The organism is Luteococcus sp. H91 (assembly GCF_038433135.1).
In the GTDB taxonomy this organism is placed as follows: domain Bacteria; phylum Actinomycetota; class Actinomycetes; order Propionibacteriales; family Propionibacteriaceae; genus Luteococcus.
On sequence record NZ_JBCDMV010000001.1, the window covers coordinates 56925 to 112527 of the forward strand.

At 68.1% G+C, this 55603-nt stretch carries 52 protein-coding genes (2 of these 52 only partly in view); 13 read left to right on the plus strand and 39 right to left on the minus strand.

Annotation, left to right across the window (positions count from 1 at the left end):
- The 7 genes from pulA to AAEX57_RS00265 form a co-directional block, all read right to left on the minus strand.
- A protein-coding gene (gene pulA, locus AAEX57_RS00235) for a pullulanase-type alpha-1,6-glucosidase (protein ID WP_342097727.1) crosses the window boundary here: on the minus strand, positions 1-5398 show its 5' portion. The gene continues 473 nt to the left of window position 1, outside the view; 5398 of the gene's 5871 nt are visible here — the first part of the coding sequence; it begins with the start codon at positions 5396-5398; its stop codon lies beyond the left edge, outside the window.
- 190 nt (positions 5399-5588) lie between these two features.
- Positions 5589-6836: an NAD(P)/FAD-dependent oxidoreductase gene (locus tag AAEX57_RS00240; protein ID WP_342090223.1), complete on the minus strand. Its 1248-nt coding sequence runs from the start codon at positions 6834-6836 to the stop codon at positions 5589-5591.
- Complete coding sequence (locus tag AAEX57_RS00245; RefSeq protein ID WP_342090224.1) at positions 6833-7180, minus strand: non-heme iron oxygenase ferredoxin subunit; 348 nt, start codon at positions 7178-7180, stop codon at positions 6833-6835. Before AAEX57_RS00245 ends, AAEX57_RS00240 begins: the two co-directional genes overlap by 4 nt.
- 54 nt (positions 7181-7234) lie before the next feature.
- Positions 7235-7927, minus strand: coding sequence for a hypothetical protein (locus AAEX57_RS00250; protein ID WP_342090225.1), 693 nt, complete (start codon positions 7925-7927; stop codon positions 7235-7237).
- 71 nt (positions 7928-7998) lie between these two features.
- A complete protein-coding gene (locus AAEX57_RS00255; protein ID WP_342090226.1) occupies positions 7999-8988 on the minus strand; it encodes a type IV toxin-antitoxin system AbiEi family antitoxin in 990 nt (329 codons plus the stop codon).
- Positions 8989-9031: 43 nt separating this feature from the next.
- Positions 9032-9721, minus strand: a complete 690-nt coding sequence (locus tag AAEX57_RS00260; RefSeq protein WP_342090227.1) for a response regulator — start codon at positions 9719-9721, stop codon at positions 9032-9034.
- Positions 9718-11301 carry a sensor histidine kinase gene (locus AAEX57_RS00265; protein WP_342090228.1) on the minus strand — a complete coding sequence of 528 codons (1584 nt, stop codon included), beginning with the start codon at positions 11299-11301 and terminating at the stop codon, positions 9718-9720. The genes AAEX57_RS00260 and AAEX57_RS00265 overlap by 4 nt, the downstream gene beginning before the upstream one ends.
- Before the next feature lie 139 nt (positions 11302-11440).
- On the opposite strand from AAEX57_RS00265, the gene AAEX57_RS00270 reads away from it, so the two are divergent.
- Entirely contained in the window at positions 11441-12793 is a 1353-nt protein-coding gene (locus AAEX57_RS00270; protein WP_342090229.1) for an anaerobic C4-dicarboxylate transporter, read from the plus strand.
- A 142-nt stretch (positions 12794-12935) separates the two neighbouring features.
- Positions 12936-13322 (plus strand): rhodanese-like domain-containing protein, encoded by a 387-nt coding sequence (locus tag AAEX57_RS00275; RefSeq protein WP_342090230.1) that lies wholly within the window; start codon positions 12936-12938, stop codon positions 13320-13322.
- A gap of 6 nt (positions 13323-13328) precedes the next feature.
- On the opposite strand, the gene AAEX57_RS00280 is transcribed toward AAEX57_RS00275, so the two are convergent.
- The 5 genes from AAEX57_RS00280 to AAEX57_RS00300 form a co-directional block, all read right to left on the minus strand.
- Positions 13329-13853 (minus strand): GNAT family N-acetyltransferase, encoded by a 525-nt coding sequence (locus tag AAEX57_RS00280; RefSeq protein WP_342090231.1) that lies wholly within the window; start codon positions 13851-13853, stop codon positions 13329-13331.
- 130 nt (positions 13854-13983) lie between these two features.
- Complete coding sequence (locus tag AAEX57_RS00285) at positions 13984-14988, minus strand: LacI family DNA-binding transcriptional regulator (RefSeq protein WP_342090232.1); 1005 nt, start codon at positions 14986-14988, stop codon at positions 13984-13986.
- Positions 14985-15890, minus strand: a complete 906-nt coding sequence (locus tag AAEX57_RS00290) for a carbohydrate ABC transporter permease (RefSeq protein ID WP_342090233.1) — start codon at positions 15888-15890, stop codon at positions 14985-14987. The genes AAEX57_RS00285 and AAEX57_RS00290 overlap by 4 nt, the downstream gene beginning before the upstream one ends.
- A gap of 8 nt (positions 15891-15898) precedes the next feature.
- Positions 15899-16873 (minus strand): carbohydrate ABC transporter permease, encoded by a 975-nt coding sequence (locus tag AAEX57_RS00295; RefSeq protein ID WP_342090234.1) that lies wholly within the window; start codon positions 16871-16873, stop codon positions 15899-15901.
- Positions 16874-16944: 71 nt separating this feature from the next.
- Positions 16945-18252: an ABC transporter substrate-binding protein gene (locus tag AAEX57_RS00300; protein ID WP_342090235.1), complete on the minus strand. Its 1308-nt coding sequence runs from the start codon at positions 18250-18252 to the stop codon at positions 16945-16947.
- A 263-nt stretch (positions 18253-18515) separates the two neighbouring features.
- On the opposite strand from AAEX57_RS00300, the gene AAEX57_RS00305 reads away from it, so the two are divergent.
- The 5 genes from AAEX57_RS00305 (at position 18516) to rplI (ending at position 21929) form a co-directional block, all read left to right on the plus strand.
- A complete protein-coding gene (locus tag AAEX57_RS00305) occupies positions 18516-19934 on the plus strand; it encodes a GH1 family beta-glucosidase (protein ID WP_342090236.1) in 1419 nt (472 codons plus the stop codon).
- 115 nt (positions 19935-20049) lie between these two features.
- Entirely contained in the window at positions 20050-20340 is a 291-nt protein-coding gene (gene rpsF / locus AAEX57_RS00310) for a 30S ribosomal protein S6 (RefSeq protein ID WP_342090237.1), read from the plus strand.
- 151 nt (positions 20341-20491) lie between these two features.
- Entirely contained in the window at positions 20492-21085 is a 594-nt protein-coding gene (locus tag AAEX57_RS00315; protein ID WP_342090238.1) for a single-stranded DNA-binding protein, read from the plus strand.
- A 134-nt stretch (positions 21086-21219) separates the two neighbouring features.
- A complete protein-coding gene (gene rpsR, locus AAEX57_RS00320) occupies positions 21220-21459 on the plus strand; it encodes a 30S ribosomal protein S18 (protein WP_094765601.1) in 240 nt (79 codons plus the stop codon).
- Positions 21460-21473: 14 nt separating this feature from the next.
- On the plus strand, positions 21474-21929 hold the full coding sequence (gene rplI / locus AAEX57_RS00325) for a 50S ribosomal protein L9 (protein ID WP_342090239.1): 456 nt from the start codon (positions 21474-21476) through the stop codon (positions 21927-21929).
- A 122-nt stretch (positions 21930-22051) separates the two neighbouring features.
- Here the strand turns inward: rplI and AAEX57_RS00330 are convergent, their stop codons facing one another.
- The 4 genes from AAEX57_RS00330 to AAEX57_RS00345 are packed head-to-tail and all read right to left on the minus strand — an operon-like array spanning position 22052 to position 26620.
- Positions 22052-22282, minus strand: a complete 231-nt coding sequence (locus AAEX57_RS00330; protein ID WP_342090240.1) for a hypothetical protein — start codon at positions 22280-22282, stop codon at positions 22052-22054.
- A gap of 39 nt (positions 22283-22321) precedes the next feature.
- Positions 22322-24703: a heavy metal translocating P-type ATPase gene (locus AAEX57_RS00335; protein WP_342090241.1), complete on the minus strand. Its 2382-nt coding sequence runs from the start codon at positions 24701-24703 to the stop codon at positions 22322-22324.
- 47 nt (positions 24704-24750) lie between these two features.
- Positions 24751-24903, minus strand: coding sequence for a hypothetical protein (locus AAEX57_RS00340; protein ID WP_342090242.1), 153 nt, complete (start codon positions 24901-24903; stop codon positions 24751-24753).
- The gene (locus tag AAEX57_RS00345) at positions 24887-26620 is read right to left on the minus strand and encodes a cytochrome c oxidase assembly protein (protein ID WP_342090243.1); all 1734 of its coding nucleotides are present in this window, start codon (positions 26618-26620) and stop codon (positions 24887-24889) included. Before AAEX57_RS00345 ends, AAEX57_RS00340 begins: the two co-directional genes overlap by 17 nt.
- A 565-nt stretch (positions 26621-27185) precedes the next feature.
- Here AAEX57_RS00345 and AAEX57_RS00350 point away from each other — a divergent pair.
- Positions 27186-28676 carry an FGGY family carbohydrate kinase gene (locus tag AAEX57_RS00350; RefSeq protein WP_342090244.1) on the plus strand — a complete coding sequence of 497 codons (1491 nt, stop codon included), beginning with the start codon at positions 27186-27188 and terminating at the stop codon, positions 28674-28676.
- A 3-nt stretch (positions 28677-28679) separates the two neighbouring features.
- On the opposite strand, the gene AAEX57_RS00355 is transcribed toward AAEX57_RS00350, so the two are convergent.
- The 4 genes from AAEX57_RS00355 to cysE form a co-directional block, all read right to left on the minus strand.
- Positions 28680-29129, minus strand: coding sequence for a mycothiol transferase (locus tag AAEX57_RS00355; protein ID WP_342090245.1), 450 nt, complete (start codon positions 29127-29129; stop codon positions 28680-28682).
- Between the two features lie 124 nt (positions 29130-29253).
- Positions 29254-30162, minus strand: a complete 909-nt coding sequence (gene mmsB / locus AAEX57_RS00360) for a 3-hydroxyisobutyrate dehydrogenase (RefSeq protein WP_342090246.1) — start codon at positions 30160-30162, stop codon at positions 29254-29256.
- Positions 30163-30291: 129 nt separating this feature from the next.
- Entirely contained in the window at positions 30292-31101 is an 810-nt protein-coding gene (locus AAEX57_RS00365) for an IclR family transcriptional regulator (protein WP_342090247.1), read from the minus strand.
- Positions 31102-31196: 95 nt separating this feature from the next.
- The gene (gene cysE, locus AAEX57_RS00370) at positions 31197-32051 is read right to left on the minus strand and encodes a serine O-acetyltransferase (protein WP_342090248.1); all 855 of its coding nucleotides are present in this window, start codon (positions 32049-32051) and stop codon (positions 31197-31199) included.
- Positions 32052-32149: 98 nt separating this feature from the next.
- On the opposite strand from cysE, the gene AAEX57_RS00375 reads away from it, so the two are divergent.
- Together AAEX57_RS00375 and AAEX57_RS00380 are read left to right on the plus strand one after the other, a co-directional pair.
- Positions 32150-32650, plus strand: a complete 501-nt coding sequence (locus tag AAEX57_RS00375) for an NUDIX hydrolase (protein WP_342090249.1) — start codon at positions 32150-32152, stop codon at positions 32648-32650.
- Between the two features lie 75 nt (positions 32651-32725).
- Positions 32726-33235 (plus strand): hypothetical protein, encoded by a 510-nt coding sequence (locus tag AAEX57_RS00380; RefSeq protein WP_342090250.1) that lies wholly within the window; start codon positions 32726-32728, stop codon positions 33233-33235.
- 28 nt (positions 33236-33263) lie between these two features.
- On the opposite strand, the gene AAEX57_RS00385 is transcribed toward AAEX57_RS00380, so the two are convergent.
- From AAEX57_RS00385 to AAEX57_RS00395, 3 genes are all read right to left on the minus strand, one after another.
- A complete protein-coding gene (locus tag AAEX57_RS00385) occupies positions 33264-33629 on the minus strand; it encodes a hypothetical protein (RefSeq protein WP_342090251.1) in 366 nt (121 codons plus the stop codon).
- Positions 33630-33843: 214 nt separating this feature from the next.
- Entirely contained in the window at positions 33844-34575 is a 732-nt protein-coding gene (gene tsaA / locus AAEX57_RS00390) for a tRNA (N6-threonylcarbamoyladenosine(37)-N6)-methyltransferase TrmO (protein WP_342090252.1), read from the minus strand.
- A 27-nt stretch (positions 34576-34602) separates the two neighbouring features.
- Entirely contained in the window at positions 34603-36015 is a 1413-nt protein-coding gene (locus AAEX57_RS00395) for a DUF2252 domain-containing protein (protein WP_342090253.1), read from the minus strand.
- 66 nt (positions 36016-36081) lie between these two features.
- Here AAEX57_RS00395 and AAEX57_RS00400 point away from each other — a divergent pair, with 66 nt between their 5' ends.
- Positions 36082-36603, plus strand: coding sequence for a glycine cleavage system protein R (locus AAEX57_RS00400; RefSeq protein ID WP_342090254.1), 522 nt, complete (start codon positions 36082-36084; stop codon positions 36601-36603).
- A gap of 31 nt (positions 36604-36634) precedes the next feature.
- On the opposite strand, the gene AAEX57_RS00405 is transcribed toward AAEX57_RS00400, so the two are convergent.
- The 3 genes from AAEX57_RS00405 to arfB form a co-directional block, all read right to left on the minus strand.
- Positions 36635-37390 carry a lysophospholipid acyltransferase family protein gene (locus AAEX57_RS00405; protein WP_342090255.1) on the minus strand — a complete coding sequence of 252 codons (756 nt, stop codon included), beginning with the start codon at positions 37388-37390 and terminating at the stop codon, positions 36635-36637.
- 88 nt (positions 37391-37478) lie between these two features.
- Positions 37479-38678 carry a MarP family serine protease gene (locus tag AAEX57_RS00410; RefSeq protein ID WP_342090256.1) on the minus strand — a complete coding sequence of 400 codons (1200 nt, stop codon included), beginning with the start codon at positions 38676-38678 and terminating at the stop codon, positions 37479-37481.
- Between the two features lie 147 nt (positions 38679-38825).
- Positions 38826-39263 (minus strand): alternative ribosome rescue aminoacyl-tRNA hydrolase ArfB, encoded by a 438-nt coding sequence (arfB, locus tag AAEX57_RS00415; RefSeq protein WP_342090257.1) that lies wholly within the window; start codon positions 39261-39263, stop codon positions 38826-38828.
- Between the two features lie 228 nt (positions 39264-39491).
- Here arfB and AAEX57_RS00420 point away from each other — a divergent pair, with 228 nt between their 5' ends.
- Complete coding sequence (locus tag AAEX57_RS00420; RefSeq protein WP_342090258.1) at positions 39492-40076, plus strand: DUF3267 domain-containing protein; 585 nt, start codon at positions 39492-39494, stop codon at positions 40074-40076.
- 9 nt (positions 40077-40085) lie between these two features.
- On the opposite strand, the gene AAEX57_RS00425 is transcribed toward AAEX57_RS00420, so the two are convergent.
- The 10 genes from AAEX57_RS00425 to AAEX57_RS00470 all read right to left on the minus strand — a co-directional run bounded on the left by AAEX57_RS00425 (position 40086) and on the right by AAEX57_RS00470 (position 50468).
- Positions 40086-40733: a TlpA family protein disulfide reductase gene (locus tag AAEX57_RS00425; RefSeq protein ID WP_342090259.1), complete on the minus strand. Its 648-nt coding sequence runs from the start codon at positions 40731-40733 to the stop codon at positions 40086-40088.
- Positions 40734-40838: 105 nt separating this feature from the next.
- Entirely contained in the window at positions 40839-41696 is an 858-nt protein-coding gene (gene ccsB / locus AAEX57_RS00430) for a c-type cytochrome biogenesis protein CcsB (RefSeq protein ID WP_342090260.1), read from the minus strand.
- Positions 41689-43200 carry a cytochrome c biogenesis protein ResB gene (locus tag AAEX57_RS00435; RefSeq protein WP_342090261.1) on the minus strand — a complete coding sequence of 504 codons (1512 nt, stop codon included), beginning with the start codon at positions 43198-43200 and terminating at the stop codon, positions 41689-41691. The genes ccsB and AAEX57_RS00435 overlap by 8 nt, the downstream gene beginning before the upstream one ends.
- 10 nt (positions 43201-43210) lie before the next feature.
- Entirely contained in the window at positions 43211-43900 is a 690-nt protein-coding gene (locus tag AAEX57_RS00440; RefSeq protein WP_342090262.1) for a cytochrome c biogenesis CcdA family protein, read from the minus strand.
- Positions 43901-43912: 12 nt separating this feature from the next.
- Positions 43913-44842: a tetratricopeptide repeat protein gene (locus AAEX57_RS00445; RefSeq protein ID WP_342090263.1), complete on the minus strand. Its 930-nt coding sequence runs from the start codon at positions 44840-44842 to the stop codon at positions 43913-43915.
- A 217-nt stretch (positions 44843-45059) separates the two neighbouring features.
- Positions 45060-46622, minus strand: a complete 1563-nt coding sequence (locus AAEX57_RS00450; RefSeq protein WP_342090264.1) for an ammonia-forming cytochrome c nitrite reductase subunit c552 — start codon at positions 46620-46622, stop codon at positions 45060-45062.
- 6 nt (positions 46623-46628) lie between these two features.
- The gene (nrfH, locus tag AAEX57_RS00455) at positions 46629-47123 is read right to left on the minus strand and encodes a cytochrome c nitrite reductase small subunit (protein WP_342090265.1); all 495 of its coding nucleotides are present in this window, start codon (positions 47121-47123) and stop codon (positions 46629-46631) included.
- A 186-nt stretch (positions 47124-47309) separates the two neighbouring features.
- Positions 47310-47993 carry a response regulator transcription factor gene (locus tag AAEX57_RS00460; protein WP_342090266.1) on the minus strand — a complete coding sequence of 228 codons (684 nt, stop codon included), beginning with the start codon at positions 47991-47993 and terminating at the stop codon, positions 47310-47312.
- The gene (locus AAEX57_RS00465) at positions 47990-48913 is read right to left on the minus strand and encodes a sensor histidine kinase (protein WP_342090267.1); all 924 of its coding nucleotides are present in this window, start codon (positions 48911-48913) and stop codon (positions 47990-47992) included. Before AAEX57_RS00465 ends, AAEX57_RS00460 begins: the two co-directional genes overlap by 4 nt.
- 124 nt (positions 48914-49037) lie before the next feature.
- Positions 49038-50468, minus strand: a complete 1431-nt coding sequence (locus AAEX57_RS00470; RefSeq protein ID WP_342090268.1) for a YibE/F family protein — start codon at positions 50466-50468, stop codon at positions 49038-49040.
- 21 nt (positions 50469-50489) lie between these two features.
- Here AAEX57_RS00470 and AAEX57_RS00475 point away from each other — a divergent pair, with 21 nt between their 5' ends.
- Entirely contained in the window at positions 50490-51479 is a 990-nt protein-coding gene (locus AAEX57_RS00475; RefSeq protein WP_342090269.1) for a DNA-3-methyladenine glycosylase family protein, read from the plus strand.
- 19 nt (positions 51480-51498) lie between these two features.
- Here AAEX57_RS00475 and AAEX57_RS00480 read toward each other — a convergent pair whose 3' ends face one another.
- From AAEX57_RS00480 to AAEX57_RS00490, 3 genes are all read right to left on the minus strand, one after another.
- Complete coding sequence (locus AAEX57_RS00480) at positions 51499-52677, minus strand: AI-2E family transporter (RefSeq protein ID WP_342090270.1); 1179 nt, start codon at positions 52675-52677, stop codon at positions 51499-51501.
- Positions 52678-52926: 249 nt separating this feature from the next.
- Positions 52927-54297: an APC family permease gene (locus tag AAEX57_RS00485; protein ID WP_342090271.1), complete on the minus strand. Its 1371-nt coding sequence runs from the start codon at positions 54295-54297 to the stop codon at positions 52927-52929.
- 64 nt (positions 54298-54361) lie between these two features.
- Positions 54362-55603: the 3' portion of a sensor histidine kinase gene (locus AAEX57_RS00490; protein ID WP_342090368.1), read on the minus strand. It continues 105 nt past the right edge of the window; only the last 1242 of its 1347 coding nucleotides appear in the window; its start codon lies off the right edge, out of view — the gene reads right to left on this strand; its stop codon occupies positions 54362-54364.

Sequence of the window (55603 nt, forward strand, 5' to 3'; positions counted from 1 at the left end):
GGGCGGAGGCCCGCTGCACCTGCTCCTGCGACGGCTTGTTCTTGCCGTCGGCCAGCAGCGGCTGCATGAAGCCGTACTTGGCGGCATTGTCCGCCTCGGGCGGCAGGCCCCTGCCGAAGCCGTTGTCCGCACCCGTCCAGTCGAGCGTGTTGAACCAGTCGCCCGAATTGTAGGAGTTGCGATCCAGCGACTTGCTACGCAACAGATCGGCCCCGGCATGCCAGAAGGACGGCGTCTGTGCCAGTGCGGTGGTGGCCAGGCTGACGGTGTTCATCCGCACCCGGTCATCCATCGACGTCGTCGTCGGCAGCTTCATGGTCAGCGAGTCCCAGAGGGTCTCGTTGTCATGGGCATCCACATAACTGATCACCTCCGACGGCTGGCTGGCATACCCGGCCGGCGCACCGTTGTAGTCGATCTGCGCGCCCGTGCGCACCACCCCGGCCATCGTCTTGAAGGAATAGTCCTTCAGGTTGCCGGCCAGACCCAGCTGCACCAGATCGATGTCGTGGTCCAGGCTCTTGGCCGCGTCCGCATTGATCGGCGCCCCATTCGGGTCGGTCGCCTCACCGGAGCCGAAACCCTGCTTGCGGGGGTCGTCATCGAAGGGTCCGCCGCCGCGCACGGCGTCGCGCAGCCGGTCTGAGAAGGTGCCGATCCCGGTGCCGTCCAGCTGTCCCTGGGTGGCCTGGGTGAACAGCGCGTTGTCGGCCACCTCGCCGAAATTCCAGCCCTCGCCGTAGAGGTAGATGGCCTTGCCGTCGACGCCGTCCTTGCGCAGGGTCAGCTTGTCCAGCGCCGCCCTGACCTGCTTCATGTTCTGCACCGAATGGTGGCCCATCAGGTCATAGCGGAAGCCGTCCACCTTGTAGGCCTTGGCCCACAGCACCGTGGAATCCACCATCAGCTTGCCCATCATGGCGTGTTCGGTGGCGGTGTTCTGGCAGCAGGTGGAGGTGTAGACCCCACCCTTGGCGTCCAGCCGCTGGTAGTAGCCCGGAACCACCTTGTCCAGCACCGACCTCGGATCCTGACCGGAGGCCGGGGTGTGGTTGTAGACCTGATCCAGCACCACCCGCAGCCCGCTGGCGTGCAGCGCACCCACCATGGTGCGGAACTCGGCGACGCGGTTGCCGCCGTCGGCCGCGCTGTTGCTGGAGGCGAAGCTGCCCTCCGGCGCCAGATAGTGCAGCGGGTCATAGCCCCAGTTGTAGCCGTCGGCATCTGCGATCTTCTTGATGCAGGCCTGCTGCTCCTTGGAATCCGGCGGGAAGGAGGCCAGGTCACACGGCGGAGTGGCCTGCTTGGCCTTGTCCTCCTCGATCGTCGCGATGTCGAAGGTGGGCAGCAGGTGCACGGTGTTCAGGCCGGCCTTGGCCAGCTTGCGCAGGTGCTTGGTGCCATTGCCCTCGACGGCAAAGGCCTTGTACGAGCCCCGATCACTGGCCGGAACCGACTGGTCGTTGATGGAGAAGTCACGCACATGCAACTCGTAGATGGTGGAGTCCACGCTGCTCGCCAGCTTCGGCGATGCGGCTGTGCGCCACTGCTGCGGCTTCCACTTCGAGCTGTTCAGGTCCACGGCCACCGAGCGGGTGGAGTTGAGCGTCAGGGCGACGGAGTATGGGTCGGTGACCAGATTGGTCACCACCTTCTGTTCGCTCGGCACGAAGACCTTCACCTCATACAGGTAGCGGGCATTCTCCAGCCGTCGCCCGGTCCGTGCCTGCCAGCTACCCGAGGAGTCCTTGCGCATCCTGGTGCGCTTGGCCTTCGACGCGTCCTGGTCGGCCGATCCGGCGGGCCAGGTCAACAGCGTCACCTGCTGTGCGGTCGGCGCCCAGAGACGGAAGGTGATCCCACCACCGCCGAAGACCGCGCCGAACTGCTGGCGGGCGGCGCGCTTGGCGTACAGGTTGTCCAACACCAGCGGCGTCTGCACCCCGGTGGCATCCAGCAGCGAGCCCAGGTCATCGTACAACGCGACGGCGACCTGGCCGGTGAGGATCTCGGGCACCTTCTTGGCGGCGGCCTTGGACAGATCCAGCGCCAGGTAACCCTTCAGCTCGGGGTGGGCCTTCACGGTTGCCGCATCCAGCCCCGACGGGTTGTAGACCAGATCGGCCTGCTGGGCATCGTCGCTGGTCAGGGTCTCGGCGTCCACCTTCAGGCCGCCATCTCGGGACCAGTGCAGGCGCCAGTTCAGCGACGCCGGGTCGGCGCCCGCCGGCACGGCGGAAGCGGGCCAGGCGATCGTGTCCCGATCCACCCAGATCGCCTTCTGCGCCTTGAGATCGGGCGCGGCCCCGGCCTTGGATGCGGTCACCGTCGTCTTGTGGGTGGCCACGTCGTAGCTGATGGTCATCACGGTGCCGTCGGCGGGGACGGCCATGGTGATGTTGCTGCCGCCCTTCGTGCCGCCGTCGCCATAGTCTTCGCCCCAGGCCAGGCCGTGGGCGATCTTGAACTCGTAGTTGCCGGCCGGGATGGCCGCCGAGCTCCAGGTGTAGGTGCCGTCACCGTCGGCGTCGGTCAGCCACGGCAGCATGCAGTTCGGTGACCAGTCGGCGGCGCAGCCCAGCTTGGCCTGGAAGGAGCCGGGTGCGGTGATGATCGGGCCCTGGGCGTCGCTGGTGGCGTAGTGCCGGGCATGGTCGTAGTAGAAGGTCACCTTGCCGGGGTTGCGGTAACCGATGTCGCCGCCGGCGGGCGCACCGCCAGCACCGTAGTTCTCGTCCCAGGACTTGTTGATGGCGGCCTTGTAGGCGTACTCACCGGCGGACAGGGTGTGGCTGCCCTTCCAGATCTGGTCCTTGGCGTCCAGGCTCAGTTGCGCCTGGTCACAGCCGGGCTGCCAGTCGTCGGAGCAGCCCATCTCCGAGTTGTGGCTGCCGGGCACGGAGACTGCGTCGGGCTGGGTGACCGGGCCGACATTGCCGGTGCCGCCGGTGCTGGCCGGCCTCGGGGTGCCCACCTGGGCATAGGTGCTGGTGGCGTTCACATTGCCCGAGGAATCCTTGACGATCGCCCGGTACTCCACCAGCTGGCCCTTGGGCAGCGACGAGGTGTCCGCGAAGACCCGGTAGGGCGCATTGTCGTCCGTGCCGAGCGGGGTGAACTTCTCGCTGCCCACCGGACGCCAGGCAAAGCTGACCTGGGCGAAGGTGTTCTCCGGCACCGACGCGCTGATCTCGGTGCGGCCATTGCCGATCACGGCCCCCGCGGTGGGTGCCTTGAACTGCACGGCGGGGGCGGCGCTGCGGTCGCGCAGCTTGCCCCGGGCCTTCCACACGCTGACCGACAGCGCGGGAACCTTCACGCTGACCCGGCTGTCCTTCCCGGCCGTCAGGGTGGTGGAGCTGCCGTGGATCGGTGCGAAGCGGCCACGCGGCAGGTAGGTCTGGAAACTGGCCGAGGCGGGCTTGCTGTCATTGTTGACGGCGACGATGTACTCGGTGCCGGTGGCCTTGTCGATCCGGCTGAAGGCATAGATGCCAGCGCCGGAGGTGGCATAGCGGTGGATCTGGGCGCCGTCGGTCAGACCCGGGTTGGTCTGACGCAGCTTGGCCAGCGTGGCAATCTGCCGGTACAGCGGGGTGCTGGTGGAGAAGTGCTCCCCGGTGCCCATGGTGCCGCCGCCGATCAGCTTCTCGGCCTGGTACTGGGCGGTCCTGCTGGCGAACATGTCCTGCCGGGAATCCTTGTCCCCGCCGGCACCGATGAAGCCCTGCTCGTCGCCGTAGTAGGTGATCGGATTGCCGCGGGTCAGGTACATCAGTGAATTGGCCAGCTGGGTGCGCTTGAGCAGTTCGTCGCCGCTGTAGCCCGCCTTGGCGAGCATCATGCCGACCCGGCCCATGTCGTGATTGCCCAGGAAGGTGGGCAGTTGGTACGCATTCGAGTCGGTGTCGGTGTACCAGTCGTCGCTGGCGAAGAAGTCACGCAGGCCCGTGGTCGCCTTGCCCTGGACGGCGTTGACGGCCGCGCCCTGGAAACCGAAGTCCAGGGTGGCGGGCAGCTTTCCGGCGGTGGTGTAGGTGCTCTGAACCTTCGGATCGGAGTCGTAGACCTCACCGAACATGAAGAAGTCCTTGGTGCCCGCATCCTTGGCCGCCTGGGTGACGGCCGGGCTGAACTCGCTCCAGAAGGGCGTGTTCACGTGCTTGACGGTGTCGATCCGGAAGCCGTCAATGCCGAAGTCCGCCCACGTCTTGTAGATGTCGGTCATGCCCTTGATCACCTCCGGCCGCTCGGTGAACAGGTCGTCCAGACCGGAGAAGTCGCCGTGGGTGCTGGACTCACCGGCATAGGTGGAGTCGCCGCGGTTGTGGTACATCGTCGGGTCGTTGAGCCAGGCCGGCACCTTGAGGTTCTTGTCCGCGTCGGCGATCACCGGGGTGTAGGGGAAGCTCGTCGCCGCGTCCAGCGTCGGGAAGTCCGCTTTGCCCGCGTAGGCAGTGTCGTCGAAGGCCTTGCCGGAGGCGTCCTTGTACGGCACGTCCTGTTTGCTGATGTAGTCGTACTTGTTCTGCGCATTGCTGATCACGTCGGCGGTGTGGTTGGTGATGATGTCGAAGTAGACCTTCATCCCCTTGGCATGCGCCCGGTCAACCAGCTGCTTCATGTCCGCATTGCTGCCCAGATGCGGATCGATCTGGGTGAAGTCCGTGATCCAGTAGCCGTGGTAGCCGGCCGACGCGTTCTCCCCGCTGCCCTGCACGGGGCGATTCTTGAACGACGGGGTGAGCCAGATGGCGGTGGTTCCCAGACCCTTGATGTAGTCCAGCTTGCTGATCACGCCCTTGAGATCGCCGCCGTGGTAGAAACCCTTGTCGGCAGGGTCAAAGCCGTGCTGCAACCGGCCGCCGGAGATGCCGCCGGTGTCATTGCTCTTGTCGCCGTTGGCAAAACGGTCCGCCATCAGGAAGTAGAAGTTCTCCTTGGTGACGGCCTCGCGCAGCGAATCGGTGGCCAACGCCTTGTCCGCGTCGCTCACACCACCGGCCAGCGTGGTGGGCGTCAGCCCGATCTGGTGGGTTTCGTCGTCATAGCTGAGCTTCACCTCGGCAGGCCCGGCCAGCACCAGCTTCGCATTGCCGTCGCCCTCGCCATAGGCCTCGTCCCATGAGCCGTTGACCGCCACCTTGTACTCCCAGCTGCCCGCGGGCAGGGTGAAGGTCCTGCTGAAGACGGTGCTGTTGGCCTCCTTGCTCAACTGGGTGTTCTCGCAGGCCAGCTGCCAGTCCGACGAGCAGCCCAACTCGTCCTGCAAGCTGCCCACCAGCGTGGCGGTGCGCTCCGCCGCCACGGCCCGGGGAGGTTGCGTCCCCAGGCCAAAGGTCAACGCCAGGGCCGAGGCAAGCACTGCACTCGTCCGGCGCCAAAGAGTGTGAACCACGGTGTTCTCCTGTGCTCGGTGCGCGGAGTGGGGTGCCGCGCGCAGCCCCGAGGCACCGCTGCCCCGAGGTGGTCAACACGCTAACCCGAGCCTCTGACAAATTTGAAGAGGGGTTCGACGCAATGTTTGCTGGGCTGCCGATGGCCTTGGTCCCCGAAGGCGACCGGCCTCACAACCCTTCGGTCTGCGGCTACCCGCGGGTGAAGGGCTTCAGATCCACCGTCGGATCCTCCAGCACCTCGCGTGGCACGATCAGACCGCGGTCGATGATCCGGCGGGCCGCCCGGATCACCTTGGGCACGTTGATGCCCGCCGCCCCGATCATCCTTCCCCGCTCGTCCAGCTGGAAGGTGGTCACCGGCAGCCCGTCGACCACCCGGGTCACCGGCGTGCCGTTGACCAGGTCACCGACCGCCTCGACGTGCACACCGTAACGATCCGACCACATCCAGCCAGCGCCGTGCTCCCAAAGCGGCTGGCCGCAGATCGCGGCGGCGGCGCTCTGGCCGGAGCGCATCGCCGACTCCCAGTGCTCGTGCCGCCGGGCCAAGGTGCCGTCGGGCAAGCGGTGGCGGGCCGCATCGCCCACCGCGTAGACATTCCCGACGCCGGTGTGCTGGGCCTCGTCCACCAGAACCCCGTTGTCCACGGCGAGCCCGGCAGCCTCGGCCAGCTCGGTGTTGGGCACCAGTCCGACAGCCACCAGCACCGCGTCGGCCTCCAGAGTGGTGCCGTCGGCCAGCGTGAGCCGGTAGCCTCCCGGCAGGCTCGGGGATCGTGCGGGATCGCTCGTGGAATTCGCGCCGAGTTCTTGGATGCTCTCGGTGGCGGCGCAGCAGACCCGCACCCCGTGCTCGGCGTGCATGCCGTGCAGCCGCCCGGCCAGTTCGGTGCCCACCACAGGCGCCAGGGGGACGGGGACCGGATCCACCAGGGTGACCTCCGCGCCGGCCTCGGCAGCGGTGGCGGCCACCTCCGCGCCGATCAGCCCGGCGCCGATGATCGCCAGCCGCACCCCGGGGCGCAGCAGTGCCTTCAGCCGGTCCGCGTCGGCAATGGTGCGCAGTTGCAGGATCCCCGGCAGGTCGCCGCCGGGGATCGGCAGGGTACGCGCCCGGCCGCCCTGGGCGAGCACCATCACATCGGCCTCGAGGGTCTCCCCGGAGGCCAGCTCAACCCGGCCGCGGTCAGGCACGATGCGCTCCACCCGATCGGTGTGCAGATCGATCCGCTGCTCCTCGAACCAGGGCTCCGGGTGGAAGGGCAGCTTCTCCTGCGGCATCTCGCCGGTCAGGTACTCCTTGCTCAGCGGCGGTCGGTCATGGGGCAGGCCGAGCGGGTCGACGACGCTGATCCGGGCCTCGGCATCCAGGCGTCGCACCTCCTGGGCGGTGGTGAACCCGGCCAGGCCACCACCGACGATGACGACGTGCCTCACAGGGCCGCGTCCTCGACCGGCTCGTCGGGGCACAGCCAGATGCCGCCGTCGCGGACTTCGACGCGATGCGTGGCCACCGGGACGCTGGCCGGCAGGCACAGGGCGGCGCCAGTGCTCAGCGAGAAGCGTGCCCCGTGCAGCGGGCACTCCACCTCCCCGGCTTCCACCCAGCCGTCGGCCAGCGACGCCTGCCCGTGCGTGCACAGGTTGGTCAGGGCCCAGTAGCGGCCCTCGGAGTGGAAGACGGCGATGTCGTCGGTGGTTCCCGCGGTGGCGGCGTTGACGACGATCGCCTCGTCCTCGGCCAGCTGTCCCTCGCTGGCCACCCGGATGGCTCCTGGCATGTTCGTTTCCTCTCATCGGTCCTGCCACCAGACAACCGCGTGTCTGGCGGCCGATCAAGGCGTTGTGACGGTTGCCTCGCTCCATCCGTGGTGCAGTGCCTCGAGCTGTGCGCGGATCTGCTGCCGTCGCAGCGGTTCCCGCGTCGAGCTCGAGACCAACCTGGCGTCGAGCCATTCGTCGTGGCATGCCTTCGCGGCCGCCGGGAGGTCCTGAGCGATGTCGCGACCTGTCAGATGGGCACCCACCAGGTCTGGATCTCCCTCGAACCTTTCCAGCAATTCTCCATCCTCGAAGCAACGATCCGCAAAGACGCCCTGGCTCACGCAGTCCAGTAGAAGCCCCAGATCCGTTGCATCCTTGTCCACCTCGCTGCGTCGCATGCGCCATGCGACGGTCTTGAGCACGATCATGGCCTGCAGGGTGGGAAGTCGCAGCCAGGGGTGCTCTTGGTCAAGTGGCGTGGCGGTGGTGAAGGCCTCGGCTATCCCAGTGGTGTCCATCAGCACTCCGGGCGTGATCTCCGTGATGATGACGGGCCGATCCTTGCGGAAGGGGATCAGGTCCACCGCAAACTTGCGGATGCTGAAGCTCATGCCGCTGTCAGACAAGGGCGTGAGCGACTTGGTGCGTTCCCGGAACTCCTCGTTGGAGGGAACGGCAACGGCGAAGTCGATGTCCGTCGTACGGCGTCCCAGCTGGAGGCCGGCCAGGTTGTGGATGACGTGGTCGCGCGCATGGGCGCCCATGAGGAGGCAGTCCTCCCATCGTTGGCTGGCGAGAGCCTCGAGGACTGCCTCCGGCAAAGGGTTTGGCCGTGTCATCGGCGACTCTCGTGCAAGCGGCCCCGAAGACTGCGACCAGCCTCTTGGAGGCGAGGGTCATGGGAAGCCAGGAGCTCCGCGCAGGTGAGCAGGGGCGGTGCCGTCGGCCCCAGGTGGAGCACTTCCTCATCCCAGAACCGCTTGCGCAGGATGACGTCGCCATTCGGAGTGGGGCGAAGCCGTCCTTCCTGGAGGATCGACGTCCACGGCTGGGGGGCATACAGCGTGATGCTCTCCGGGTTGTGGATGGTCGGTTCAACAGCTTCTCCGGCGAGGGTGGCAGCGCTCGGATGGCTCTCGTGCCAGGAGAGCAGTGCGTCACGCTGGGGAGTCGTGGCTGTTCGGGACCTGAGTGTCGGCAACAGCCGGTCCTGGAAGCCCGCCAGCCATCGATCGACCAGTTCGTCGACGCGCTTGAGTCCATGCCTGTCGCGTGGCGTGCCATCGAGGTGGCCAAGGTAGTCCAGCGTCTTCAAGGCCGTGGAGACCGCTCCCAGGGAAATGTCAGCAGCTCGCGCCAGGTCTCGTGTGGTGGCCGTGATGATGGCGGGGGCGACCAGGGCAACGAAGACGAGTCGCGTGGTGCCGGGGGTGAATCCCGCGGCGTGCCTCGACCCCTGCCAATCGGCGGGCTTCCGCCCGTCCACCAACAGGCGATAACCGTCCGCTTCAATCCATCCATTGCCTGCCGCATCAAGGTAGTACTGGCCTGCCGCACGGTATCGCTCGGCCTGCGCGGGGTTGATGTAGGGCTGGATGATGATGTCGGCGCGGCGCGGGGCGTGCAGGGCGTCGTATCGTGCGGAGGTCTTGACCTCGACGTCGAGGCTCGTCTCACCGGTGCGCGTGGGGATGCTGATCCGCGCGTCGGGACGCCGGCCCGTCTCGTTGTCGAGCGCTTGGCGATGGAACAACCGCAGACCGTGTTCATCGGCGTGTTGCTCCACGACATCGAGCAGGTCCTGCTCGATGTTCATCATCTTCATGTGTTCATGTTACGTGAACAACCAAGAAAAATGAACACGTGGATCAGCGGGGTTGGCGCAGGTACTCCACCTCGGGACGGCCGGCGTGGCCGTAGCGCTCCCGGCGTTCCGCCAGACCGGTGCCGGCCAGATGTTCCAGGTAGCGACGGGCGGTGACCCGGGACGTGCCCAGGGCGGCGGCCACCTCCGTGGCCGACAGGGCCTCGTCGCTGCCGCCCAGCAGGGTGCTGACCGCCTGCAGGGTCTGCGGGGAGATTCCCTTTGGCAGGCTCGACGCCCCGGCCGAGGCCCGCAGGTCGAAGAGCTGGTCCACCTCGGCCTGCGCCACCCGCTCCGGCGACGCCTGCCCCGTTCGCCCCAACTGGCCGTGGTAGGCACGGTAGTTCGCCAGCTTCGCCCGGAAGAGGTCAAAGGTGAAGGGCTTGATCAGGTAGTGGGTGATGCCCAGTGCCAGCGAGCGTCGCACCACCTCCACCTCCCGCACCGAGGTGACCGCGATCACGTCGCACAGCTGCCCCGACGCCCGCAGCCGGTGCAGCAGCTCCAGCCCATGCCCGTCGGGCAGTCGCATGTCCAGCAGCACCAGATCCGGCTGTTCCCGAGCGATCACCCGCACCGCCTGGGCACAGGACGGCGCATTGCCCACCACTTCGAAACCTTCCAGCCGCTCCAGATAGGCGGCATGCGCCCGGGCGGCGATCGGCTCGTCCTCCACCACGACCACCCGGATCATGCGGCCTTCTCCCCACTGCCCCGGGCATCGATCTCGACGCTGAACAGGGCCCCGCCCAGCTCGGAGGTGCCGCAGCGGATGCTGCCGCCGTGCCGGTGCACCACCTGCGCCACCAGCGCCAAACCCAGGCCATGCCCCTGGTCGTCCGCCTTGGAGGACCAACCCCGGGTGAAGATCGTCTCCCGTAGATCGTCCGGCACGCCCGGCCCCGAATCCTCCAGCTCGAAGACGAAGGAGTCCAAGGTGGTCTGGATGAAGACCTCCACCCGTCGCGTCGGGCAACCGCGGGTGGCCTCGAAGGCGTTGTCCAGCAGGTTTCCGACCACCGTGACGGCCTCGCCGGGCGAGATCGGCATCCCCGCCAGATGGCTCTCCTCATCCAGCACCAGCTCGATCCCGGCCTCACGTGCCTGCGCCAGCTTGCCCAACAGCAGGGCCTCGAAGATCGGCTCGCGATGTCCGCCGGCGATCCGGTCGGTGATGGCCTGCCGGTCGGCCAGCTCCTCGGTGGCGAACTGGGCCGCCTGGTCGCTCTCACCCATCTCGATCAGGGAGACGACGGTGTGAAGCCGGTTGGCCGCCTCATGGTTCTGGGCGCGCAGGGTCTCGGTCAGGCCACGCACCGTGGCCAGCTCGCCGGTGATCGCCTGCAGCTCGGTGTGGTCGCGGAAGGTCACCACCGATCCGGTGCGCTGCCCGTCGAAGGAGGCTGGCTGCTGGTTCACCACCAGGATCCGCTCACCCACCTGGAGAACCTGGTCCGGTGTCATCGCGTCGCAGATCAGGGGAGTGACCAGGGGGGCGGGCAGACCCAGCGCGCCGATCCCGCTGCCGGTCGGGTCGGCGTCGAGCCCCAGCAGTCGTTGGCCCTCCTCATTGCACAATTTCACCGTGCCCTCGCGATCCAGCAGCAGCAGACCTTCACGGACAGCGTGCAGCATCGACTCGTGGTACTCATACATCGACGCCAGCTCCGCGGCCCCCAGCCCGTGGGTCTCCTGCCGCAGTCGTCGGCTGACGAAGACCGCGCCGCCCAGCCCGGTGGCCAGCAGGACCGCTCCCAGCGCACTGATGATCCCCAGCTGGGTGGGCAGCGCGTTCTGGATCCGCTCGATGGTGACGCCCGCGGCCACATAGCCGATGATCCGGCCGTCCTGCTTGACCGGCACCACGGCGCGCATCGACGGCCCCAAGGTGCCCGCGTACTGCTGGGTGAAGGGCTCCGACTCGGTTGCCGTGCCCAGGTCTCCCAGGAATGCGCCGCCGACCTTGCTGGGGTCGGGGTGGGTGAACCGGATCCGGTTGGCGTCCATCACCGTGATGAAGTCGATCGAGCTGACCTTCGTCAACTCCGCGGTGTAGCCGCTCAGGGCCGGCGACGGCTTGCCGGACAGCAGCGTCTGTTCGGTCATCGGTTCCAGCGCGACGGCCTGTGCTAGGTGGGTGCAGCGCACCCGTGCCCGGTCCAGCTGGTAGCGGCGCGAATCCAGCGCCAGCATGGCGACCATCATCGCCACCTCCACCAGCAGCAACGCGCCGATCAGCCACAGATAGCGCCTGGCCAGTGATCGTCGTCGCACCCGCCCATTGTTCCCCAGCCGCACCGGATCGGCGTCGCGAACACAAAGAACACAACCGCGACAGCCAATGGCGCAGCCGGTGGGATGGAGCCAGCGGCGTCCACCGAGCGGGCGCCTCCCGCAAGAGGAGTCAGCGACGATGGTGTGGATACAGCTATTGGTGGTGCTGGGCTGCCTGATCATGGGCACCCGCTATGGCGGCATGGGCCTGGGCCTGATCAGCGGTTTCGGCCTGCTGATCCTGGTCTTCGGCTTCCACCTCAAGCCCGGCGACCCGCCGATCGACGTGATGATGACCATCCTGGCGGTGATCGGCTGCGCATCGGTGCTGCAACAGGCCGGCGGCCTGGACGTGATGATGAAGTTTGCGGAGAAGATCCTGCGCAAGCACCCCAACCAGATCACCGTGCTGGCCCCGCTCACCACCTGGTTCCTGACCCTGCTGTGCGGCACCGGCCACGTGGTCTACACCATGTTCCCGATCATTGAGGACATCGCGCTGAAGAAGGGCGTCCGCCCGGAGCGCCCGATGGCCGTCTCCTCGGTGGCCGCCCAGGCGGGCATCACCGCCTCCCCGGTCTCCGTCGCCACCGTCACCCTCGCGTCGTTGCTGGCCGCGCACGCGCAGGAGGCGGGCACCAAGGTCTACTCCATTCCGCAGATCCTGATGGTCTCCATCCCCGCCACCTTCTGCGGCGTGCTGGTGGCCGCGCTGTGGAGCATCAAGCGCGGCAAGGACCTGGACAAGGATCCCGACTTCCAGGCCAAGATCGCCGATCCGACGCAGCGGGACTTCATCTATTCCGGCGGGTCGACCCTGCTGGACACCGTCTTCCCGAAGACCGCCTACTGGGCCACCTGGATCTTCTTCGCCACCATCGCGCTGGTGGTGGTGATGGGCGCCTTCGACGGCACCCGCCCCAGCTTCCCCAATGCCAAGGGTGACCTGAAGCCGCTCAGCATGAACCTGGTGATCCAGATGCTGATGCTGGTGGCCGGTGCGACGATCATGCTGGTCTGCAAGGTGAAGACCACCGACGTGCCCAACACCACCGTCTTCAAGGCGGGCATGGTGGCCATCTTCAGCGTCTTCGGCGTCGCCTGGATGGCGGAGACCTTCTTCGGTGCCCACATCGAGGGCCTGGAGGCCAACCTGACCAGCATGGTGCAGAGCCACGCCTGGACCTACGCGATTGCCCTCTTCCTGGTCTCCAAGCTGGTCAACTCCCAGGGTGCCGCGATCGCCGCGATGGCCCCGATCGGTCTGAAGATCGGCGTGGATCCGGTGACGATGATCGGCTTCGGCGCCGCCGCCTACGGCTATTTCATCCTGCCGACCTACCCGTCGGATCTGGCCTGCATCGGCTTCGACCGCACCGGCACCACCAAGATCGGCAAGTTCGTGATCAACCACTCCTTCATCATTCCCGGCATCATCATCGTCTCGGTGGGCTGCCTGGTGGGTTCGCTGTTGGCCCGGGTTGTGCTGTGAGGCCCTGACACCTCGTTCCCCAAGGACGCTCGGGTTCCTGCGGTCCGCTCGTGTTGCAAAGCACGCGGATCGCGGGAACCCGAGCGTCTTCCATGCCCCGCCGGTTGGTGGCCCGCAGAGCCCGGTGTGGTGGGATGTCCCCATGGGACTGCGTGACCGACTGATCAACAAGATGACCCCCGAGGGGGGCATCAGCGTCGACGAGGCACTGGCGCTGATGGCCAAGGGAAGCGTGCTGTGCGACGTGCGCGGGCTCAACGAGTACGAGGCCGGGCATGTTCCGGGATCCCGACTGGTGGACGTGAAGTTGCTGGGGCAGAGCGTGATGGACGCGGTCTACGACGGCGACCCCTTTGCCGAACCGGACAAGGAGATCATCCTGATCTGCGACACCGGGCTGCGCTCCGGCCACGCCGTCAAGCTGGTGGAGGCCCAGGGTATGAAGGCGGAGTTCGTGCACGGTGGGCTGCTCGCCTGGAAGGAAGCGGGCCAGTTCCTGCTCCCCGGACCGCCTCGCAACAAGCGCTGAGCCGGCTCAGGCCGGGAACCGCTCCCGCAGGCCGGCGGCGACGCCGGGCCACTCGTCGGCCAGGATGCTGAACACGACGGTGTCCCGCCAGGTCCCGTCCTCGCGCGGCTGGTCTCGGCGCAGCACCCCCTCCCGCGTGGCGCCCAAGCGGGCGATTGCCGCCTGGCTACGGGTGTTGAGGATGTCTGTCTGGATCTTCACCCGGCCCATCCCGCACCCCTCGAAGGCTTCCCGCAGCAGCAACCACTTGGCCTCGGCATTGGTGCCGCTGCCCCAGAAGGCGGGCGCGTAGATGGTCCAGCCCAGGTGCAGCTGCTCGCGCTCCAAGTTCACCTCGCCCAGTGATGAAGTCCCGACGAAGGTCCCCGCCGCTCCCAGCTCGCAGTCCTCGGCCAGCCGGAAGCAGTAGCTGAGGCGGCCCTGAACCCGGCCGTCCAGGGAGTCCGGATTGACCCAGCCGTGGGCCATGCGCACCGCGTCATCCAGCGTGGTGGGCCGGTGGTGCATCACGTAGCCCGTGGGCGTAGACACGCTCGTCCATCAGGACGGGCGCCAGGTCCGTGCAGTCCTGCTCCGTGAAGGGGTGGGCTACCAGGCGGGGTCCGCGCAATTCGCGGCCGGTGGGAAGTGTGGCTGGCATGGGGTCAGCCTAGGATGCGGCTCAGGCGGACTCGCGCACGCTGATCCTGGTGGACAGGATGTGCGGCGAGTCGACGTCCTCCCCGGCGAGCAGGCGTCGCAGCATTCGGCTGGCCTCGGCTCCCAGTTCCGTGGCCGGGTTGCCGACGCTGGTCAGCTGGGGGTCGCTCTCAACGGCCACCACGCTGTCGTCGAAGCTGGCCAGCAGCAGGTCGTCGGGTACGCGGCGGCCGGCGCGGGTCAGGGCGCGCAGCGCGCCGCGAGCCATCAGGTCCGAGGCGACGAACAGGCCGTCGAAGTCCGGGTGTTCGGCCAGCAGGCGTCGAGCGGCCAGTTCCCCGCCCTCCCGGGTGAACCCTCCGTCGACGGCGTGCACCGGGGTCAACCCGTGCTCGGCGAGCACCGTCTGGAAGGCCTGCAGGCGTCGCCTGCCCACCACCATGTCTAGCGGTCCCGTGATGGTCGCCAGCCGCCGGGCACCCCGAGCCAACAGGTGTTCGGCCGCGAGCCGGACGCCCGCCTCCTGGTCGATGTCCACGAAGGGGGCGCCGGGGATTCCGGGGTCACCGATGAAGACCACCGGACGGCCCGTGCCGTGCAGTTGGCGGGCGATCTCCCAGCCGTGGTGGGAGGCGACGATGGCCCCGTCGAGGTGGCCGCTGTTGAGGTACCTGGCCATCGCGTCGGGGGCGTCGTCGGGCTGGCTGATGGACAGCACCACCCGGGTGGGGGAGCCCGCGAATCCCTGCAGGGTCCCGTGGTACAGCTGGGAGAAGAAGGGGTCCGAGAAGACCCGCACGTCGGTCTCCGGCAGCATGAGCGCCACGACGCCAGCGTGCTGGGTGGCCAGCGCCCTCGCCAGGTGGTTGGGGACGTAACCGAGCTGAGCGATCGCCCGCTCCACGGCCAGGCGCTTGTCCTCGCGGACCGCGGCGCCCTTGCTGACGACCCGGCTGGCGGTGGCCCGGGAGACGCCGGCCAGCCGGGCGACGTCGTCCAGGGTTGCCGGTGACGTCTGGACTCTCATCCCTTGACCGCTCCCGCCATGACGCCGGCGACGAGCTGACGTCCGGCAACCAGGAAGACCAGGACTAGGGGCATGGTGATGATCAACACACCAGCCATGATGAGGGCCATGTCTTTGAAATAGGAAGCCTGGAGCAGCTGGAGTGCCACCGGGAGGGTCGGATTGGAGGATCCCAGCACGATGAAGGGCCAGAAAAAGCTGGTCCAGGAACCGACGAAGGTGAACAGTCCCAGCATGGACGCGGCGGGGCGAGCGGCGGGGACGACGACGTGCCAGAAGGTGCGGATCATGCTGCACCCGTCCATCCGGGCGGCCTCGATCAACTCGTAAGGCAGGGCGTCCTCCAGGTACTGCGTCATCCAGAAGACACCGAAGGCGGAGACCATGGCGGGCACGATCACGGCCGCGAGCTTGCCGGTCCATCCGAGCTTGGCCATCACGATGAACAGCGGGATGATGCCCAGCTGCGACGGGATGGCCATGGTGCCGACCACGAAGGCGAGCAGGAACTTCTTGCCCCGGAAGCGCAGCTTGGCGAAGGCGAAGCCGGCCAGGGTGGAGAAGAACATCACGGACAGGGCCGTCACCAGGGAGACCACCAGGCTGTTCTGGAAGGCCCTCCAGATCTTGATGTCGGAGTTCAGGACCCGCTGCAGGTTCTCCACCAGGTGGCTGCCCGGAATGGGGCTGGGGATGGGGTGCTGCGCGATGTCGGCGCTCGTCGAGGAGGCCAGCAGGAAGGCGTAGTAGATGGGGATGAAGGAGACCAGCAGCACGGCGGTCAGGAAGGCGTAGGTGCCCCAGCCGGGGCGCCGCACGCCACCCTCGAGGCGGGTCTGGCGGCGACGGGCGGCACGGGCGGCGCCCTTGCCGGCGATCTGCCCGATGGCGGGGGTGGACATCTGGTGGCTCATCGCGTGCCTCGCTGGTTCTTGCGGGTCAGTCTGCCGGAGCGGAGCTTCGAGGCGCCGCTGGAGGCAATGCGTCGGGTGATGAAGTAGTTGAGCAGGGAGATGGCGACGACGATCAGGAAGAGGATCCATGCCACGGCGGAGGCGCGCCCCAAGTTGCGTTGGCTGCCCCAACCCAGCTCGTACATGTACATCGTCACGGTCATCCACTGGCGGTCGGCGCCGCCGGCGCCCGTGTTGTCGAACATGCGCGGCTCGTCGAAGATCTGCAGACCACCGATGGTGGAGGTGATCACGACGAAGATGATGGTGGGCCGCAGCATGGGGATGGTGACGTGCAGGAAGGTCTTGATTCGGCTTGCACCGTCCACGACGGCGGCCTCGATGGTCTCGCGCGGGATGGCCTGCATCGCGGCCAGGAAGATCAGGGTGTTGTAGCCGGTCCAGCGGAAGTTCACCATCGTCGCGATTGCCAGGTGGGAGGCCAGGACGTCCTTGTGCCAGCCGATCGGGCCCATGCCGATGCGGTCCAGCACGGCGTTGATGACGCCGGACTGGTCAGAGAAGACCTGGCCGAAGATCAGCGAGACGGCGATGGGGGCCACCACGTAGGGCAGCAGGACGCCCATCCGCCAGAAGGTCTTAGCGCGCAGGTTCGCGTCCAGGGCGGCGGCGATCAGCACGGCGGCCACCACCTGCGGCACGGAGGACAGCAGGAAGATGCTGAAGGTGTTGCGCAGCCCCTTCCAGAAGCGGGGTTGCTGGAGCACCCAGACGTAGTTGTCCGCGCCGATAAAGCCCTGGTTCCCGCGGATCAGGTTCCACTTGTGGAGGCTGACGAAGGCGGTGTACAGCAGCGGAAAGAGCCCCGCGATGGCGAAGATGATGAAGAAGGGCGCGATGTAGAGGTAGGGCGACGCCTTCTGGTCCCAGTGGCTCAGCCGCTGGCGCGTCGACAGGGTGGGGCTGCTCATCTGTGTGTCCTCATTGACGTTCGGGAAGGGGGAGGGGGCGCCCGGTACGGGCGCCCCCTCGGGGGGCTGGGTCAGCCGAGGGCCTTGGCCTCGTCGACTGCCTTCTTCCAGGAGTCCTCACGGCTGGCGGACTTCTCCACGGCCGTGCGGGTCAGGGCATCCTGCGCGATGGTGTCGATCGCGAAGTAGTTCGGGCCCTTGTAGGGGGTCACCTTCACGGCGGCGGCGCGGTCGGCAAGGATCTTGCCCACGGGGGCATTGTTGAAGAACTTGTTCACATTGCCTTTCACGGGGTCGCTCTCCAGGGCCTCCTTCTGGCTGGGGAAGGTGCCCTTCGCCTCGAAGGCCTTGACCTGCTGTTCCGGGGCGGTCAGCCAGGCAGCGAGCTCACGAGCGGCGGCCTTGTTCTTGCCCTGCTCGGGGACGGTCAGGTAGGAGCCGCCCCAGTTGCCACCGCCGCCGGGGAAGACATTGGCTATGTCCCAGCCCTTGACGCCGGCGGCATTGCCCTCGATCACGCCCAGCATCCAGCCCGGGCACAGCATGGTGGCGAACTTGCCGCTCTGGAAGCCCTTGTTCCAGTCGGGGCTCCACTGCGACAGGCCGGCGGAGAGCTTGTTGTCGACGGACTGGGTGACGACGTCGTCGTAGAGCTCCTTGACGGGCTTGTTCTCGTCGAGCGGGATGACAGTCTCCTCCTCCGTGGTGGAGGAGTAGGGGTTCTCCATCTGGTTCAGGCGAGCTGCCCAGATGGCGTTCGGGGAGTCGTACCAGCCGACATTCGGGACCTTGGTGACGAACTGCTTGCCGACCGCGAAGTACTTGTTCCAGTCGCCCTCCAACAGCTTGGCGACCTCCTCGCGGTCGGTGGGCAGGCCGGCCTTGGCGAACAGGTCGGAGCGATAGCAGACGGCCTCGGGGCCGATGTCGGTGCCGTAGCCGATCACCTTGCCGTCGGGATCGGTGGCGGCCTTCTCCTTCCAGTCCAGCCAGCGGCCGGCGACGTCATCGGACTTCAGGTCCATGAACTTGTCGCTGGACTGCATCAGCTCGGGCAGCCAGTCCACCTCGACGGCCTCGATGTCGGCCAGGCCGGAACCGGCCGCGAGGCGGGTGTTCATGTTGTCGCGCGCTTCCTGGGTGGTGGCGGCCTTCTTGGCCTTCACCGTCACATTCGGGTGCAGCTTCATGTACTCGGCGTAGAGCTTGTCGTAGCCGAACTCGTTGAAGGTGGCGACTGTCAGCGTCACCTTCTCGTTGGGGTCGCTGCTGGGCGCCGTCTTGCTGTCGGCGGCCTTGTCACCGCTCGAGCAGCCGGTCACCATCACGGCCAGACTCGCTGCAAGCGCCGCGGCCTTCCTCCACTTGCCAGTGCTCACCAGATACTCCTTCGTTCCCGGCCGTGCCACGATGCACGAGCCCTCCTAGGCAGGCGCTTGAAAGCGCTCTCAAACAATGAAAGCACCCGATAGGCTTGATGGCAAGGCTCGGGGTCATGCACTTTGCAAGACTTTCCATTACCCCTAGTAGTTCACGCTATTGACTTGGCCACCCAGCAGTGGCTAACGTCATGACGCAGATCTGAAAACGCTTTCACACTGATCGTGGCACGCACGACGGCGTGCGGCTAGGGAGAGTCAACATGAAGTTCAATGACGAGTTCGTCTTTGGGACGGCGACCGCGTCCTACCAGGTAGAGGGCGCCCACGACGAGGGTGGTCGCACGCCCTCCATCTGGGACACCCAGTGCCGCACACCCGGCAAGGTGCACGGCGGGGACACCGGTGACGTGGCCTGTGACCAGTACCACCGTTGGGACGAGGATCTGGAGATCATCAAGTCCCTGGGGCTGCAGGCCTACCGCTTCTCCATCTCCTGGAGCCGGGTGATCCCCGATGGGGTGGGTGAGGTCAACCCGGAGGGCGTGGCCTACTACCGTCGTATGTGCGAGAGCCTCAGGGCGGCCGGCATCAGCCCTGTTGTCACCCTCTACCACTGGGACCTTCCGCAGGTGCTGCAGGACGAGGGAGGGTGGACGGTGCGCGAGACCGCCTATGTCTTCGCCGAATACGCCCGGAAGATGGCGCGTGAGCTCGGTGACGTCGTCGACGTGTGGAGCACTCTCAACGAACCATGGTGTTCGGCCTACTTGGGCTACGCCTCCGGCGTCCACGCGCCCGGTCGCACCGAGCCCGTCGAAGCGCTCAAGGCGGTGCACCACCTCAACCTGGCCCACGGGCTGGCGTCGGTGGCGCTGCGCGAGGAGCTGGGCGACGACGTGCGGATCTGCCTGACCCTGAACCTTCACGTCATTCACCCGCTCACGGACTCCGAGGCCGATGTGGCGGCGGCCCGCAAGATCGAGGTCGTCGGCAACGAGGCCTTCCTGCAGCCAGTGATGGAAGGGATCCTTCCCGACGAGCTGCGGGAGGTCACCAAGGAGCTCACCGACTGGTCCTTCGTGCTCGACGGAGACCTCGAGCTCTGCCACCAGGCGCCCAGCATCCTGGGCATCAACTACTACGCAACCTCCACGGTCAAGGCCTGCGATGCCGGGGAGGAGTCCCTGTCCGGCGGTCATGGCGAGACCGGGGTGAGCCCTTGGGTGGGCTGCGACGATGTGACCTTCCTTCCGCCCACCGGGCCGCTGACCGACATGGGCTGGAACATCGAGGCCGACGGCCTGCGCCTCCTGCTCACTCGCACCGCCCGTCACTATCCCGGTCAGGAGTTGATGGTCACCGAGAATGGCGCCGCCTTCCCCGATGAGGTCTCCGTCGACGGGCGGGTCCACGATGAGGACCGCGTCGGCTACCTGCGGGGTCACCTGGCCGCCGTCGTAGGGGCCATCGAGGAGGGCGCGCCGGTGACGGGTTACTTCCTGTGGTCTCTGTTGGACAACTTCGAGTGGAGCTTCGGGTACAGCAAGCGCTTCGGCATGGTCCGGGTGGACTACGAGACCCTCCAGCGCACCGTCAAGGACTCCGCGAAGTGGTACGCAGATCTGGCGCGCACGCGTGACCTTGACGCCGTCGGAGTCGATTGGGTGGCTGGCGCCTGAAACCGGTAGAGTTGTGCCTTGGACGCCAGCACCCGATGCCGGGGTCCAAGGCACACGCCCTCCTGCCATGGGACCGACCCATGGCCGTTGAGACCAGAGGAGGTGGAGTACGCGTATGCGCAAGTACGAGATTGTGGTCATCATTGACCCCGACGTCGACGAGCGTCAGGTTTCTCCCCTGATGGACAAGCACACCAAGACGATCACCGAGGCCGGTGGCACCGTCGACAACATCGATGTGTGGGGCAAGCGTCGCCTCGCCTACGAGATCCGCAAGAAGCCGGAAGGCATCTACGTCGTCCTGAACGTGACCGCTGAGCCGGCCGCCGTGAAGGAAATGGATCGTCTGATGACGATCGACGAGCAGATCATGCGCACCAAGGTGATGCGTCCTGACGCTCACTGAGCTTCTGCTCGGCTGAACGTCGGATGAGTCCGGACAACAACCGGACAACACCTGGGGCATTCCCCGGACCGTCGACGGATGAAAAACTGTCAGTACCCACTGGCAGGCTTCATCCCAGACAGTCCTCACGTCCGATCCAACGGAGACCAACATGGCAGGCGAAACTCCCATCACCCTCGTCGGCAACCTCACCGCCGACCCCGAACTGCGCTTCACCCCCTCGGGTGCCGCCGTCGCGAACTTCACCGTCGCGTCGACGCCGCGCCAGTTCGACCGTCAGTCCAATGAGTGGCGTGACGGCGAGGCCATGTTCCTCAACTGTTCGGTGTGGCGCCAAGCCGCCGAGAACGTCGCCGAATCCCTCACCAAGGGGATGCGGGTTGTCGTTCAGGGCCGGCTGAAGAGCCGCAGCTACGAAACCCGCGAGGGTGAGAAGCGCACCGTCTTCGAGGTTGAGGTTGACGAGATCGGTCCCTCCCTGCGGTACGCCACCGCGAAGGTCACCCGCACGTCGGGTGGCAATTCCGGCGGCGGCAACTGGCAGGGTGGCAACCAGGGTGGCGGTTACAACCAGGGCGGCGGCGCTCCCGCGCCGGCGGCCGGTGGCAACCAGGGCTGGAACAACCAGGGCGGCGGCAACGCCGGCGGTGGTTGGCAGTCCGCACCCCAGGGCCAGGGTGGAGACAATCGGGGCGGCGGCGTCGACCCCTGGGCCCAGGCCCAGAGCGAAGAGCCCCCCTTCTGATCCGCCGGGGCCGGTGAGACGACCCCGCTGACCAGGACTCCACTCAGTACCCAAGAACACCATTCCCTCTGGGAAGGCACATTCCGGCGAAAGCCGGGCTCGCGGGAACATTCCCGCAGACAAGGAGCACCACAATGGCCGGTCCACAGCGCAAGCCTGTGAACAAGAAGAAGATCGTGCCGATGAAGTCGGTTCGGATCGACAACGTCGACTACAAGGACGCCGCGACCCTGCGGAAGTTCATCTCCGAGCGCGGAAAGATCCGTGCGCGCCGCGTCACGGGCCTCTCGGTCCAGGACCAGCGCAAGGTCGCCATCGCGATCAAGAACGCTCGCGAGCTCGCCCTGCTGCCCTACGCGTCCACCGCGCGCTGAGAAGGAGTAACACCATGAAGCTCATTCTCACCGCACCCGTCGAGAAGCTCGGCATTGCCGGCGACGTCGTCGAGGTCAAGGACGGCTACGGCCGCAACTTCCTGATGCCCACCGGCAAGGCGATCCGTTGGACTCGCGGCGCCGAGAAGCAGATCGAGGGCATCAAGCGCGCTCGTGACGCCAAGGAGATCCGTGGCATCGAGCACGCCAACGAGGTCAAGGCACAGCTCGAGGGCCTGACCGTGGCCTACGAGGCCCAGGCCGCCAGCGCCGAGGGCAAGCTGTTCGGCGCCGTCACCGCTGGTGACATCGTCAAGGCCGTCAAGGCTGCCGGTGGCCCCGCCATCGACAAGCGCTCGATCCAGATCGCCAAGCCGATCAAGCTCGTCGGTACCCACACCGTCGGCATCAAGCTGCACGACGCCGTGACCGCCCACATCCCCGTGGCCGTCACCGCTGCAGCCAAGTGATTTCCGCCCCTCGGGGCTGACTTCTCTGAACCAGTAGGGCCCGCACCGATTCGTCGGTGCGGGCCCTACTGCGTTGTGGGCATTCAGAGCGCGTCGATCACGTCACGCATCAGCTGCGATGGTCATGCACGGTAGAGCGTCTGGCGGGTCCAGGTACGGCCGCTCGCACCGGACGACGCGGCGCTTGCCTGTGCCGCATCGAGCAGCCGTCGCATGGACTCCTCGCGGTCGTCCCGCGCATACTCCTCGAGGACCCGGGCCAGATAGGAGTTCAGGGATTCCTTGCGCAAGTCAGCTTTGGTTTGGGCGCGGCGCAGCACTTCTGCGTCGACCCTGATCGTCAGCTGCGCCATGGCTCCACGGTATCCGTGCTCCCCACAGTTCGCGACGGGTTATTCCACCGGCTCGTAGGTGCGCAGGCGTAGCGAGTTGGAGACCACCAGCACCGAGCTCATCGCCATCGCAGCCGCGGCGATCAGCGGGTTGAGCAGACCGGCGGCGGCAATCGGGATGGCGGCGATGTTGTAGCCGAAGGCCCACACCAGGTTGAGCTTGATGGTCCGGATGGTGCGACGGGAGAGGTGGATCGCGTCGACCACGGTACGCAGGTCGTCGCGGACGATGATGATGTCGGCGCTCTTCATCGCGATCTCGGTGCCCTGGCCCAGGGCGATGCCGAGGTTCGCCGTCGCCAGCGCCGCGGAGTCGTTGATCCCGTCGCCCACCATGGCCACATTGCGGCCCTCGTCGCGCAACTGCTGCACCACCCCGGACTTCTCGTCGGGCAGTACCCTGGCCCGGACCTGCTCGATCCCCAGCTCCTTGGCGACGTGGTTCGCCACCCGCTGTGAGTCGCCGGTGAGCAGCACGGTGTGCAGGCCCAGCTCGTTGAGCTTGGCGATTGCGCTCTGCGCGCTCGGCTTGATCTGGTCGGCCAGGGTGACGATGCCCACCAGAACTCCGTCCAGGCGCACCGCCACGGCCACGGATCCGGTGGATTCGGCCTTGTCAATGGCGTCGTGGGCCCACGCCTCGTCCGTGGCGGGATCGCCGGTGGCCTGGGCGTCGATCCGGCCGACGACGCACTCGTGGCCGTCCACCAGGGCCCGGGCGCCCCAGCCAGGCAGGGCGCTGAAGTCGGTCACGACGGGGGAGTGGCCCGGCTGGGAGACAGAGGCCTCGACGAGCTTGGCCATCGGGGTTGCGGCAGCGGGGGCCTCGACGTGTTCGGCCGTCGTGGTTGAGGCGGGTTCGACCGGATCGCCCAGCGTGGCCAGGTCCTCTGCCACCGTGACGATCGCCCGGGCAATCGGGTGCTCGGAACTCCGCTCGACCGCAGCGGCAGGGTGCAACACGTCGCTGGGGGTCAGGCCGTCGGCGCAGATCACGTCGGTGACCGCCATGGTGCCGGTGGTCAGGGTGCCGGTCTTGTCCAGCACGACGGTGTCGATCTTGCCCGACGATTCCAGCGCGTCCTGGCCCTTGACCAGGATGCCCAGCTGGCCGGCACGCCCGACACCCACCATCAGCGCGGTGGGAGTGGCCAGACCCAGCGCGCAGGGGCAGGCGATGATCAGCACGGCGACGCCCACCGCCAGCGCCCGAGGGATCGAGCCGGTGGTCACGACCCAACCGATCGCCACCAGGATCGCGATCACGATCACCGAGGGCACGAAGTACTGGGTGACCTTGTCGGCCATCTTCTGCACCCGTGACTTGCGGCGTTGCGCCTCGTCGGCGATGGCGGCCATCTGCGCCAACCGGGTTCGGGCGCCCACCGCCTCGGCTCGCACCGCGAGCCGCCCGGTGAGGTTGGTGGTGCCGCCCAGTACGGCGTCGCCCTCGGTCACCTCGGCGGGAACGGATTCGCCGGTCATCGCGGAGGTGTCGATGGTGGAGGATCCCTCGGTGATGGTGCCGTCGGCGACGAAGCGCTCACCCGGCAGCACCAGGTAGCTCTCGCCGACGGCCAGCTTCTCCGCCCCGATCGTCTCGGTGGAGCCATCGGGCAGCAGCCGTCGAACCTCCTTGACCGCAAGGTTTCCCAGCGCATGCAAGACCTCGCCGGCCCGTCGTCGGGCGCGGGACTCGAAGTATCGCCCGGCCAGTTGGAAGGTGACCATGCCGGCGGCAACGTCGAGGTAGATCGAATCGGCCCCGGCGGGCGTGCGGCCAAAACCGAGCCAGTATCCCGCGTCGCGGCTGGGGTAGAAGAGCGTCCACACCGCCCACAGGAAACTGACGGTGGCGCCCAGCGAAATCAGCGTGTCCATGCTCAGCGAGCGGTGCTGCAGGCCGCGGATGGTGGCGCGGTGGAAGGGCCAGGCGCACCAGGTGACGATCGGCAGCGCCATCAGCACGCAGGTGAGCTGCCAGCCGGGGAAGCGGACGCTGGGGATCAGGGCCAGCTGGAAGGTGAGTGCCATCAGCGGCACGCTGATGATGGCGGCAACACCCAACCGGCGTCGCAGGGACGAGGTGCGCTCCTCGGCGGCCCGCTGGGTCCAGGTGTCGTCCTCGTCGTCGTGCACCGCGGCGCCGTAACCGGCCTTCTCCACCGTCTGGATCGCGAGCGGGGCATCGGCCGGGCCAAGCCCTTGCACCAGGGCGCGTTCCGTTGCCAGGTTGACCATCGCGGTGACGCCGTCGAGCTTGTTCAGCTTGCGTTCGATCCGGTTGGCGCACGCGGCACAGGTCATGCCCGAGATGTCGAGTTCCAGCTGCTGGCCGGACTTGTCCTGCCCGGCATCGCGACTCTGGACGGGTGCGCTCACTGTTCTCCTCCTGGGGCCGCGACGACGACGCGCGGCCTCACCCCAGCCTAGTTCGTGCGGCCGACGGGCACGGCGTCGATGTCGGTCTGCGGGAAGTCGTCGCCGAGGAAGAGCAGCGGTTGGCGGCACATGCCCGGGGCGTCGGGCCCGCTGCAGAGCCTCGACAGGCAGGGTCGACGGTGCTCAGCCGCGTCGGTCACGCTCCGCGAGCTGGGCCAGCATCTGGTTGTAGGCGTCGTGCGAGGTGTCGGTGCCGGCATCGAGGTGCCGGTCGACTCGCTGCGACTCCTTGCGATCCTGCCTGGCCCACTGGGTGAGCAGCGCGATCAGCGCGATCACCAGCGGGAACTCGCCACCGGCCCAGGCGATGGTGCCCCCCACCCACTGGTCATGCTGCAACCCACGCTCCTGCAACCACGGGTGCCCCAGCCCGAGCAGGAAGGATTCGCCGTAGATGGAGGTCTTGGCCATCAGGATGACGCCGAAGAAGGCGTGGAAGGGCATCGCGCCGATGATCAGCCCCAGCTTGCCGATGTGGGGCAGCGGGTGCGGCGGCTGGTCCACGCCGATGATCAGGCCGTAGAAGATGTAGCCGCTGATCAGGAAGTGCAGGTAGAAGAACTGGTGCAGCCAGTGGGTGTGCAGGCTGGCGGTGAACAGGCCCGAGAGGTAGAAGACGTAGTAGGTGCCCGTCATGAAGACCAGCGCGATGATCGGGTTGTACATGAAGCCGAGGTAGCGCGAGTGCATGCTGGCGGTGACCCATTCGCGCAGGCCGGCGGGCTCGTTGCGACGCCGGGCGGGGGTGGCCCGCAGCACCAGCGTGATGAAGCCGCCCAGCACCAGGATCATGGCGCACAGCATGTTCAGCGACAGGTTGAGGAACATGTGCACGCTGAAGACCGCCGGGGCGTAGCGGCCGGTGCCCGAGCAGGTGACCAGGACGACGGTGATCCAGCCGATGATCCACGCCGCGGTCCGGCCGACGGGCCAGGAATCACCCCGCTTCTTCAGCCGGGCGACCAGCCACAAGTAGACCGCGACGGCGACGATCGACAGGCCCAGGAAGAACAGGTTGATCCGCCAGTTGAGCACCAGGTTCACCAGCGTCGGCCATTCGGCCACCGAGTAGCCGAGCCGCTGCACGTCGGTGGGCAGGCTCTCGCCTGCGGTCGACGGGATGATCCGGAAGGCGCTGGCGGCGGCGAACTGCCCCAGCATGCCGACGACGGTGGCCGCGAGAGCGCCGACGGCCGACGAGGTCCAGGACAACCCGGCGATCACCACGGCGGCCGCAGCCCTTGCCAGGTGCCACTTGGCGTCGGTGTCCAGCTGGCCGCCCTGGGCCCAGACCGTCGCCAGATCGCAGACCAGCACGACGGCGGCGGCCACCAGGGAGAGGAAGCGCATCCGGGAGCAGACGAGTTTGCTGCCCGCGTCGTCGGCGCTGAGGAAGAGCCGACAAGCCCAGGTGCCGGCCAGCACGGTGAAGGCGACGGCGGCGATCATCCGCGCGTCGCCGGAGACGTCATGGTTGCGGGCGACGATGTTCTCGGTGGCACCGATCGGGGCCACCAGCGCGAAGGCCTGCAGCGCGAGCGCGTACAGGGCGCTCTCCCACGGCTTGAAGAAGGTGAAGATGATGCTGGCCAGGCCGGCTCCGGCCGCCAGACACCAGGCAAGGGACTCCCCGTGGTTGAAGCCGGTGGTGTTGGTGAGGTTGGCCATCAGCAGGCAGGCCGCGGCCCCGACGACGGCGGAGAGCCGCGCCAGGGGAAGCAGGCGGCTGCCGTTCAGCCGGAGTCGCTGGTCGCCGACGGCCGGCCGGATGAAGGCTGCGGTGGTCCAGGCGCCCATGGTGACCGCGGAGGCGAGCCAGACCAGCAGGTCGACCGCGAACTGGGTGGTGAGTAGCACGGAGAGGTCCTTCGACAGCCCCGCGCGTGGGTCGTGCGGGGTGCTCCCACGATATGACGTGTGGTGCGGCGGGTCGAAGTGGCTTGCCGCTTGAGAGGAGGGTGACCGGGGGGAAGTGACTGGGCGCCCGGTGGCTGTCCGGGGCCCCTGCGAACGGACCGGCTCTCGGCGTGGGTGTCAGACCTTGTGTCATCTCGGGCGTCTTCGGACAAGTGTGAACCTCAACCTCCAGTGCAGAGTTATCCACAGGGTTGTCCACTGCTGGGGATAATTACACCGTCGGAATTCCACAGGTGTGAGTAACTCTGTGGACAAGTCCTGCCTAGTCAATCCTGTTTTGGGTTTGTGGACACTCGTGCACCGATGTGGACGCTCGCCGACGTCAAGCTGGGGATGAGTCTCGGCTGGAGAGTTGCGCACAGTTTCCCACCGCATCTGTGGACAAGGCTGTGGAGCGCCCTGCTGAAGACCCAGTCGTGGCAAGCGGTGCGTGCCGGGGTCGCCACGTTCCTGGTCAGGGCGTCTCGGCCCTGCGTAGGCTGGCGCAGAGCGCAGGAGGGACGCCATGGATCTGATTGCAGGCATCGACGTCGGCACCTCGGCCGTGAAGGTCATCGTCACCAGCCCCGACGGGCGGGTGCTGGCCCGACGGTCAAGGCAATACCCGACCCAGACCGGCATGGTGCCCGGCGGCGTCGAGCAGCACCCCGAAGACTGGTGGCGTGCCACCGTCGATGCCGTGCGGGACACCGGCCTGGCGGGCCGGATCGCGGTGCTGGGGATCGGCGGCCAGATGCAAGACCTGGTGCCCGTCACCACCCGCCATGGTCGCGGCCCGGTGCGTCCCGCCCTGCTGTACTCGGATCTGCGCGCCACCGCGCAGCACCGTCGGCTGCTGGACCAACTGCCCGGCTGGCAATGCCGCACCGGAAACGAACAGGACGCCTCCAGCGTCGCGGCCAAGATCGCCTGGCTGGCCGAGCACGAACCCGCCACCCTGCGTGACAGCGACCACCTTCTGCTCTCGGCCGGCGGCTACGTCGCCTGGCGGGCCGGCGCCGAGGCCGCCTGCGACGTGCTGACCGCCTCCACCACTGGGCTGCTCGACGTCGAGACCCACAACTGGGGGGCCGAGGTGCTGCACGCTGCCGGCGCCGCCTCAACTGCTGGAAGGCCGGAGCAGTTGCCCCGGCTGACCGGCAACGTCGACGGCGACGCGCTGGTGGGGGAGGTCAACGCCGCCGCGGCCCAGGATCTGGGTGTGCGCCCGGGGATCCCGATCGTGCTGGCACTCGGGGACGCCGGTGCGGCCACCGACGGCCTGATGGGCAGCGACCCCGGCGACGCCTACCTCTCGCTGGGCACCACCGGCTGGCTGGCCGCGGTGCTGCCGGCCGACGACGGTCAGCCGTCGCCGATCCATCGGCTGGTGATGCCCGGCTGGGTCAATCGGCTGCGGATCGGAGCGGTGCAGTCCGCCGGGGGAACGGCGGCCTGGGCGCTGCGGCATTTCCTGCCGGGAAAGGACTTTGCCGAGGCCGACCAGCTGGCACTGCCCCGGCTGGCCACGCTGGGCGCGCGCCCGCTGTGCCTGCCCGGGCTGGCCGGTGAACGGGCCCCGGTGCGCGACGCCAGCTTCCGCGGCGCCTTCGTCGGGGCAGGGGAAGACACCGAAGCAGTGGACTTCTACCTGGCCGCGTTGACCGGCGTCGCGCTGGCGCTGCGGCATGTCGCCGACGATCTGGGCATTCGCCAGCAACGGATCGGGCTGGTGGGCGGCGGCGGCTCCAGCGCCGTGTGGCGGCAGATCTGCGCCGATGCGCTCGAGGCCACCGTGGTCACCGGCAGCGACACCGACGCCACCTGCTGGTCGGCTGCTCGCACCGCGGCCCAGGCGCTGGGGATCGAGAACGACATCCGGCCGCTGCTGGCCCGCGAACACGACGTCCAGCAAACCCATCCGTCACCCGCGGCGGCGGAACTGCAACACCTGGTGCCGGTCCACCGCGCGCTGTACGACGCGCTGGCGCCCACCTTCCACGCGTTGAACGGGTGAGGTTCAGGCGGCCAGCAGGTCCCGGGTCAGCTCGGCGTGGCCAAGGTGCTGGCAGATCTCCTCGAAGACGTGCAGCAGCACGCCGTGGCAGCTGACCAGCCACTCGGCATCCTTGTCGGCCGGGCGGTTGGCGGGCTTGGAGTGCCCGTTGACCGAGAGCACGTCGGTCTCGAAGAGCTGGCGCACCTGGGCGGCCCGGGAGAGGAGCTCGGCCACGCTGCCGGTGGCGGTGAACTCGGCCTCACGGTCCCGCTCCACCTCGACGCCGCGATTGGTGGTGCAACTCCAGAAGCGCATCATCCCCAGCACATGGGTGCCGATGCCGAACAGGGAGTTGGCCCCTTCCACGTCGGGCTTGCGGTTGACCATCGCGTCGTCGCTCTGGCCAATCAGGTCGAAGAGCTCGTCGAACTTGCTGAGGGTGAACTCCAGCAGGATTCGGTCAGTGCTCATGAGTTGTGCTCCTGGTGATCGGGGGCGGTCGGTAGTAGCTGTCGAGGGCAGCGTATGTGCTCGACGTCTCATCTGGACACCCGCGGCGGCATCGGTGGACGCCCGATCCGCCCCCGATCCATGGTCAGGCCTGCGGGGCTCCTTGCGCAGCGGGGTTGATGTTGCGGATGATCAGCGAGCAGTCCTTGTCCGCGAAACCATCGTCCACCAGCTGGTCCAGCGCCTCCTGGGCGACGCGGGCAGCGGGGAGCTCGACGCCGGTCTGGGCGGCCGCATCCATTGCCAGCCCGATGTCCTTCTGCGCCAGGGCGGCCGAGAAGGTGGCCGCGAAGCCGTTGTTGGCTGCCGCGGTCTCGATGATGTCCGGCACCGGATACCAAGTCTGCAGCGCCCAGCAGTTGCCGGAGCTGACCGAGGCGACCTCCCAGAAGGTCTTCGGGTCGAGGCCGAGTTTGTCGGCCAGCACCGCACCCTCCGCGCAGGCCTGCAGTTCGATGAAGAGCATCATGTTGTTGACGATCTTGGCCGCCTCACCCGACGTGGGCCCGCCGGTGGGGATCACCCGGCCGGCCATCGGCTCGATGAAGGCAGTGGCCGCCGCGACGTCCTCGGGAGCGCCGCCCACCATGAAGCACAGCGTGCCCGCCGCGGCGCCGGAGATGCCGCCGGAGACCGGGGCGTCGACGAAGCGAAATCCCTTGTCACGGGCCTGTTCGTGCAATTCGCCGGAGGACTTGACGTCAATCGTCGACGAGTCGATCAGCAGCGTCCCGGCAGCGGCATGGGCCAGCACCCCGTCGTCGCCCAGATAGACGGCCCGGGCATGATCGCCCTTGGGGAGCATGGTGAAGACCACCTCGGCGCCCGTCACCGCCTCCGCGATCGACCCCGCTGGGGTGACGCCCTTCGCCTGTGCCGCGGCGACCGCTTCACCGTTCAGGTCGAAACCCTGCACGGTGTGGCCCGCGGCCACCAGGTTCGCGGTCATCGGACCACCCATGTTGCCCAGTCCGATCCAGCCAATGATTGCCATTGCATCCTCCTCATCGTCGAGTGGCGGCACCCCATGGGCCCTTTCGGAGCAAAACTAGGCAACCCGACGCTGCCTTGCAAGCATCACGATCACGGGGCGCACATGCCCCGCTGAAGGGTTGCGGTCGCGTCAGCCGCGACGGGCGGCGCGCAGCCGCAGCGTGTAGGCCTTCGACGCCTCGCCGCAGACCGTGCGCAGGACCGGCTCCTGTGCGCGGGGATTGAACCGGCCGATCGCGCCGGAGATGCACAAGGAGGCCACCGCGGCACCCGACGGGGAGGTGACGGCGCACGCGATGCTGGTCAGCCCGAGCACGCTCTCCTCGCGGTCGTAGGCGATCCCCTCCATCCGGATCCGCTCCAGCTCCGCCCGCAGTCGCACCGGACTGGTCAGGGTGTGCGGGGTGAAGGCTGTCAGGTCTCCGGCCAGCACCTGGTTGGCCAGCAACGGGTCGTGCGCCAACATCACCTTGCCGGCGGCGGAACTGTAGGCCGGGAAGCGGCCGCCGATCCGGGTGGGGGAGGCGACGTACTGCAAGCCGTGCAGCTTGTTCAGGAAGACCACATTGGGCCCGTCCAGCACCGCCAGGTGCACGGTCTGGCGGGTGCGCTCGTAGAGGTGCGCCAGGAAGGGAGTGAGGCTGTCGCGCACCAGATCCACCTCCGGCATCGGCACCGGGCTGGCCAGATCCTGCAGCGCCGGGCCGAGGCGATAGCTGCTGCCATCACGCTCCACCGCGCCATTGCGCTCCAGCATGCCCAGCAGGCGGAAGGCGGTCGACTTGCTCAGCTTGGCGCGGCGGGCCAGTTCGCTCACCCCGACGCCGACAGTCGGGTCACCATCGAACGCCGCCAACAGGGCAAAGGCCTTGTCAACTGCGGTTCGGGCGTCGCGCGATTTGCTGTTGTCGCCGGGAGAGCTTCCCTGACCCGTGAGCATCGCTTCCTTTCGTCGTCGAGCTGCAGTGCTCGCAACGAGCAACACTACCTGCTCATGGTCCGTATGATGGAATCTTCAATCTCGCGTGGGATACATCACTCGCCCGACGGCTCCTCGTCGTCCAGCGACTGGTCCATCTCCAGCGCCGGCAGCGCAGTGCGCGGGTAGGCGACGGGCTTGGCCGGTACCCCCGCCACCGTGGTGTGCGGCGGGACGTCGTGCAGCACGACGGAGCCGGAGCCGATCTTGGCGCCCTCGCCCACCTTGATGTTGCCCAGCACCTTGGCGCCGGCGCCGATCATCACGCCGCGACCGATCTTGGGGTGACGATCCCCACCCACCTTGCCGGTACCGCCCAGGGTGACCTCGTGCAGCATGGAGAAGTCGTCCTCGATCACGGCGGTCTCGCCGATCACCACGCTGGTGGCATGGTCGAACATCAGGCCCTTGCCCAGCCGCGCGCCCGGGTGGATGTCTACCGCGAAGGCCTCGGAGATCCGGCTCTGCATGAACAGTGCCAGGGCGTGGCGCTGCTGCTTCCAGTAGTGGTGGGAGACCCGGTGCGCCTGGATCGCGTGGAAACCCTTGAAGTAGAGCAGCGGCTGCGAGTAGCCGCGGCAGGCCGGGTCACGGGTGACGATGGCCTGCAGATCCGCCAGCACCGCCTGCTGGATCTCGTCGTGGTTGGCGAAGACCGGCTGCAGCAGGTCCCGCAGGGTGAGCGCGGTGACCGTCTGGCTGGCGAGTTTGCTGGCCAGCAGGTAGCTCAGCGAATCTGCCAGGGTCTCGTGGCCCAGGATGACGGTGTTCAGGAAACCCGCCAGTGCGGGCTCGGTAACGGCGTCGGACTCCGCCTCGGAACGAATCCGGTCCCACACCGCGGCGTCGTCCACCGGCGTGCAGAAATGGGGAGTGCTGCCCTCGGGGGCCGGATTGGGCCTGCGAATCATTTCTCACCCTTCGTACGGAGACAGACGTCACGCTACGTGCCGTGCAACGTTCCCGGCCACTTGGGCATTCCCCCGAGGCGGGTGGAATGCTGGTGATCATGGCTGAGGAGATGGTGACCATCTACGACGAGCAGGCCCGCCCCGCGGGCGTCGCGTCCCGATCGGTGATGCGTCGGGAGAACCTGCGCCACGGCGGCACCGGCATCCTGGTCACGAATTCCGCCGGGCAGGTCTATGCGCACCGGCGCACCGAGCAGAAGGACGTCTACCCCGGCTACTACGACCTGGCAGCGGGCGGGGTGATTGCCGCCGGCGAGGAGCCGCTGGATTCCGCCCGACGCGAGTTGGCCGAGGAGCTGGGGATCACCGGCGTCGAGCTGGAATCCCTTGGTGAGTACGAATTTTGCGATGAGCGGCTGAACCTGCACGCGTGGCTCTACCGGGTGGTCTGGGACGGCCCGGTGATCCATCAGGCCAGCGAGGTGGCATGGGGCGGGTGGATGGATCTGGGCCAGATCCGGGCACTGATCGAGGATCCGCAGATCGACGTGATGCCGGACGCGGTCACCCTCTGGAGCCAGGCAGGGCTGTTCGACTGACGTCCCCTGGGGGACGGCGGCGGGGGCACGGTGTCGAGCTTCACGGCGACCCCCTGATTTCCTACCATGACGTCCATGACGACGCCCCAGTATCCGCAGGACCCGATGCAGCAGAAGCCCCAAGGCCAGCCCGGCCCGGGGCAGCCGTACGTCGATCCGTCGGCGCCGGCGGGCCAGCAGTCCTGGGGACAGCCGCAGACCCAGCCGTGGGGTCAGATTCCGCCACAGGGCCCGGTCGGCAACCTGCCGGCCAACTTCCAACAGCCGGGTGGGCTGGTGCCCACCACGCCGCCACCGGTCAAGAGCAAGACCAAGATGGTTTTCGGATGGATCCTGCTGGTCTTCACCGTGCTGGGCATCCTCAGCCTGTTGAGCCGGGCGGGGCAGGGGAAATTGGTGCTGGTCTACCCCGACGACCTGGGGAGGACCATCGGCAGCTGGATCGGGATGGCCATCTTCAACGTCCTACCAGCCTGGGGCGCCTACCAGTTGCTCACCTCGCACAGCCGGGCGATGCAGAAGTGGCACCGCGGCCAGGGGCTTCCGGGGGGCTGGGCTGGGCAGGAGCTTCCGCCCTACCAGTGATCCTGTTGCCAGACCACCAGGCGTCGGCTCAGCCCAACGCCCCCAGGTAACGATCGTCGCGGGCCCCAGTTTCGGGGGAGGCGAGCGCCAGGGCGAGCCGCATCATTGCCTGTGACAGCAGGGTTTCTGGGTCTTCGTCGGAGTCGACCGGCAGCACGAGTCGCAGCGTGATCTCGGTGTCCAGCGCGCTGGAACCGTGCCGGGCCATCGATCGCTGCCCGGCCACCCGCCAGCTGCTCCCCGATGGGAGCTGATTCAGGTCGGTGGGGAAGGCCAACAGTTCGTCGACGGTGAAGTCGGCGCTGGCCAGCCGCGGGTCCGGGGCGACCGGCAGCGGGGCGCCCAGCGTGAACTCGTCGGAGATCGGGGTGCGGGCGGTGAAGGCGAGGCTCATGACGCCATTGTGCCGCCCCAGTGGTGGCCCACGGTGCGGGGCGCTGCTGGTCTGCGCCACAAACCGCATCCTTGTTCGGGGGCAGTGCCAGATGTGCACTGGATCCCCTTCAGAACGTGGTTTGTGGCGCAGACCGGATGCCATCCGCCAAGACTCGCCCAGCGGCTTCGTCTGACTTCCAGATCGCCTCGGTGGCGAGTCCCGGTCAGCGACCTCAGCGGTAGCCCGGCCACGCGGCGTCGGCGTCGGGGCTGAGCGGCTGCACGTCCACCACACGCACCGTGGTCGCGTCGATGGTGAAGCGGACGTCCAGCCCGGCGAAGGGCAGCCCGAAGACCCGCTCTGGATCGTCCAGGAAGCGGGGGCGGGGATCGCGGGAGAGCACGCCCAGCAATGCCTCGCGCTTGGCCCGGGGCACCCGCGCCAGCAACTCGTCCGGGAAGTCCACCCGGAACCAGTCCTCCGGGTTGGTCTCGATGAAACCGCTTGTCGCCTCGGGGTGCGAGTCGAAGGGGATGTACGGCTTGATGTCCAGGATCGGGGTGCCGTCCACCAGGTCCGCGCCGCTGACCAGCAGCACCGGGGCCTGGTCGCCGTCCAGTTCGACGCCCTCCAACCGCACGGAGCTCAACCCGATCGGGTTGGGGCGGAAGGGCGAACGGGTCGCGAAGACCCCCAGCCGGTCATGCCCGCCCAGCCGCGGCGGACGCACCGTCGGGGACCATCCACGTCGCGCCGACACCGACTTGTCGAACTCCCAGATCAGCCACAGGTGGCTGAAACCCTCGATCCCGCGCAGGGCGTCGAGCGAGCGGAAGCCGGGTTCGAAGATCACCCGGGCCAGCAGCTCCGGCACCAGACCGGCCTGCCGTGGCACCCCGAACTTCGAGGGGAAGTCCGTGCGGATCCGGGCGACGGTGGCGTAGGGCGGGCGCGGGGTGGTCACCGGCCAACCGTAGCGAGTGCCCCGGGCTCAGGTCAGCGGGTCGTCGCAGGGCAGCTTGCCCGCCCGGACCGCGGCCACCAGCTCGGCGTGGTCCTTCTCCGTCTGGTCGGCATAGGCCTTGGCCCAGCGGCCGAAGGCCTCCGCCACCGGGGTCTTCTTGCCCAGATATCCGGAGATCACCGACGCGCCGGAGGTGCGGGCATGCCCCTTGGCCAGCAGGTGGCCGGTGATCCCGGCATAGTCCTCCAGCGCCGACGGGCTCATGGTCTCCAGCGGGACGCCGCCCTTCATGTTGCGGTACTGGCGCACGTAGTACTGGTGCTCCCCGGCGCTGGCCCAGCCCAGCAGGGGATCGGAGACGGTCTGCAGCTGCTGCTGGTACTCCACCACCCGCTGGCCCTGGTGGTTGTGCCAGGCGCGTTCGCCGTGCACATGGGGCGCCAGCACGGAGCGCTGCGCCTGCTTGAGCTGCAGGAAGAGCACGTCGTCCTCCCGGGAGCCCACCAGCAGCGCCACCCAGGAGCGCATCCCCACCGATCCGACGCCCACCACCTTGTGGGCGATGTCCACCAGCGAGTAGCCGCCGACGATCCGTCGCCACTGTGGGGTCAGGGTGTGCAGGTAGTCGTCCAACGCCTCCACCAGCTGCGCGCGGGTCTCGGCGTCGGGGTGGGTCACCAGCGGGGGATTGTCCACGATCTCCGACGCGCTGGTGGCGCCGCCGGCCAGCTTGGGCAGCATCCGGTCGTCGGTGCGCTTGCGGGCGGCCCGGGCGGCCCGCTGGATCTCCTCGCGCAGGCTCTCCTCCGTCGAGGTCTCGTGCAGGGCGTTCAGGTCGAGGTGGTTGAAGGCTCGCCACAGTAGCGGCTGCTTGGAGAGGAAGCTGACCTCCTCGCGATAGCTCTGCACGCAGTTGGTGACCGCGGTGGCGCACTGCTCCTCTGTGGCGCCATTGGTGCGGCCCAGCACCCAGATGGAGGCGGTCAACCGGCGCAGGTCCCATTCCCAGGCACCGGTGTGTGCCTCGTCGAAGTCGTTCAGGTCGATCACCTGGTTGCCCTCGGGGGAACGGTAGAAGCCGATGTTGCCAATGTGCGCGTCACCGCAGGCGGTGGTGTGCACTCCGGTGGAGGGCAGGTTGGCGACGTCGTGCGCCATCATCTGGGCGCTGCCGCGCAGCAGGCCGAAGGGTGAGGCGGCCATCCGTCCGATCCGCAGGCCGAAGAGCCAGGGCAGCCGCCCCTCGTGCGTCTTCTGGATCAGCTCGACGACGTCGGGCCGGTCCGAGGTGGGTTGCCAGAAGCCCAAGCTGTGGTGCGGGGTGTGATGCCGTAGCAGCTTGCCGCGCGCCACTCGTTCGGCCCGGTCGGTCGCGCGAATGCTGAAGGAGGAAAAGGCGTCACCGCCCTTGTCCTGCGCGGTGATGGGCGGTGGGGTCATCCGGGGCTCCTTCACGACTGTCTCAAGTGATCGTAGCTGTCCCCGCCGACAGATTAAGCTCTGTGCATGGCACAGCTTCTGTTGACCCTGATCGGTGATGATCGTGAGGGCCTGGTCTCGGCCCTGAGCTCCGTCGTTGCGCAGCACGACGGCAACTGGCTGGAGAGCCAGATGGCGAGGCTGGGCGGCAAGTTCGCCGGCGTCGCGCTGGTGGACCTGCCCGACGAGAAGACCAATGCGTTCACCGCCGCGGTGGGTGGCATGACGGATCTGCAGGTGAGCGTCACCCCGGCCGGCGAGCAGTCCGAGCCGCTCGGTACGCCGGTCACGCTGCGCTTGGTGGGCAATGACCGGCCCGGCATCGTCCGCGAGGTCACCACCGTGCTGGCCGGCAAGGGGGTCGGCATCGACGAGATGCACACCTCCACCCGGCCGGCGCCGATGGCCGACACCACCCTGTTCGAGACGATCGCCCAGGTGCGGCTGCCCGAGGGGCTGGAGGTCGGGGAGGTTCGGGAGTCGCTGGAGGCGATTGCCGCCGAGCTGATGGTCGACCTGGACTTCGACGAGACCCTCGACGACGCCTGACCGGCTGGACGTTGGCCCGGCGGTCGGCCTGTCAGCGACGACGGACCCGGCGCGCGGCCAGCACCGCCAGCGAGCGCTTGCCGTAGCGTTCGGCGGTGGCGTCGTGCAGGTCCACCACCTCGCGTTCCACCCGACGGGTGAAGGCCGCCACCCCCTCGCCGGGGCGGGGCTCCAGGGGCCGGCCCACCACCACGTGCACCGTGCGGCGCGGCCAGCGCGGGAAGCGGGCCTCCGCCGGCCAGGCGTCGGAGCAGCCCACCAGGGCGACCGGCACGCAGGGCACCTTGCCGCTGACGCACAGCCGGCCGGCGCCCGGGGTGAAGGTGGCCATGGCGCCGGTGCGGGAGCGGGTGCCCTCCGGGAAGATCAGCAGGGGGGTGCCATCCTTCAGCAGCGCCGACGACAGCCCCTTGTGATTGCCCTTGTGCGGGCGGCCCGGCCGGTCGATCGGGTAGGCGTTGAACAGCAGCACCGGCGCCAGCGCGGTGTACCAGTGCAGGAAGAAGTGGTCGGCGGCGGCACCAGCGGCCAGATTGGTGGTCAGGTGATCCGGCAGCGCCGAGTAGATCAGTGCCGTGTCCAGGTGCGACGAGTGGTTGGCGACGACGACGAAGGGGCCGGTCAGGCCCTCCACATTCTCCGAGCCGTGGAGTTCCACGTTGACGCCGACCTTCACCGCCCCGGCGAGCACCGTCTTGCGCACCAGCCGTCGGAGCCGGGCCAGCGAGGGGTCACGGTAGCGCCGCGGCACGATGGCCGCGGAGGAGGGGGCTTGCTGCTGACTCATCGGGCCACTTCCTGCACGATCAGAGCATGCCATGGATGACCAGCCGGATGCTCGCTGGTGCCTTGCTCGTGGCCTGGCGCCTGCCGGATCAGGCCTTGGCGCAGCTCTGGGTGCTGACCGGGGTGCGGTAGCTGGCCGCCTTGTCCAGCATCGCGTCGGTGGCGGCGTCGGTCAGGGCATATCCGGTGGAGTGGTCAACCATGGAGCGGGCAAAGATGGTGCCGGCCACCCGGCCGTCGGTGGTGAGCAGAGGGCCGCCGGAATTGCCCGGCTGCACCGTGCCGCTGAGCGAGTAGACCTGCCGCACCACGCCCTTCCCGCCGTAGATGTCGTCGCCATTGGCGCTGACCGTGCCGCGCACGCGCGCCGCCTTGACCGTGTAGCCGCCGCCCTGCGGGAAGCCCGCCACCACCGCGTCCTGCCGCGAGCTCAGCGAGCCGGCGCGGGGCAGCGCCGCCGCCCGCAGCGACGGGACGTCGAGGATGGCCAGATCCAGATCCGGGTTGAAGGCGACGACGGTGGCACTCAGCCGCTCGCCAACCCCGCCCACCTGCACCGTCGTGCTGCTGGAGCCCGCGACGACGTGGGCATTGGTGACCACCCGGTTCCCGGCCACCACCCAGCCGCTGCCGGAATGGGCCTGGGAACAGCTCTGGGCGTCGGCATTGATCTTGACGATGCTGCCCGCGGCCCGACGCACCGCGGCGGTCTTGGCGGCCGCCGTGTCCGGCGACGGCACCGGCAGCACCGGCTCGGGCGCCAGCCCGCTGAAGACCCGGGGGAAGCCCGCCTCGCCGAGGCTCTGGGTGAACCGGCCAGCCCATCGCCCGGCCGCATCGGGCGTCACCTTCTCCATCCCCGCCAGTACCCGGGAATCGTTCATCTGGGTGGTCAGGGAGCGCGGCAGGATGGGGCGGATGGCCCCGCCGACGAGGGTGAACGTGATACTCACCATCAGCATCGAGACCAGCGCGCCGATCCCGGAATCCAGCAGTCGCGCGCTCTGCCCGGAGGCCCGGGCGCGCAGCTGCAGCCCGACCCGGATCAGCAGCGATTCGCCCAGCAGCGCCCCGAGCAGCACGCCGACGATCAGCAGGGGGAATGGCTGCTGCAGGTCCTCGTCCCAACGGGCGAGCAACCGCGGGGTCAGCCAGAGCCCGACGGTGGCGCCCAGCAACAGCCCGCCCAGCCCGAAGACGCTGGTCAGCGCTCCCACCCGCCAGCCGCGAAAGGCATGGCTGAGCAGCAGCACCAGAAGTGCCAGGTCAATCCAGTCCAGACCGGTCATCGGGCTCCTTTCGCATGCTCCATGGTGCCGCGGGAATCTGTGGGGGCAACCAGGCTGGTAGCTCGGCCAGGTGCGATTGCTGCGATGTCTGGAGCCGCGGCTCACCGGGGCTCGGCTCGTCGTGCCGGTCTCCGCAGTCCGAATCCGTCAGTCGATCGGCCGACCCCGCAGCTTCTTCGTCTCCGAGCGGCGCTTCTTGCTGGCCAGCCGGCGCTGCACCGATCCGCGGGAGGGTTTGGTGGCGCGGCGGGCCGGAGGCGGGGGAGCCAGGGCCTCGCGCAGCAGAGTCGCCATCCGCTCCCGGGCGGCGGCCCGGTTGCGGCGCTGGTGACGGTGCTCGGAGGCGTCAACGCGCAGCAACGTTCCATCCAGCCGGCCGGCCAGCCGGGCCAGCACCCGCTCGCGCTGGCGATCGGTGAAGGCCGTCGTCACGGCCAGGTCCAGGGTGAGTTGCACCCGGGAATCGGTGGTGTTGACCCCCTGGCCACCGGGCCCGCCGGAACGGCTGAACTGCTCCGTCAGCTCCGCCTCACCAATCACCAGGCCGTGCGGGGCGCCGGGCCCGGGCGCAATCACCAGATCCATGGCCCCTCCTTCCCGGCAAGTCTCTCAGGAGCCGGTCGTCGACCGCACGGCGTTTTCGGCGGCAGGGTCGGACAGGCCCGTTCCTGACCGGGTGGCAAGGATGTCTTCCCGAGAATCGACCCCCAGAATCGGCTCCGCTGGCGGACCTTCACGCAGCGGCCTGTCGAGTCCCCGATTCTGGGGGTCGGTTTTCGGAATCTGCCGCGACAGCCCGCATAGGATCGGGTCATGTGGTACCCGCCCAAACTGCCGGGCACTAGCGAGAGCAAGGTGCCGGGCGAGCGTTCCCAGGCGTGGATGGCCGCGCTTGGGACCGGCCTGCTGCTCCTGGGGGCGGGTGTGGGGGTCGCGATCATGGCCTGGCGCGAATCCGCCTCGGGCAACTACTACCTCACGGCCCGCCGGGCGCTGCTGCTGGTGGCGGGCACGACGATGATCACCATCGCCACCATGGCGCTGCACGAACTGCTGCACGGTCTGGGGATGGCGGTGCTGCGGGCTCGCCCCCGCTTCGGCGCCGGCATGATGTCACCCGGCCTGCCCTACCTGTACACCACATGCGAGGGGCATCGGTTCACCCGCTGGCAGTACATCGTCGTGGCCGCCCTGCCGAATGTGGTGATCAACCTTGGCCTGCTCCTGATGATGGCCTGGGGTCCGTACGAGGCCTGGTGGGTGCTGCCCTTCGCGCTGCACCTCTCCGGTGGGGTGGGCGACGCCTGGCTGTGCTGGGCCGCGCTCACCGAGCCCCCCGGAACCCTGGTGGAGGACCAGCGCGCCGGGGTCAGGGTGTACCGCCCCGAGACCTCCTGAGCGGACGGCTCAGCCCCCGATCTTGGCCAGGTTCTCCGCCATCTGATCCGCTGTCAGCCCGCCCACCCGGCTCTCCCGCAGGATCCCGTCGCCGTCGATGAAGAAGTGCGACGGGATCCCGATCGAGCGGTAGCGCGACGCCAGCTCGGTCTCCGGGTCGCTGACCATCGGGAAGGTCAGGTTCAGCCGGTTGGCATAGGAGCGCACCGTGGCGGCATCCTCGCTGATGAAGACGGCAATGATGGTGACGTCCTTGGGCTTGGCGGCCTGCCAGGCGGCTTCGATGTCCGGGGCCTCGGCGCGGCAGGCGGTGCACCAGGTGGCGCCGAAGGTGATCCAGACCGGCTTGCCCTTGAGTGACGCCAGGGAGATCTGCTTGCCGTCCATCGTGGTGACGGTGAAGCCGGGGGCAGGCTTGCCCACCTCCGGCGCCGAGCCGCTCTGGTCGCCCTCCAGGGTCACCGACTGGGCACCCCCGGTGCCTCCCGGGGCGGTGGCCGCGGGCTCGGAATCCGCCCGGTTCACGAACCAGGCCCCGGCCAGCACCAGCGCCAGGGTGATGCCCAGCACGGCCAGGCTGCCGTACTTGCTGCGCCGCAGCCGCTCGCGCCAGTCGCCCGACGTCTGGGCCGGATCGGTGGGGTGCTGCTCGGACATTCGGTTACTCCATCGGGAAGAGGGGCTGAATGGGCTGAGCCCGTCGAGGCACCACCAACTCTGGCAGATTTCGTCGACGGGCTCAGCCCTTGGGTGGGGTGGGGGTCAGGCGTAGGAGTGCAGGCCGCCGAAGAAGTGGTTGCCCAGGAAGGTGAACAGGATGGCCACGAAGCCCATGATCAGCAGCCAGGCGGAGCGGTTGCCCTGCCAGCCCTTGGTCACCCGGGCATGGATGTAGGCGCCGTAGATCAGCCAGGTGACCAGCGCGGCGGTCTCCTTCGGATCCCAGCTCCAGTACTTGCCCCAGGCCGAATTGGCCCAGATGGCGCCCTGGATGTTCATCATGGTGAGCAGCGGGAAGCTGAACACGACGGCGCGGTAGCCCAGCTCGTCCAGCCGCTCCCGGCTGGGCAGGCTGGCCCAGTTCACCTTTGGCTTGAGCAGGTAGAGGATGCCGGCTGCCGAGGCGACGCCGCCGGCGCCGTAGCCCAGCACCGCCAGGAAGACGTGCACGGTCAGCATGAAGGGGCTCTGCAGCGCGGGCATCAGCGGCTTGGTGATGTCGTCGCGGGTGGCGGCGTAGATCAGGATGGCCAGCGCCATCGGCAGCAGCGCGATGCCCAGCGCGCGGGCCTGGTGGCGACGCTCGAAGTAGACGTAGAAGGCGAGCATCCCCCAGCCGAAGGCGCAGGCAAACTCGTACTGGTTGGCGAAGGGCGCGTGCTTCACCACGATTGCCCGGGTCACCAGGCTGATGGTCATCAGCACGGCCGCGGCCAGCGCCAGCTGGCTGCCGTACCAGGCGACGCCGCGGCTGGGGGCGGCGACGGGCACCGACCCTCCGCCGGCGGTGGCCAGCACCGGGCTGCGACGGGCGGTGGTGAGCCCCGCCAGGAAGGCGACGGCGGCCAGGCCCACCAGGATGGTGGCTGCCACCAGGCAGTACTTCGAGATCTCAAGCATGGGTGCTCCCGGTAGTGGTCAGGTTGTCGTCGGTGGTGCTGGGATCGGTGGTGCTGGGGTCGGTTGCCGGTTCGGGGGCCGACGAGGTGCCGCCGAGCGAGTCGACGAATTTCGTCACCTCGTTCTCGAACAGGGTGTCGTGCTTGTCCGGGGAGGCCACTCGCACCTGGTTGCCGTCGGGACCGGGATGGATCCGGATCCACAACCGCTGGTGGCGGAAGAACATGGTGCAGATCATCCCGGCCACCAGCAGCAGCGATCCGAGCCACACCAGCGGTGCGCCATTGTCCTTGCTGACCATCAGGCCGGTGAACTGGCGCTCCCGGTTGAAGGTCATCTGCACGCCACCGACGTCGGTGGGCTTGCCCTGGCTGATCACCTGGTTGGCCTTGGGCTCGGTGCTGCCGGCATCGTAGAGCTCCACCATCACCTGGCCGGGGCCGATCCGCGCGTCGGTCTGCCCGGATGCGGGAGCGACGACGTAGACCTGCATCCCGTTGGACAGGGTGGCCTTGCCGTAGTTCTGGGTCTCGTCCTGGGTCTGGTACTGCAGCGGGACACCCTGGTGCAGCAATTGCTTGCCGGCGGCGTCCTTGATGGTCAGGTCTGCCGCGAAGCCGAAGTAGGACTGGTTGAACATCACCCGTCCCTCCTTCAGCGGGGCATTGACCCGCAGGGTGTGCTCCCTCAGCTTCTGGCCGTCCTTGTACAGCACCACCTCGGCGGCATAGTCCATCGGACTGCCGTCGTCGTGGTAGGAGTCGGTGAAGCTCTTGGCCTCGATCGACAGGCCGGTGCCGTGCCCGACGGCCTGCGGGCCCATCCCCACCGGGACGGTGAACTCGTCCTCATGGAAGCCGGTGTTGTTGGTCACCAGCACCCCCAGCAGGATCAGGCAGAAGGCCGCGTGCGCAAGGGCGGTGCCCAGCGGCATCCAGCGGTTGCGGTCGGCGTAGAGGTTCAGCCCGTCCGGGCCGTCGTCCTGGATGATCCGGAAACGCTTGTGAGCGAGCTTGTTGCGGGCCTCGGCCAGCACCGCCTGGGCGTCGCCGCCGACGACGGTGCTGCGATGGGTCCGGGCATGGTCGAAGAAGCCCTCCCGCACATGGGTGTGCGGCTTGGTGGCATTGCGCCACAGCGTCGGCAGCCGGTGCGTGGTGCAGGCGATGATGCTCAGCACCAGCAGGATGTTGACGATCCGGAAGGGCCAGGAGCTGAACATGTGGAAGACGCCCAGGAAGCTCAGCGGCATCGTCCAGCCGCGGTACTTGGGCTGCACGCTCTCCAGGAAGGAGGCGTAGCGGGCGGGGTCGGCGCGCGTCTCGGCCGGTACCTGGGTGAACAGCACGCCCAGCAGGCTGAGCAGCGTCATGGCGAAGATCAGCCACAGACCGAAGCGCTTGTTGTAGAAGAGTCGGTAGATCCGGCGGAACATCTCGGCGGGGCTGATGTCGGCACCGGCGTCGGGGGCCGCCCCGGGGGGTGACTGCACGGCTGTACTCATGGTGTCTTCCTCATACTCCGAAGGCGGAAAGCCTGCTGAACTGGTTGGTGATGACCAGGAAGCCGGTGAGCAGCAGCAGCGCTCCCGAGACCAACTGGACGGCGGTTTCGTGGCGGGTGAACCAGGCGAGCTTCTCGCTCACCCAGCTGGCCCCCAGTGCGACCGCGACGAAGGGAAGGCCCAGCCCCAGGCAGTAGGCGACCAGCAGCGCCGCCCCTTGCCCGACGCTGTTGGCCTGGGTGGCCAGGCCGATGATGCCGCCCAGGATCGGGCCGATGCACGGCGTCCAACCCGCGCCGAAGGCCAGCCCCAGCAGCACCGAGCGGCGCAGGCTGGGGGCCTGCACAGCGCGACCAGAGCGGGGGCCGCCGAAAGTCCTGGCCAGGAAGGGGAGCTCCACCAGGCCGGCGACGTGCAGGCCCATCACCACCAGGATGCCGCCGCCGATGATCCGCAGCAGGTCGCGATGGTCACCCACCACCCAGCCGATCAGCCCGATCGAGGCCCACAGCCCCACGAAGACCACGCTGAAGCCGGCGACGAAGGCCAGCGACTGCCGCAGGGCGGCGCCCGTCGTGCGTTCGCTCTCGTCGGTGCCCACCAGGTAGCCCACGAAGACGGGCACGATCGGCAGGAAGCACGGCGAGGCGAAGCTGACGATGCCCGCCAGCAGCGCGATCGGTAGCGTGAGATTGTCCATGGTGGTGAGCGGTCAGCGCGACGACGATGCCGAGGCCGCGGGGGCCGAGCTGGCCGGGGCGGCGGAGCCGGCGCCCGACGCAGCCGGGCTGGGGGAGGCCGACGAACCCAGGTGGGACTTGACGGTCCTGGCCAGCTCCGACGTCGGATCGATCTGGACCACCTTGGTCCACATCTGGCGGGCCTTGGGCATGTCGTTCTTGCTCATGTACAGGAAGCCCAGGTTGTAGAAGGTCTCGGCGCGCTTGGGGTCGAGCTTGGCAGCCTGCTGCCAGGAGACCTCGGCATCCTTCAGGTTGGCACCGTTGAACTGGGCGACGCCCAGCGCCAGCCAGGCCGTGACGTCCTTCGGGGTGACCTCGGTGACCCGCTGCTGCCAGTGCGCGGCCTTGTCGTACTCGCTGGCGCCGTCGTAGATCTGGCCCAGCGCCTTCATGGAGAGCACGTCCTTGGGATTGGCCTTGATCTTGGCCTCCAGGGTGGCCACCATCTGCGGATCGACCGGCTTGGGGGTGCTGCCCATCTGGGCGGAGGCCGACGGCGCGGCCTGCGCACCCGGATCCTGCGGCTGGCCACCCATCAGGTAGACGCCCACCACGACGGCGGCGCTGGCTGCGGCCAGAGCGACGGGCATCAGCCAGCCCTTCTTCTTGGGCGGGTTGATCTTCACGGGCGCGGTGATCGGCTGGTCGGCCTCGTCGTCCAGGCCGAGCAGGGAGAAGTCCTCCTCCACCGCGGCATTCGCGCCGCTTGCGCCCGGGGTGGCCTCGACGGCGGAACGGGCCAGCCCGATCTGCCGGGCCGCCCAGGGCTGCAGGTCGTCGGGGGCCTGCTGCAGGTAGCTGACCAGACTGTCGTGGGCGGCCGACACCTGGGCGGGCGTCGCCCCGGCGGGTAGCCCGAAGAAGCGTTCGGCGCCAGTGGCCTGCTGTGGCGTAGTCATCTGCGTCTCCCGGAGTATCTCGGTGTGGCAACCCGGCCGGGTCACCCGGGCCGCGCCGCCTGGAAGATCCCCCGCCGCATCAGTCGTTTAGATACGGAAAGAAGAGGAGATATTCCCATGTGCGGCTCACTGTAGCCGTCGCCCTCCGGACGTCAGGAACGGGGGGTGGACTTTGCGTCCACCCCCCGTTCCCGGGCCTGCTGCTGTGCGGTTGTGACTACTTCTTGGTGGTCGCGGCGGGCGTCGGTGTGGTGCCGGGCATCACCGGGGTGGCCGAGGCTGCCGGGGTGGCCGGTGCCGAGGAAGCAGCCGCGGCGGCCTTGGCCTTGGCGGCGGCCCAGTTCTTCTCACCCTCGGCGCTCAGGCCGAGCGGCTTCGGATCGGACGCCTTGCCCAGCAGGGCCAGCTGGCCCTGGCGAGCGGCATTGATGGCGTCGGCGAGGATCTGCTGGCTGTACGCCGGGGCGTGGAAGCCGTTGGAGTTCTCGCTCTCCGAGTAGTCCAGGTAGAAGGACGCCTTGCGCTGGTACAGCCGGGCCTGGTCCAGCCGGTCCTTCGCCACCCCGGCCTTCTGGGCCTTCTCGATGTCGGTGATCAGCTCGTCGACGGCGGTGTAGGTCTGGTCCATCGTCTTGTGGAAGCGGTTCTGGATGGTGGAGACGCGCTCCTTCATCTCCTTCTCGCTGGCCTTGTGGCAGGTCTGGCAGGAGGCATTCACGTCCAGCATCGGGCTGCGCACCTGGTGTTCGCTGACCTTGGAGGCGCCGGCGCGCTTGTAGGGCATGTGGCAGTCGGCGCAGCTGACGCCGGCCTTGGCGTGGATGCCATTGCTCCAGGTCTCGAAGTCAGGGTGCTGGGCCTTCAAGCCGGGCATGCCGGTGGTCTTGTGCGTCCAGTCGACGTGGCTGGTGCTTGCCTCGTACTCGTTGTCGACGGTCAGGCCCTTGCTCCACGGGAAGGTCAGGGTCTTGGCGTCGCCCTTGAAGTAGTACTCGACGTGGCACTGGCCGCAGACGAAGGAGCGCATCTCCTGCGGGGTGGCGTCCTTGTTCACGTCGTAGTTCTTGATCCCCTGGCCCTCCTTGAGCGCCTTCATGCCATTGATGAAGGCCGGCTTGGTGACGCGCAGGGCCATGTTCTTCGGGTCATGGCAGTCGATGCAGCTGATCGGGTGCTTGAACTTGCCCTGGATGTCCATGTACTTCTGGTGGTTGGTCTCGTCGAAGCCCTTCATCATGTCGCCGCCGCCGATCTCCTTGAAGACCGTGTAGGTGGAGGCGTGGCAGTTGATGCAGGCACCGGGCTGCGGGAAGTCGGTCATCCGCTTGGTGTAGAGCTGGTCCTCCAGCATGTACGCGTGGCCGCGCGCCTCGCGGTAGTCGGTGGCGAAGGCGTAGCCGGCCCAGAGCTTGCGCAGCCGCGGCTCCTTGTCCAGTTCCTGCGCGGCGGTGAAGGTGCGCGGATCCTTGGCGTCGGGCGTGTGCGGGGTCTTGTTGGAGCCGCCGAACTCGGTGGCCTCCATCTCCGAGGTCTTCTTGTACATCTCGTACTGGATGGGGAAGTTCTTGCCCCACTCGGCGGGATCCACGGTGGTGTCGGTGAGCTCGACGGCCTTGAAGTAGGTGTCCTTCGCCTCCGTCTGCTTCTTTGCGACGTCCACCAGCAGCGCGGCGATGACCAGGGTGACCAGCAGGCTGGCAAGGACCAGGGCACCGAGCAGCAATTTGGTGCGGCGCTTCGGCTCCTGTGGGGGCACTGTGCTGTGCTCAGCGGTACTCATGGCAGTTCACTTCCTGTGACCGACTTCACTGTGGCATTGAGTGCACGACACCTTGGTGTCGTGGGTGCGCGTCATCTGGATGTCCTCGGTCAAGTCCTGGTGGCAGTACAGGCAGTTGGCCTCGGCGACCTTCATGTTGACGTCGCGGATCTTGATGTTCTCGGGATACCAGCCGGTGGAGAACTTCAACCCGTGCAGGAATCCGTCCTCGGCCTTCACCCAGTACTTGTGCACGATGTTGTCGTGCGGCAGGTGGCAGTCATTGCAGGTGGCCACCGCGTGGTGGCTGCCCGCCTTCCATGCGTTGTACTCCTCATTCATCGCATGGCAGTTCGCGCAGGTCTTGGGGTCCGTGCCGAAGTAGGACAGGCCCTGCGCGAAGACGAAGGTGTAGACACCCAGGCCGATCACCCCGCCGATGGCGATGGCGAGTAGTGAAAGGACGATCGTCTTCATGTCGACGTACTTTTTGACCGTCTCGACGATGCCACCTCCTGCCATCGTGTACCTCCTGCTCAGGCCGGTTGTGCGTCTCCCGGGGTCGGGAGGGCACGCAAGGCACCCAGTAGTGACATATTCCCGGGATTGGCGCTGCAAAACCATCCCTCAATGGATAGAACTTGGATACATCCCGCCTGCCCTGTGCACAGTGTCTGGGCAAGTCAGTGCACGGTGGGGGGCCTGGGATCAGCCGCGACGCGGACCGCCCAGGCCCTGCCGCACGATGTAGGCCGCGGCCTGGATCCGGTTGTCCATGTGCAGCTTGCGCAGCGCATTGTGCACATGGTTCTTCACGGTGCCCTCGGTGATGGACAGCCGGCTGCCGATCTCCCGATTGCTCAGCCCGCCGGCCACCAGTTGCAGGATCTCCAGCTCCCGCTGGCTCAGCTCCTGCTGTTCCTCGGCCGGGGCGCTCTGGCGTGGAGCCGGCCCCTGCCCGCGCAGCTCGGCCAGCAGCCGTCCGACCAGGGCGGGGGCTAAGGGGGATTCGCCGCGCATCACCTTGCGGAAGGTGTCGAAGAGTTCATCGGGGTGCATGTCCTTCAGCAGGTAGCCGTGCACCCCCTGCCGGACGGCGGGCAGCAGGTGGTCGTCGTCCTCGCTGACGGTGAGCAGGATCACCTTGGTGCCGGGCAGGTCCGTCAACACCCGGCCCGCCGCCTCGACGCCATTCATCACCGGCATCTCCACGTCCATCAGCAGCACGTCGGGGTGCAGTTCATGCGCCAGCTCGACGCCCTCCAGCCCATTGCTGCCCTGCCCGATCACGGTCAGGTCGCTCTGGGCGTCGATCAGGGTGGCGATGGCCCGGCGGAAGAGTGGCTGGTCATCCACCAGCAGGATCCGGATGGGCGCGGCGGTCTCGGTCATCGCGCCACCCGCACGGGCAGGGCCTCGGGGGCCTCGCGACGAGGCAGGTCGACGACCACCGTCGTGCCCCGGCCGGGTGCGGAACGCACGATGAACTCGCCGTCCAGCTGCTCCACCCGTTCCCGCATGGTGTGCAGACCGTAGCTGTCCTGGCGTCCCGGCAGCGACGGGTCGAAGCCCCGGCCATCGTCGCTGACCTCCACCCGGGTGCCGTCCTCGTCGGCACGCAACAGCACGGTGGCGCGGCTGGCGCCGGAGTGCTTGCGCACATTGGCCAATGCCTCCTGCACCACCCGGGAGAGCTGCACCTCGTGGCTGGTCGGCAGCTCGGTGTGCTCGTCGGGCAGTTGCAGCGTCAGCTCGGCCGGGATGCCGCTGCTGCGCGACCAGCTGCGCAGGAAGTGCTCGATGCCCTCGATGAAGCCCCGGTCGGTCCGGCCAGCCTCGCGCAGCCCCAGGATCGCCTCCCGGACGTCGCGGCAGGAGTCCTGGCACAGCCCGGCCAGCTCGCCCAGCTCGTCGCGCACCTGCGGCAGCGCCTCCAGATCCGGATCGCACTCCAGGGTGCGCAGCTTGAGATGGGCCACCGAGAGCACTTGGGCCAGGGAGTCATGCATCTCTCGGGCGATCCGCTCGCGTTCCTCCAGTACCGCACTGTGCCGTTCGGCTGCCAGGGCACGCTCCTGCAGTGTGACCAGCTGGCTGTACCCACGCTCGATCGAGGCGAAGATCATCCGGCTGAAGACCACCACCCCGATCGCTCCGACCAGGCCGGCGATCACATGGGTGTTGCTGGGCCACAGCAGCGGCAGGGCCGCGACGAATGCCACGGGGACAATGATCGAGATCAGCCGCAGCCGCCGGAGCCAGCGCTCCAGATCCTGCTGGGTCGCGGGGGCGGACGGCTCGCGTCGAGACACCCGCCCCACCCCCTTCGCTCAGGGCACGTCGTCCTGTGCCTTCGAGCCAAGAGTAATTCACACAGTTTCGACGTGGTTTATCGGGGGTGCTGTATCGGTGGATACAGTCCGATCGTCCCGCGGATCACACCTCGTCGGGGCCCTGCGGGCGCTTGAACAGGTCGGGCTCATGGCTGGCCTGCCGGGCCCGGGCACTGCGCACGGCATTCATGTTGGTCAGCGTCGAGTAGTCCTTGCCACGCTCCGGCTGGGCGACCCGCGTCGGCTTGCGGGCGGGTTCCGGCGTCGCCTTGGCCTTCGGCTTCGGCGCGGTCCGCGGTTCGGGGCGAATCTGGCTGGACGGCTGTTTGGCCCGCCCCGCGGAGACCGCGGCCACCGCGATCGCGGTGGTCACCGGCACCGCCAGCACCAGCCCGATCGAGCCCACCAGGGTGCGCACCAGTTCACCGGCGAACATCTCACCGGTGAGCACCTCGCCCAGCGGGCGCTGGTAGATGGTCAGCAGCAGCAGGATGGTCAGGATCGCACCGGCCGTCGCGAAGGCCGTGGTGTAGACCGTGGAGGCAATGTGATCACGGCCGATCCGCATGGCCCCGGTGAACAGGTCCTTGCGGCTGCGGCCGGTACCGGCCAGTTCCCAGACCGCGGAGGCCTGGGTGATGGTGACGTCATTCAGCACACCAAGACCGGCAATGATCACGCCGCACACCACCACCGAACTCAGGTGCATGCTGGGGGCGGCGGTGGCCAGTAGGAAGTCGTCCTCGCTGGAGACGCCGGTCAGGTGCGCCCACTTCGAGGCCCAGAAGCCCAGGCCGGCACTGATCGCCAGCCCGAACATGGTGCCCACCAGCGCGGTGGTGGTACGGGTGGAGAAGCCGTGGGCCGCGTAGAGCACCACGAACATGATCGCGGAGCTGGCGGTCAGGCCAACCAGCGTCGGATTGTGCCCGACGATCAGCGCCGGGAAGAGGAATTTGGTCATCACGAAACCGGCGAAGACCAGACCCAGCAGGGAGGCGAAGCCTCGCCAGCGGGCCACCGCCACCACCAGCACCGCGAACAGCGCCGCGAAGAAGATCAGTGGCATGCTGCGCTGGAAGTCGGCGAACTGGTAGCCGATGCTGCCGTCCTGGGGCGACGGCATCCGGTAAAGCTTCACCCCGTCGCCGGTCTTGATGCCGGATTCGTAGACCTCGGCGGTGACCTGCACCTCCTGCGTCTGGCCCTTGTCCGGCCCCTCGTCCAGATGGACGGCGAGCTTGGCGCACTGCCGGGTGTCATTGGCCACCGAGCCGGTCATCCCCTCACAGCTCACCTCGTTGACCATGGTCACCGTGCCCTTGGGCACGGTCACGCCGGGCACCATCACGCTGGAGGCATCGCTCTTGATGTGCGCCGGCACATTGCGCGGCCACAACCAGACCAGTGCGACGACGGTGAACACGGCGATCGGCACCAGGATGCTCACCATCCAGGCCAGGGCCCGACGCTCGGTCCGTCGCAGCTCGGGATCATCGCTGCGCGAGGATGCGTGGGAGTGTGCATGTGCCATGACGGGCCTAACCTTTGACCGATGAGTGACAAGACCGAACCGGAGCGCCTGCTCCCCGAGGGGCACCGGGTGGCGCCCGCAGACGCGGCCACCCTACCCAATCCCTCGCCGCTCACCCGGAGCATTCCGGGGGCGGCCGGTCGGCTGGGGATGTGCGTCGGGCGGCTGGCGCGCGGCCCCGGCGATCCGACCCATCGTCGGGTCGGGCAGGGCTGGTGGCGGGCCAGCAATACCCCTTGTGGTCCGGCGCTGCTGAGCCTGGCCGACGACGGGGCCGATGTGGCGGCGCGGGCCTGGGGCGCGGGGGCCGAGTGGGCGCTGGAGCAGCTGCCCCGGCTGCTGGGTTGTCACGATCAGCTGGACTTCAGGCCGCATCATCCTCTGCTGAAGGAATTGCTGCGACGCCATCCCCAGCTGCGGGTGGGCGCCACCGGTCTGGTCTGCGAGAGCCTGCTGCCGTCGGTGGTGGAGCAGAAGGTGACCGGCGCCGAGGCCTTCCGGGCGATCCACCGGCTGACCCGGTGCCATGCTTCGGTGGCGCCCGGCCCGGCCGGGGTGGCCGGTCATCCGGCCAGCGGGATGCTGCTGCCGCTGACCGCCGACCAATGGGCGGCGATCCCCAGCTGGGAGTATCTGTTGGCCGGGGTGGAGCAGAAGCGCTCCGCGACGCTGGTGGCTGCCGCTCGTCGCGGTCGGGCGGTGGAACGCACCCTGACCAGCGCCGACGCCGACGCGGCGCTGCGTTCGCTACCGGGGATCGGCCCGTGGACGTCGGCCCGCGCCCGGCAGCAGGCGCATGGCGACCCCGACGCGTGGAGCGTGGGGGACTACCACGTCGGCCGGGCGATCAGCTTTGCGCTGTGTGGCGAGCAACTGGATGACGACGGCTGCGCTGAACTGCTGGCGCCCTATGCCGGGCAGCGTTATCGGGTGGAGCTGTTGCTCTCCTTGGGTGGTCCGCGGATCGAGCGGCACGGGCCCCGACGTAGTCTGCCCACCCACCTGCCGTGATCCGGCAGGCGGGACCACCTCAGCCGGAGTGGGCTACGGCGGAATCCTGCGTGGCCGACACGGGCGCCGGCCTTGACCCGCTGCCCTGGCCGTCATCCTCGTGCTTCGGGTAGGGCCGGTTCTCCTCGTCGTCGTCGACGTCGTCAAGGTGCGGGAACGGGTCGGTGTCGTTCAGGTAGCGCAACCAGGACATCACGACGGCCATCACCGGCACGGCCAGCAGGGCGCCGACCAGGCTCCACAGGTAGCCGGCCAGGCTGACCCCGACGATCACCGCGTAGGGGTGGAGCGAGACGGCGCGCCCCATCAACAGGGGCTGCAGCACATTGCCCTCCAACTGCTGCACGGCCAGCACCACCAGCGCCATCAGCAGGGCCGTGGTGGGGCCGCCGGTGAACAGCGCGAGCACCACCGCCACGGCGCCGGAGGCGATGGCGCCGACGAAGGGGACGAAGGCCGAGACGAAGACCAGCATCGCCAGCGGAAGCGGGAAGGGCACCTTCAGCAGGGCGGCCCCGACGCCGATGCAGACCGCGTCGATCACCGCCACGATCACGGCCGTGCGGGCATAGAGTTCCAAGCTGCGCCAGCTGCGACGGGAGGCCTCGTACTGACGGGTGCGGGAGCGGGCGGGCACCAGCCAGAGCAGGTTGCTCCAGATCTTGGGGCCATCGCCCAGGAAGAAGAAGGCACTGATGACGCCCAACAGGGCCATCGCGAGCAGTTCACTGAGCGAGCCGCTGAAGGTCATCACGGTGCTGACGATGTTGGAGCTGTGACCGGCCAGCCATTCCTGACCCTTGTCGACGCCCTCGTCCAGCTGGGCATTGTCCAGGTGCAAGGGCCCGTCCCGCAGCCAGGCGGCCCCGTCGCGCAGCACATTCTGGGCCAGTTCGGTGATGCTGCCCATGTCTTCCAGCACCACGGTCAGCGCGTACCAGAGCACGGCGACGATGATCCCCAGGCTGGTGAGCAGCGCGATGGCGCCAGCCAGATAGCTGCCCAGATGAAGGCGACGACGCATCCACCGCACCACCGGGCTGAGCAGGGCAGTGAGCAACATCGCGATGGCGATCGGGATCAGTGCGAAGCGGGCCTGGCCGACCAGTCGGACCCCCACCCACGCGCAGGCCACGGTCACCAGGAAGGGCACGCCAAGGCGCAGGGCAAGGTCAAGCCCCCGCGCAGGGCGGGTCATGAGGTCAGTCTGTTCGGCACGGTGCACACCGCCAGCCTGCCTGCCGCCGACGCTCAGAACCAAGCCCACAAGGGCGTTCACACCCCAAGGGGTGGGCCTTTCCCACCCCGATGGAGGTGGTGGAGGGGGCGGTGTTGGGTGGTTACGCTCGGCAGCCTGCTGCCGACGACTTTCCGAGAACCGACCCCGAGATTCCTAGGAGATCCGGGCCCGCCGCGGAGCCTGGCCCCCAGGGCCGAGATCTGGAGGTCAGTTCTCGGAAGTGGACGACTGATCCACTTGCTGGGGAGTCGCCCTCCGGTTGCGATGGGCGGCGACGAGCGCAAGCAGGGCGCCGGCGACCAGCAGCGGCAGCCCCAGCCGCCAGGTGCTGGCCTCCACCCGGGTGGCCAGCACAAGGCAGGAGACCAGTCCGAGCACCGGGAGGATCGACGGCACCCGGAAGTGGCTGTGCGCCACCCGATCCCGGCGCAGGGCCAGCACCGCCAGGTTCGTGCTGGCAAAGACCACCAGCAGGAGCAGGACCAGGGTGGAGGCCAGCGTGGCCACCTCCCCGGTGAGCGCCAGCAGCAGCGAGAGGGCCGTGGTGACCAGGATCGCCACCCACGGCGTCTGCCGTCCGGGCAGGACCCTGCCCAGGACCGACGGCAGCAGCCCGTCGCGGGCCATGCCGTAGGCCAGCCGGGAGCTCATGATGCCGGTCAGCAGGGCGCCATTGGCCACCGCCACCAGCGCCACCAGGCTGAACAACACCGGAGGCACGCCCCCAGCGGTGCGGACCACCTCCAGCAGCGGGCCCGAGGATGCGGCCAGCTCGTCGGTGGGCAGGATCGCGCTGGCGGCCACCCCCACCCCGACATAGATCAGACCTGCCACCGCCAAGGCGCCGAAGAGCGCTCGCGGGTAGGAGCGGCTGGGGTCGCTGGCCTCTTCCGCCAGGTTGACCGAGGTCTCGAAGCCCACATAGGAGTAGAAGGCCAGGACGGAGGCGGCCAGGACGGCGCCGACCGGCCCGTGTTCCGCGGTCCCGAGCTGGGTCAGGCGGGTCAGATCGGCGCCACCGCGGGCCATCACCACGATGCCCAGGGCAAGGATCAGCAGCAGTCCGCTGACCTCGATCACGGTGGCCACGGCATTGGTGCCCATCGACTCCTTGATACCGCGCAGGTTCAGCGCCGCCAGCAGACCCAGGAAGACCGTCACCACCAGGGGTACGGGCAGACGGACGAATTCCGCCAGATAGTCGCCGGCGAAGCCCAGACTGAGCGCACCCACGGAGACGATGCCCGCGGCCAGCATGCAGAAACCCACCAGGAAGCCGACGACGTCACCGAAGGCCCGCTGGGCGTAGTGCGAGGAGCCGCCGGCACGGGGATACTTCGTCGCCAGCTCGGCATAGCTGCCCGCGGTCAGCAAGGCCAGCAGCAGGGCCGCCAGCAGCGGCACCCAGACGGCGCCGCCGGCGGTACCGGCCACCTCGCCGACCAGCACATAGACGCCCGCGCCGAGCACGTCACCCAGGATGAACAGGAAGAGCGCCCAGGTGCCGACTGAGCGACGAAGCGGCGTCGATTCCTGGTCAGCGGGGGAGGCAGCGAGGGGCTGGGAGGTGGCAGGCATGTGCCGAAGCCAACCAGCCCAGCGGCCGCGGCACACCACCCCAAAGGCGAGGAATTGCGCCGGATCAGTCCTTGATCGCGGGAATGGTGCCGGTGTCCTCGGGGCTGGACAGCTCCTCCTCGACGGTGCGGCCCGGCAGCCGCACGACGAATTCCGCGCCACCCTCGGCGGAACGTCGCGCCGTGACCTGACCGCCGTGTGCATTGATCGTGTGGGCGACGATCGACAGGCCCAGGCCGGTGCCGGGGGTGTTGCGCGCCCGGTCGGAGCGGTAGAAACGGTCGAAGACGTGCGGCAGGTCCTCGTCGGCGATGCCGGGGCCCTGGTCGGCGATCCGCAGGGTGTCCCCGTCCATGTGGACGTGGATGGTGCCATTGGGCGGCGAGAACTTCACCGCATTGTCCAGCAGGTTGGTGACCGCGCGCTCCAGGGTGTCCGGCTCACCGACCAGGAAGAGCGGGTTCAGCTCGACGTCGAAGTTCAGCCCCGGACCGCGACGCTTGGCGCGCACGATGGCCGATTCCACCACGTCGCGGAAGTCCAGCGGCTCCGGATTGGCGGTCACCCTGTCCTCCCGGGAGAGCTGCACCAGGTCACCCACCAGCGAGGTGAACTCGCCCAGCTGGGCGGCGATGTCGTGCAGGATCTCGCCCCGGGCGCCCTCCGGCAGCATGCCGCTCTTCTCGTCGGCCACCAACAGCTCGATATTGGTCCGCATCGACGTCAGCGGGGTGCGCAACTCGTGCCCGGCGTCGGCGATCAGCCGCTTCTGTCGTTCACGCGACGAGCTGAGCGAGTTCAGCATGGTGTTGAAGGATCGGGTCAGGTCACCCAGTTCGTCGTCGGAGTGGATCTCGATCGGAGTCAGCTCGTCGGTCTCGGTGACGTGGGCCACCGCGCCGGAAAGATTGCGCAGCGGGCGCATCGCTTGCCGGGCGGAGAGCCAGCCCAGGAAGATCGAGAGCAGCACGCCGATTCCGCCGGTGGTGATCATGGTCAGCCACAGCCAGTCCAGGGTCCGTTCGGTGGGGGCCAGTGGCCGGGCCATCACCAGGGCGTAGCGGTCCTCCTGGATGCTCTGCGGCACCGCGACCATCCGGTAGGAGACGCCATGGCCGTCGATCACGGTGCGGGCGGTTGTGCCCTGCTGGATTCGGGCCACGGCCAGTTCGTCGTCGCCGGGCTCCATCGGAGTGGAGGCTCCGTTGACCTGCTGCACCTTGCCGTCGCTGGCCAGCAGCATCAGGGTCACATTGGCGGCACGCAGGGCATCGGCGTTCAGCCCGCCCATGCTCTCCACGTCCTG

Excerpts from the sequence above, each read along its gene's own strand:
- AAEX57_RS00245 (WP_342090224.1), bottom strand. The coding sequence starts at position 7,180 with ATGCCAGGAGCCATCCGGGTGGCCAGCGAGGGACAGCTGGCCGAGGAC.
- AAEX57_RS00250 (WP_342090225.1), bottom strand. The coding sequence starts at position 7,927 with ATGGGCGCCCATGCGCGCGACCACGTCATCCACAACCTGGCCGGCCTC.
- AAEX57_RS00255 (WP_342090226.1), bottom strand. The coding sequence starts at position 8,988 with ATGAAGATGATGAACATCGAGCAGGACCTGCTCGATGTCGTGGAGCAA.
- AAEX57_RS00260 (WP_342090227.1), bottom strand. The coding sequence starts at position 9,721 with ATGATCCGGGTGGTCGTGGTGGAGGACGAGCCGATCGCCGCCCGGGCG.
- AAEX57_RS00270 (WP_342090229.1), top strand. The coding sequence starts at position 11,441 with ATGGTGTGGATACAGCTATTGGTGGTGCTGGGCTGCCTGATCATGGGC.
- AAEX57_RS00275 (WP_342090230.1), top strand. The coding sequence starts at position 12,936 with ATGGGACTGCGTGACCGACTGATCAACAAGATGACCCCCGAGGGGGGC.
- AAEX57_RS00285 (WP_342090232.1), bottom strand. The coding sequence starts at position 14,988 with ATGAGAGTCCAGACGTCACCGGCAACCCTGGACGACGTCGCCCGGCTG.
- AAEX57_RS00290 (WP_342090233.1), bottom strand. The coding sequence starts at position 15,890 with ATGTCCACCCCCGCCATCGGGCAGATCGCCGGCAAGGGCGCCGCCCGT.
- AAEX57_RS00295 (WP_342090234.1), bottom strand. The coding sequence starts at position 16,873 with ATGAGCAGCCCCACCCTGTCGACGCGCCAGCGGCTGAGCCACTGGGAC.
- AAEX57_RS00305 (WP_342090236.1), top strand. The coding sequence starts at position 18,516 with ATGAAGTTCAATGACGAGTTCGTCTTTGGGACGGCGACCGCGTCCTAC.
- rpsF (WP_342090237.1), top strand. The coding sequence starts at position 20,050 with ATGCGCAAGTACGAGATTGTGGTCATCATTGACCCCGACGTCGACGAG.
- AAEX57_RS00315 (WP_342090238.1), top strand. The coding sequence starts at position 20,492 with ATGGCAGGCGAAACTCCCATCACCCTCGTCGGCAACCTCACCGCCGAC.
- rpsR (WP_094765601.1), top strand. The coding sequence starts at position 21,220 with ATGGCCGGTCCACAGCGCAAGCCTGTGAACAAGAAGAAGATCGTGCCG.
- rplI (WP_342090239.1), top strand. The coding sequence starts at position 21,474 with ATGAAGCTCATTCTCACCGCACCCGTCGAGAAGCTCGGCATTGCCGGC.
- AAEX57_RS00330 (WP_342090240.1), bottom strand. The coding sequence starts at position 22,282 with ATGGCGCAGCTGACGATCAGGGTCGACGCAGAAGTGCTGCGCCGCGCC.
- AAEX57_RS00350 (WP_342090244.1), top strand. The coding sequence starts at position 27,186 with ATGGATCTGATTGCAGGCATCGACGTCGGCACCTCGGCCGTGAAGGTC.
- AAEX57_RS00355 (WP_342090245.1), bottom strand. The coding sequence starts at position 29,129 with ATGAGCACTGACCGAATCCTGCTGGAGTTCACCCTCAGCAAGTTCGAC.
- mmsB (WP_342090246.1), bottom strand. The coding sequence starts at position 30,162 with ATGGCAATCATTGGCTGGATCGGACTGGGCAACATGGGTGGTCCGATG.
- AAEX57_RS00365 (WP_342090247.1), bottom strand. The coding sequence starts at position 31,101 with ATGCTCACGGGTCAGGGAAGCTCTCCCGGCGACAACAGCAAATCGCGC.
- cysE (WP_342090248.1), bottom strand. The coding sequence starts at position 32,051 with ATGATTCGCAGGCCCAATCCGGCCCCCGAGGGCAGCACTCCCCATTTC.
- AAEX57_RS00375 (WP_342090249.1), top strand. The coding sequence starts at position 32,150 with ATGGCTGAGGAGATGGTGACCATCTACGACGAGCAGGCCCGCCCCGCG.
- AAEX57_RS00380 (WP_342090250.1), top strand. The coding sequence starts at position 32,726 with ATGACGACGCCCCAGTATCCGCAGGACCCGATGCAGCAGAAGCCCCAA.
- AAEX57_RS00385 (WP_342090251.1), bottom strand. The coding sequence starts at position 33,629 with ATGAGCCTCGCCTTCACCGCCCGCACCCCGATCTCCGACGAGTTCACG.
- AAEX57_RS00395 (WP_342090253.1), bottom strand. The coding sequence starts at position 36,015 with ATGACCCCACCGCCCATCACCGCGCAGGACAAGGGCGGTGACGCCTTT.
- AAEX57_RS00400 (WP_342090254.1), top strand. The coding sequence starts at position 36,082 with ATGGCACAGCTTCTGTTGACCCTGATCGGTGATGATCGTGAGGGCCTG.
- AAEX57_RS00405 (WP_342090255.1), bottom strand. The coding sequence starts at position 37,390 with ATGAGTCAGCAGCAAGCCCCCTCCTCCGCGGCCATCGTGCCGCGGCGC.
- AAEX57_RS00410 (WP_342090256.1), bottom strand. The coding sequence starts at position 38,678 with ATGACCGGTCTGGACTGGATTGACCTGGCACTTCTGGTGCTGCTGCTC.
- arfB (WP_342090257.1), bottom strand. The coding sequence starts at position 39,263 with ATGGATCTGGTGATTGCGCCCGGGCCCGGCGCCCCGCACGGCCTGGTG.
- AAEX57_RS00420 (WP_342090258.1), top strand. The coding sequence starts at position 39,492 with ATGTGGTACCCGCCCAAACTGCCGGGCACTAGCGAGAGCAAGGTGCCG.
- AAEX57_RS00425 (WP_342090259.1), bottom strand. The coding sequence starts at position 40,733 with ATGTCCGAGCAGCACCCCACCGATCCGGCCCAGACGTCGGGCGACTGG.
- ccsB (WP_342090260.1), bottom strand. The coding sequence starts at position 41,696 with ATGCTTGAGATCTCGAAGTACTGCCTGGTGGCAGCCACCATCCTGGTG.
- AAEX57_RS00435 (WP_342090261.1), bottom strand. The coding sequence starts at position 43,200 with ATGAGTACAGCCGTGCAGTCACCCCCCGGGGCGGCCCCCGACGCCGGT.
- AAEX57_RS00440 (WP_342090262.1), bottom strand. The coding sequence starts at position 43,900 with ATGGACAATCTCACGCTACCGATCGCGCTGCTGGCGGGCATCGTCAGC.
- AAEX57_RS00445 (WP_342090263.1), bottom strand. The coding sequence starts at position 44,842 with ATGACTACGCCACAGCAGGCCACTGGCGCCGAACGCTTCTTCGGGCTA.
- AAEX57_RS00450 (WP_342090264.1), bottom strand. The coding sequence starts at position 46,622 with ATGAGTACCGCTGAGCACAGCACAGTGCCCCCACAGGAGCCGAAGCGC.
- nrfH (WP_342090265.1), bottom strand. The coding sequence starts at position 47,123 with ATGGCAGGAGGTGGCATCGTCGAGACGGTCAAAAAGTACGTCGACATG.
- AAEX57_RS00460 (WP_342090266.1), bottom strand. The coding sequence starts at position 47,993 with ATGACCGAGACCGCCGCGCCCATCCGGATCCTGCTGGTGGATGACCAG.
- AAEX57_RS00470 (WP_342090268.1), bottom strand. The coding sequence starts at position 50,468 with ATGGCACATGCACACTCCCACGCATCCTCGCGCAGCGATGATCCCGAG.
- AAEX57_RS00475 (WP_342090269.1), top strand. The coding sequence starts at position 50,490 with ATGAGTGACAAGACCGAACCGGAGCGCCTGCTCCCCGAGGGGCACCGG.
- AAEX57_RS00480 (WP_342090270.1), bottom strand. The coding sequence starts at position 52,677 with ATGACCCGCCCTGCGCGGGGGCTTGACCTTGCCCTGCGCCTTGGCGTG.
- AAEX57_RS00485 (WP_342090271.1), bottom strand. The coding sequence starts at position 54,297 with ATGCCTGCCACCTCCCAGCCCCTCGCTGCCTCCCCCGCTGACCAGGAA.